This window comes from Aliagarivorans taiwanensis DSM 22990 (assembly GCF_000429505.1).
GTDB classification, from domain to species: Bacteria; Pseudomonadota; Gammaproteobacteria; order Enterobacterales; family Celerinatantimonadaceae; genus Aliagarivorans; species Aliagarivorans taiwanensis.
Window position 1 is genome coordinate 1 of the sequence record NZ_AUBZ01000021.1, and the last position, 57,671, is coordinate 57,671.

Annotated in this window: 53 protein-coding genes and 1 pseudogene (1 of these 54 running past the window's edge); 19 read left to right on the forward strand and 35 right to left on the reverse strand. The window is 53.2% G+C overall.

Going from position 1 to position 57,671, the window contains the following annotated elements; all coding sequences use genetic code 11:
- From G462_RS0111090 to G462_RS0111105, 4 genes are all read right to left on the reverse strand, one after another.
- Positions 1-251, reverse strand: a 251-nt coding sequence (locus tag G462_RS0111090; protein ID WP_026959050.1) for an ISAs1 family transposase, incomplete at its 3' end; no start/stop codon positions are given.
- 57 nt (positions 252-308) lie between these two features.
- Positions 309-875, reverse strand: a complete 567-nt coding sequence (locus tag G462_RS22555; protein ID WP_084405030.1) for a sodium/glutamate symporter — start codon at positions 873-875, stop codon at positions 309-311.
- A gap of 150 nt (positions 876-1,025) precedes the next feature.
- Positions 1,026-4,070, reverse strand: a complete 3,045-nt coding sequence (locus G462_RS0111100; protein WP_026959051.1) for an efflux RND transporter permease subunit — start codon at positions 4,068-4,070, stop codon at positions 1,026-1,028.
- Positions 4,071-5,177 (reverse strand): efflux RND transporter periplasmic adaptor subunit, encoded by a 1,107-nt coding sequence (locus G462_RS0111105; protein ID WP_026959052.1) that lies wholly within the window; start codon positions 5,175-5,177, stop codon positions 4,071-4,073.
- Between the two features lie 232 nt (positions 5,178-5,409).
- Here G462_RS0111105 and G462_RS0111110 point away from each other — a divergent pair, with 232 nt between their 5' ends.
- Positions 5,410-5,790, forward strand: coding sequence for a hypothetical protein (locus G462_RS0111110; protein ID WP_026959053.1), 381 nt, complete (start codon positions 5,410-5,412; stop codon positions 5,788-5,790).
- 1 nt (position 5,791) lies between these two features.
- Here G462_RS0111110 and G462_RS0111115 read toward each other — a convergent pair whose 3' ends face one another.
- Positions 5,792-6,745 carry a LysR family transcriptional regulator gene (locus G462_RS0111115; protein WP_026959054.1) on the reverse strand — a complete coding sequence of 318 codons (954 nt, stop codon included), beginning with the start codon at positions 6,743-6,745 and terminating at the stop codon, positions 5,792-5,794.
- Between the two features lie 270 nt (positions 6,746-7,015).
- Here G462_RS0111115 and G462_RS0111120 point away from each other — a divergent pair, with 270 nt between their 5' ends.
- The 7 genes from G462_RS0111120 (at position 7,016) to G462_RS0111150 (ending at position 14,633) form a co-directional block, all read left to right on the forward strand.
- On the forward strand, positions 7,016-8,200 hold the full coding sequence (locus G462_RS0111120; protein WP_026959055.1) for a BamA/TamA family outer membrane protein: 1,185 nt from the start codon (positions 7,016-7,018) through the stop codon (positions 8,198-8,200).
- Positions 8,201-8,347: 147 nt separating this feature from the next.
- Complete coding sequence (locus G462_RS0111125; RefSeq protein WP_026959056.1) at positions 8,348-9,466, forward strand: HlyD family secretion protein; 1,119 nt, start codon at positions 8,348-8,350, stop codon at positions 9,464-9,466.
- Positions 9,456-10,484 (forward strand): DUF2955 domain-containing protein, encoded by a 1,029-nt coding sequence (locus G462_RS0111130; RefSeq protein ID WP_051326696.1) that lies wholly within the window; start codon positions 9,456-9,458, stop codon positions 10,482-10,484. The genes G462_RS0111125 and G462_RS0111130 overlap by 11 nt, the downstream gene beginning before the upstream one ends.
- Before the next feature lie 21 nt (positions 10,485-10,505).
- Complete coding sequence (locus G462_RS0111135; protein ID WP_026959058.1) at positions 10,506-11,573, forward strand: AI-2E family transporter; 1,068 nt, start codon at positions 10,506-10,508, stop codon at positions 11,571-11,573.
- A 60-nt stretch (positions 11,574-11,633) separates the two neighbouring features.
- Positions 11,634-12,224: a potassium channel family protein gene (locus G462_RS22560; protein WP_211234213.1), complete on the forward strand. Its 591-nt coding sequence runs from the start codon at positions 11,634-11,636 to the stop codon at positions 12,222-12,224.
- Positions 12,225-12,527: 303 nt separating this feature from the next.
- Complete coding sequence (locus G462_RS0111145; protein ID WP_026959059.1) at positions 12,528-14,009, forward strand: multiheme c-type cytochrome; 1,482 nt, start codon at positions 12,528-12,530, stop codon at positions 14,007-14,009.
- 48 nt (positions 14,010-14,057) lie between these two features.
- The gene (locus G462_RS0111150) at positions 14,058-14,633 is read left to right on the forward strand and encodes a NapC/NirT family cytochrome c (protein ID WP_026959060.1); all 576 of its coding nucleotides are present in this window, start codon (positions 14,058-14,060) and stop codon (positions 14,631-14,633) included.
- A gap of 81 nt (positions 14,634-14,714) precedes the next feature.
- Here G462_RS0111150 and G462_RS0111155 read toward each other — a convergent pair whose 3' ends face one another.
- The 24 genes and pseudogenes from G462_RS0111155 to G462_RS22590 all read right to left on the reverse strand — a co-directional run bounded on the left by G462_RS0111155 (position 14,715) and on the right by G462_RS22590 (position 41,614).
- On the reverse strand, positions 14,715-15,350 hold the full coding sequence (locus G462_RS0111155; protein ID WP_026959061.1) for an alternative oxidase: 636 nt from the start codon (positions 15,348-15,350) through the stop codon (positions 14,715-14,717).
- A 180-nt stretch (positions 15,351-15,530) separates the two neighbouring features.
- Positions 15,531-17,081 carry a sensor domain-containing diguanylate cyclase gene (locus G462_RS0111160; protein ID WP_026959062.1) on the reverse strand — a complete coding sequence of 517 codons (1,551 nt, stop codon included), beginning with the start codon at positions 17,079-17,081 and terminating at the stop codon, positions 15,531-15,533.
- Between the two features lie 184 nt (positions 17,082-17,265).
- Complete coding sequence (locus G462_RS22565) at positions 17,266-18,432, reverse strand: endo-1,4-beta-xylanase (RefSeq protein WP_051326697.1); 1,167 nt, start codon at positions 18,430-18,432, stop codon at positions 17,266-17,268.
- Positions 18,433-18,586: 154 nt separating this feature from the next.
- Complete coding sequence (locus tag G462_RS0111170; RefSeq protein ID WP_169720165.1) at positions 18,587-19,822, reverse strand: MFS transporter; 1,236 nt, start codon at positions 19,820-19,822, stop codon at positions 18,587-18,589.
- 22 nt (positions 19,823-19,844) lie between these two features.
- Positions 19,845-20,492 carry a DapH/DapD/GlmU-related protein gene (locus tag G462_RS0111175; protein WP_026959064.1) on the reverse strand — a complete coding sequence of 216 codons (648 nt, stop codon included), beginning with the start codon at positions 20,490-20,492 and terminating at the stop codon, positions 19,845-19,847.
- Complete coding sequence (phnP, locus tag G462_RS0111180) at positions 20,489-21,274, reverse strand: phosphonate metabolism protein PhnP (RefSeq protein WP_026959065.1); 786 nt, start codon at positions 21,272-21,274, stop codon at positions 20,489-20,491. Before phnP ends, G462_RS0111175 begins: the two co-directional genes overlap by 4 nt.
- Entirely contained in the window at positions 21,271-21,864 is a 594-nt protein-coding gene (gene phnN / locus G462_RS22570) for a ribose 1,5-bisphosphokinase (protein ID WP_084405031.1), read from the reverse strand. The genes phnP and phnN overlap by 4 nt, the downstream gene beginning before the upstream one ends.
- 21 nt (positions 21,865-21,885) lie before the next feature.
- On the reverse strand, positions 21,886-23,022 hold the full coding sequence (phnM, locus tag G462_RS0111190) for an alpha-D-ribose 1-methylphosphonate 5-triphosphate diphosphatase (RefSeq protein WP_026959066.1): 1,137 nt from the start codon (positions 23,020-23,022) through the stop codon (positions 21,886-21,888).
- A gap of 7 nt (positions 23,023-23,029) precedes the next feature.
- On the reverse strand, positions 23,030-23,734 hold the full coding sequence (phnL, locus tag G462_RS0111195) for a phosphonate C-P lyase system protein PhnL (RefSeq protein WP_026959067.1): 705 nt from the start codon (positions 23,732-23,734) through the stop codon (positions 23,030-23,032).
- 11 nt (positions 23,735-23,745) lie between these two features.
- Complete coding sequence (gene phnK, locus G462_RS0111200) at positions 23,746-24,597, reverse strand: phosphonate C-P lyase system protein PhnK (protein WP_342664479.1); 852 nt, start codon at positions 24,595-24,597, stop codon at positions 23,746-23,748.
- On the reverse strand, positions 24,594-25,472 hold the full coding sequence (locus G462_RS22575) for an alpha-D-ribose 1-methylphosphonate 5-phosphate C-P-lyase PhnJ (protein WP_051326698.1): 879 nt from the start codon (positions 25,470-25,472) through the stop codon (positions 24,594-24,596). Before G462_RS22575 ends, phnK begins: the two co-directional genes overlap by 4 nt.
- Complete coding sequence (locus G462_RS0111210) at positions 25,465-26,631, reverse strand: carbon-phosphorus lyase complex subunit (RefSeq protein ID WP_026959069.1); 1,167 nt, start codon at positions 26,629-26,631, stop codon at positions 25,465-25,467. Before G462_RS0111210 ends, G462_RS22575 begins: the two co-directional genes overlap by 8 nt.
- A complete protein-coding gene (gene phnH, locus G462_RS0111215; protein ID WP_035477530.1) occupies positions 26,622-27,224 on the reverse strand; it encodes a phosphonate C-P lyase system protein PhnH in 603 nt (200 codons plus the stop codon). Before phnH ends, G462_RS0111210 begins: the two co-directional genes overlap by 10 nt.
- Before the next feature lie 38 nt (positions 27,225-27,262).
- On the reverse strand, positions 27,263-27,709 hold the full coding sequence (gene phnG, locus G462_RS0111220; RefSeq protein ID WP_026959071.1) for a phosphonate C-P lyase system protein PhnG: 447 nt from the start codon (positions 27,707-27,709) through the stop codon (positions 27,263-27,265).
- Positions 27,710-28,408: pseudogene (phnF, locus tag G462_RS0111225) on the reverse strand (phosphonate metabolism transcriptional regulator PhnF); the annotation flags it as partial.
- A gap of 60 nt (positions 28,409-28,468) precedes the next feature.
- Entirely contained in the window at positions 28,469-29,266 is a 798-nt protein-coding gene (phnE, locus tag G462_RS0111230; RefSeq protein ID WP_026959073.1) for a phosphonate ABC transporter, permease protein PhnE, read from the reverse strand.
- Positions 29,267-29,341: 75 nt separating this feature from the next.
- Entirely contained in the window at positions 29,342-30,346 is a 1,005-nt protein-coding gene (gene phnD / locus G462_RS0111235) for a phosphonate ABC transporter substrate-binding protein (protein ID WP_026959074.1), read from the reverse strand.
- 15 nt (positions 30,347-30,361) lie between these two features.
- Positions 30,362-31,195: a phosphonate ABC transporter ATP-binding protein gene (phnC, locus tag G462_RS0111240; protein ID WP_026959075.1), complete on the reverse strand. Its 834-nt coding sequence runs from the start codon at positions 31,193-31,195 to the stop codon at positions 30,362-30,364.
- A 321-nt stretch (positions 31,196-31,516) separates the two neighbouring features.
- The gene (locus G462_RS0111245) at positions 31,517-31,948 is read right to left on the reverse strand and encodes a hotdog fold thioesterase (protein ID WP_026959076.1); all 432 of its coding nucleotides are present in this window, start codon (positions 31,946-31,948) and stop codon (positions 31,517-31,519) included.
- Complete coding sequence (ydiJ, locus tag G462_RS22580) at positions 31,945-35,031, reverse strand: D-2-hydroxyglutarate dehydrogenase YdiJ (protein ID WP_051326699.1); 3,087 nt, start codon at positions 35,029-35,031, stop codon at positions 31,945-31,947. Before ydiJ ends, G462_RS0111245 begins: the two co-directional genes overlap by 4 nt.
- 128 nt (positions 35,032-35,159) lie before the next feature.
- Positions 35,160-36,197, reverse strand: coding sequence for a succinylglutamate desuccinylase (gene astE, locus G462_RS22585; protein WP_051326700.1), 1,038 nt, complete (start codon positions 36,195-36,197; stop codon positions 35,160-35,162).
- A gap of 145 nt (positions 36,198-36,342) precedes the next feature.
- Complete coding sequence (locus tag G462_RS0111260) at positions 36,343-38,814, reverse strand: glycogen/starch/alpha-glucan phosphorylase (protein WP_026959077.1); 2,472 nt, start codon at positions 38,812-38,814, stop codon at positions 36,343-36,345.
- A gap of 501 nt (positions 38,815-39,315) precedes the next feature.
- Positions 39,316-40,959, reverse strand: coding sequence for a phosphoglucomutase (alpha-D-glucose-1,6-bisphosphate-dependent) (gene pgm, locus G462_RS0111265; RefSeq protein WP_026959078.1), 1,644 nt, complete (start codon positions 40,957-40,959; stop codon positions 39,316-39,318).
- A gap of 31 nt (positions 40,960-40,990) precedes the next feature.
- On the reverse strand, positions 40,991-41,614 hold the full coding sequence (locus tag G462_RS22590) for a hypothetical protein (protein ID WP_051326701.1): 624 nt from the start codon (positions 41,612-41,614) through the stop codon (positions 40,991-40,993).
- Between the two features lie 115 nt (positions 41,615-41,729).
- Here G462_RS22590 and G462_RS0111275 point away from each other — a divergent pair, with 115 nt between their 5' ends.
- From G462_RS0111275 to G462_RS0111295, 5 genes are all read left to right on the forward strand, one after another.
- Positions 41,730-42,497 carry an alpha/beta fold hydrolase gene (locus tag G462_RS0111275; protein ID WP_026959079.1) on the forward strand — a complete coding sequence of 256 codons (768 nt, stop codon included), beginning with the start codon at positions 41,730-41,732 and terminating at the stop codon, positions 42,495-42,497.
- Between the two features lie 54 nt (positions 42,498-42,551).
- Entirely contained in the window at positions 42,552-42,773 is a 222-nt protein-coding gene (locus G462_RS0111280; protein WP_026959080.1) for a DUF2788 domain-containing protein, read from the forward strand.
- A gap of 20 nt (positions 42,774-42,793) precedes the next feature.
- On the forward strand, positions 42,794-43,081 hold the full coding sequence (ybfE, locus tag G462_RS0111285; protein WP_026959081.1) for a LexA regulated protein: 288 nt from the start codon (positions 42,794-42,796) through the stop codon (positions 43,079-43,081).
- A 20-nt stretch (positions 43,082-43,101) separates the two neighbouring features.
- Complete coding sequence (gene fldA, locus G462_RS0111290) at positions 43,102-43,629, forward strand: flavodoxin FldA (RefSeq protein WP_026959082.1); 528 nt, start codon at positions 43,102-43,104, stop codon at positions 43,627-43,629.
- 80 nt (positions 43,630-43,709) lie between these two features.
- The gene (locus G462_RS0111295; RefSeq protein WP_026959083.1) at positions 43,710-44,315 is read left to right on the forward strand and encodes a lytic transglycosylase domain-containing protein; all 606 of its coding nucleotides are present in this window, start codon (positions 43,710-43,712) and stop codon (positions 44,313-44,315) included.
- Between the two features lie 11 nt (positions 44,316-44,326).
- Here G462_RS0111295 and G462_RS0111300 read toward each other — a convergent pair whose 3' ends face one another.
- A complete protein-coding gene (locus tag G462_RS0111300) occupies positions 44,327-44,818 on the reverse strand; it encodes a DUF4442 domain-containing protein (protein WP_026959084.1) in 492 nt (163 codons plus the stop codon).
- A gap of 163 nt (positions 44,819-44,981) precedes the next feature.
- Here G462_RS0111300 and fur point away from each other — a divergent pair, with 163 nt between their 5' ends.
- Positions 44,982-45,410 (forward strand): ferric iron uptake transcriptional regulator, encoded by a 429-nt coding sequence (fur, locus tag G462_RS0111305; protein WP_026959085.1) that lies wholly within the window; start codon positions 44,982-44,984, stop codon positions 45,408-45,410.
- Between the two features lie 44 nt (positions 45,411-45,454).
- Here fur and G462_RS0111310 read toward each other — a convergent pair whose 3' ends face one another.
- Entirely contained in the window at positions 45,455-46,060 is a 606-nt protein-coding gene (locus tag G462_RS0111310; protein ID WP_211234215.1) for a flavin prenyltransferase UbiX, read from the reverse strand.
- A gap of 138 nt (positions 46,061-46,198) precedes the next feature.
- Between G462_RS0111310 and G462_RS0111315 the strand changes: the two genes are divergently transcribed.
- Entirely contained in the window at positions 46,199-47,449 is a 1,251-nt protein-coding gene (locus tag G462_RS0111315; protein ID WP_026959087.1) for a cyclic di-GMP phosphodiesterase, read from the forward strand.
- A gap of 35 nt (positions 47,450-47,484) precedes the next feature.
- On the opposite strand, the gene G462_RS0111320 is transcribed toward G462_RS0111315, so the two are convergent.
- From G462_RS0111320 to G462_RS0111330, 3 genes are all read right to left on the reverse strand, one after another.
- The gene (locus G462_RS0111320; protein ID WP_026959088.1) at positions 47,485-50,601 is read right to left on the reverse strand and encodes an efflux RND transporter permease subunit; all 3,117 of its coding nucleotides are present in this window, start codon (positions 50,599-50,601) and stop codon (positions 47,485-47,487) included.
- Between the two features lie 9 nt (positions 50,602-50,610).
- Entirely contained in the window at positions 50,611-51,747 is a 1,137-nt protein-coding gene (locus G462_RS0111325) for an efflux RND transporter periplasmic adaptor subunit (RefSeq protein ID WP_026959089.1), read from the reverse strand.
- A gap of 178 nt (positions 51,748-51,925) precedes the next feature.
- Positions 51,926-52,528 (reverse strand): single-stranded DNA-binding protein, encoded by a 603-nt coding sequence (locus G462_RS0111330; RefSeq protein WP_026959090.1) that lies wholly within the window; start codon positions 52,526-52,528, stop codon positions 51,926-51,928.
- A gap of 81 nt (positions 52,529-52,609) precedes the next feature.
- On the opposite strand from G462_RS0111330, the gene G462_RS0111335 reads away from it, so the two are divergent.
- Both G462_RS0111335 and malZ read left to right on the forward strand, forming a co-directional pair.
- A complete protein-coding gene (locus tag G462_RS0111335; RefSeq protein WP_035477533.1) occupies positions 52,610-53,311 on the forward strand; it encodes a pseudouridine synthase in 702 nt (233 codons plus the stop codon).
- Positions 53,312-53,538: 227 nt separating this feature from the next.
- Positions 53,539-55,395, forward strand: a complete 1,857-nt coding sequence (gene malZ / locus G462_RS0111340) for a maltodextrin glucosidase (protein WP_026959092.1) — start codon at positions 53,539-53,541, stop codon at positions 55,393-55,395.
- On the opposite strand, the gene G462_RS0111345 is transcribed toward malZ, so the two are convergent.
- A complete protein-coding gene (locus G462_RS0111345; protein WP_026959093.1) occupies positions 55,388-56,836 on the reverse strand; it encodes a DNA recombination protein RmuC in 1,449 nt (482 codons plus the stop codon). The two genes, malZ and G462_RS0111345, sit on opposite strands and share 8 nt — an antisense overlap.
- 111 nt (positions 56,837-56,947) lie before the next feature.
- Between G462_RS0111345 and G462_RS0111350 the strand changes: the two genes are divergently transcribed.
- Positions 56,948-57,235: an HlyU family transcriptional regulator gene (locus G462_RS0111350; protein ID WP_026959094.1), complete on the forward strand. Its 288-nt coding sequence runs from the start codon at positions 56,948-56,950 to the stop codon at positions 57,233-57,235.
- Between the two features lie 61 nt (positions 57,236-57,296).
- Positions 57,297-57,671, forward strand: partial view of a tetratricopeptide repeat protein gene (locus G462_RS0111355; protein ID WP_026959095.1) — the 5' end (the start) only. It continues 468 nt past the right edge of the window; the window shows 375 of its 843 coding nt (coding positions 1-375); it begins with the start codon at positions 57,297-57,299; its stop codon lies beyond the right edge, outside the window.

A 57,671-nucleotide genomic window follows, 5' to 3' on the forward strand; every position in this document is an offset into this window, starting at 1 on the left:
GCTGGGTCGAGGCGTGAAATCAATCGGGCAATGGTATCGTGTACTGGTAGGCCTGCAGTAAATAGCCCCTTTTCACGGAACCAGTGGAAGTGGGCTTCACCAAAGTCTTCGATATCTTCCCAGCCATTGGCTCCGCCAATCGTTGCACATACGGTTAGGAACAGCACATCGAACAACGGATAGCTTACTTTAGCGCTTTGTCGAGGATCTTTAATACTGCCGAAATGCTGGGAAAATACATCGATGGTCATGGAAGGCTCCCGAAAAAGGGAGTATAAGATCACAGCACGGACGTCAGGTCAAATTGCTTATAAGCGCTCAAAAAATGTTCGCGATCTCACCCTGCCAATTAAACAGGCAGCGATGAGTCCGAGTGTATTGCTTGCCACGCCAATCTCTGCGGCATTGGCAATGCCCTGCGCCTCAAAAATGGGTGCCCAAGCCATGGTGGTCCCTACTCCACCAATCAACGAAATGGATCCGGCAAGTAGCCCAATCATTGGCTCAAGCCCGAACAGGCTAGCAACCCAGATGCCTACGCCGTTTTGCAACACGATGTAAACCACCGCCAGTAGCGTTAGTACAAGTAATGGCTTGCCGCCGCTGACGAGGCTTTTAAGGTCTGCCTTAAGCCCTATCCCGGCAAAAAAGTACAGCAACAGATAGTCGCGCTGCACCAAGTCAAAACTCAGCTCGACCCCGCCAAAGTAATAAATGGCCGCCACCAGCAATGCGCAGGCAAAGCCGCCGATAACCGGCTCTGGAATGCTGTATTGTCTGAGTAGCGAGAAACGGTTGGTTGCAGCTTTACCCACAAACAACAGCGCCATCGCCAAAGTAAAAGAGATAAAGCCATCTAATTGCAGTTCAGTCATGGTCTACCCAAGATTTGGTTGTAGTTGTGCCGCGGCCAACAGGCCGCTAGCAGGCACAACTAAATTGGAAACGAAAAGGAAACGAGTGGCCCCATCGCTAACATGCGCCGATTAGGATCGGCCCCGGGGCACTCCTAATCGGCTAGTTAGCTATGAAGGCGATTTAATGCGAAACATCAGCGCGTAGAACAAGGGCACAACCATCAATGTGAGCAAGGTTGCGAACAGCAAACCAAACATGATGGTGACCGCCATGCTCTTAAAGAATGGGTCCACCAGCAAAGGGGCCACGCCCAAAATGGTGGTACAAGCGCCAAGCAATACCGGGCGCGCCCGGCTAGTCGCTGCATTAATGATTGCCTGATAGGGATGGGTACCAAGCCGACGCTCTACATCTGCCTGGTCTACCAGCACAATGGCGTTTTTCACCATCATGCCCACCAGGCTCAAAAACCCAAGGGTGGCCATAAATTCGAACGGGGTCTGGAACAGTATCAGCCCCACCGCTACACCTATGACCGCCAATGGCACGGTTAGCCAGATAACCAACGCTTGGCGAATGCCGTTAAACATGAACACCACTGCCAGCACCATCGCCGTAAACCCAAAGGGAGCTGCGGCCATTAGCGCTTCATCGGCCTCTTTAGCGTCTTTGTATTCGCCGTACCAATTAAGTTGATAGCCCGGGGGCAACTCGATGGCTTCCAACTCGGCGCGTATGCTGGCAAATGCTTGGGCAGTTAGCACGCCCGGCGCAGGATCGGCCTGAGCCATAATGGTCGGTACCCTGTCTACCCGTTTTAGCATTGCGTCTTGCCAAACCACATCAACACTGTCGACTAGCTGCGACACGGAAATGAACTCGCCAAGGCTGTGACTAAACACTTCCGTGTTCTCCAACGCTTTGCCGTGATGACGCTCCTGCGCAGGCGCTCGCACTACAATTGGGATGAGATCGTTACCTTCACGATATGCCCCGGCATGGCGTCCGGTTAGCGTTTGCTGAATAGCGGCATTGATCTCGCGCGAGGTAAGGCCATAGCGCTGCGCTTTTTCGCCCGAAAACACCGGTTGCACCACCGGCACTTGTTGGCGCCAATCATCTTGAACAGCAACTAAATACGGGTTGTCAGCCATAACCTGCTTGGCTTGCTCAGCCAGCGAGCGCAACACTGTGCTGTCTGGTCCGTGGAATGCCGCTTCAATCTTTTTGCCGCCACCCGGCCCTAACACAAACTTCCAAGCCATAATCGACGCGTCTGGATAGTCTCGCTCTAACTGAGCCTGCAGCGAAAGCAGCAAAGGCTCGATACGCTGAAAATCGTCCACGTCGACCAGTAGTTGGCCATAGCTGGCATTACCCGGCTCTGGCGAGTAGGTCAGCATAAAGCGCAGGCCACCGCCGCCGATGAAGCTGGTGATGTCTGTTACCCCTTCATGGGCGGCGACATCCTGCTCAATCTCGCTAATAACACGTTGCGTAAGGCTGATATCCGCGCCTTGCGGCAAGCGCACATCGACAACGAACTGAGGGCGCTGCGACTCCGGCATAAACCCAGGTGGTACTAACCCAAAACCTTTGATGCCCGCGACCATCGCGATAGCAATCGCGAGTAACGCGACTCGGCGATGCGCCAGAACACGCTGCAACACCTTGGTGTAAGCCGACATGGGGCGACTGACCGCGTTGCTTTTAGCCTTAGCCACCTTCAAAAAGTCATGGCATAGCAAAGGCGTTACCGTCACCGCGAACAGCCAACTCAGTAGCATCGAGTAGAGGATCACCCAAAACAGCGAGCCCGCGTACTCTCCCATGTTTGAGGGCGACAGGCCAATGGCACTAAATGCGCAGATACCGACAATGGTGCCGCCCAGCAAGGGCCATTTAGTCGATTCGACGACATCTGAGATTACATCGATGCGATCGGCCTCCGGCTCACTCTGTAAACGCGCCAACACGCCATCAGTGACCACGATGGCATTGTCCACCAGCATGCCCAGCGCAATGATCAACGCGCCGAGCGAGATCCGCTGCATCGCAATATCTTCGATCAGCATGATGATCAAGGTGCCCGCCACCGTTAGCACTAGCACAAACCCGATGATGATCCCGGTGCGCAAACCCATAAACAACAGCAGCACGACGAACACGATGACAACGGCAGCAACCAGGTTGTTTACAAAATCATTCACCGACGCCCGCACCGAATCCGACTGCAGCGACACCTCGTGCAGCTCGATGCCAAGTGGTCGCTGGTCAGCTAACTCGTCGATACGCTGTTTAACCGCATCGCCCATGTTGACCACGTTGCCGCCCGCCCGATTAGAGATGCCCAAGCCGATGGCACGCTCGCCGTTATACTGCATCAACAAGCTGGTTGGCTCCTGATAGCCGCGGCTCACCTCTGCCACATCGCCCAGAGTAACAACCGCATTATTGGCGCCTAGCCCTAGGTGAATACTGCGGATATCGTCGAAGGTGCGCACCGTAGAGCTAGGAATAACCGGAATATACATGTCGCCGCTATCCACTGAGCCCGCGACGGTAATGGCATTCTGGTTTTCCAGTACGCGATAGATTTGATCTGCCGATACACCGAACTGCGCCAAACGCTGGTTTGAGATCTCAACGAAGATGGTCTCTTGGCGCTCACCGAGAGTTTGGGTGCGCGCAACGCCGGGGACTAACACCAGCTCGCGACGCAGGCTGTCTACGTAATCCTGTAGTTGCTTGTCGCTGTAACCCTCTCCGGTTACCGCATAAAACTGGGCGTATACATCGCCAAAGTCATCATTCACGATTGATGGGCCTGCGCCGGCGGGTAACTCGCGTTGGGCATCACTTACTTTGCGGCGAACCTTATCCCAAATCTGCTGCAGTTGCGCCTCCGTTTTGGCAAAGCCAATCTCGATTTCTACCGTCACCTCTGACATGCCTTGCTTGGAGGTGGAGGTTATCTCTTTTACCTCCTGCAAGGTCTGTAGCGCCCCTTCAATGACATCGGTCACCTCATCCGATACCTCTTGCGCAGTTGCGCCGGCATAGGGCGTCACCACCACCGATTGGCGAATAACAAACTCCGGGTCCTCAAAGCGACCAAGTTGCTGATAACTTAACAGGCCGCCTACCAGCACTAAGGCGATAATCACCCAAACACTGGTGCGTTTGGCCAAGGTATAACGAGCAAGGTTCATTTAGTTAGCCTCCACAACAGACACATCCTGGGCGCGCACAGTCATGTCTGCTGACAACTGACTGTGACCGGCAATCACTACTTGCTCGCCATGTTGGATATCACTTTCAATGGCAACGCGGTCCATATTGATCGCGCCCGCCTTTACCTTGCGCTTGGATAAGCTTCCGTCGGAGTTCACCACCCAAACGAACAGGCCACCCATGTTGTCGGGGAGTACCGCTGTTAGCGGTAGCGAAAGCTGCTGCCCCTGATCATTGTTGGCACGCGAAGTGGTAACTTCGACCGGCATACCGGGTAGCACGCCCTGCCCGTTTAGCTCTTTAAACGCTAGCGTGACAGCGTAGGTGTGAGTGACCGGATCGGGCTCTGTGGCAAACCGGGCCAAGGACAACTCGAACTGCTTGCCCGGGAAATCACGCAGTTTTCCCACAGCAGCGCCGTCACTATCTTGCTGTTGCATCGCTCGAGCGGGAACGTTAATTACGACTTCAAGGCTGTCCAAGTCATGCATGGTGATTACAGATTGCTCTGCTTGTATCAGGTCATGATTGTCGACCAAGCGACGGGCGATAACCCCGTCAAAGTGCGCGTATAGAAAGGTGTGTTCTAGCTGTCGCGAAGCCTCAGCCACACGGTTTTTCGCCATCAGGAAGCGGCTTTCTATCTCTTCGAGTTGCGCCTGGGCGATAGCCCCATTGTTAGAGAACAGCTGCATGGCACGTTTAAGCTCTCGGTGTCTGTTTTCCATCTCTATGTTGGCGCGTGATAGGGCAATCTCTGCATCGGTGGGATCTAGGCGGGCAATCAGATCGCCATTCCGAACGTAGTCGCCTTCATCAGCAAAGATGTCAATGATCCGCCCATGGGTTCTAAAGGCCAGTGCCGCGCGATAGGCAGACTGCACGACGCCGAAATAACGGGCTTCATCACCGAGCCTGTTGACTGCGGCTTGCTCGGTAATCACCGGTCGAATCCCGTCAGTGACAGGCATAGCTTGGTCTTCAGCGCTACAAGCACTGAGCATTCCTGCAATTACCGCTAGCGCGCCAAGGCTTATAAGTCGACGCGTTGCCGGTGCGCCATCGTAGTGTTTGGTTTGCAACATAGTTAGCTCCACAAAGTGCTATTAAACGTGCCGACCATAAAAACCACCTAATGGCCGAAAGTGCGTAATCAGATTTGCGGCTAGCTTACTCGTCAGATTTGGCGTGCACAGGGATTACAGAAATTCAAATTTGGTAGTCTGGGTTTCGCCAAATTTGAATTTCTTAAAACCCTATTCAGCAATGAGAGCGATTCTGATAATGCTCGAACACTTATTCAGATCGAGAAATACAATGCAGTTCAAATTGATGTTAAATGGCCGCAAATATCGGATTAACGATGACGGTGAAGGCGACGCAGTCTTGATGGTGTTCCACTCGGGTCAAGACTTTGTAGAGTTAGAGTTGCTTAAGCGCTACCAAAATAACCGCTTCCGCATATTGGTGATCGACATTTCGCAGGCATGGCCCATCCCTGCATCACAGATGACGGTGAGTCAGTTAGAGTCGCTAGCCGATGACGTCCATTTGTTCGCTGATATCAACTGGCTAGACAAGCTCACCCTACTCTCATCGGGCAGCGGGCACGTACTCTACCCAATGTTGAAACAGCGTTTAAAGCAGCGCCTACAACTCGCCAATTTAGTTAACGAAGTGGAGAGCTTCAGCACATGAGTTAGCTATTGAGTTGGGAGATTAGCTCCGGCTGAGGGGTATTATCAAAGTAGCTTTGGATAACCTGGTGGAGCACCTGGGTCATGGGATAGTCACGTTTGGATTGCAAATAGCCACAACACAATTGATAACTGTTTAGTGCCGCCGGGACATTCGGAGGTAAGGGGTAGCAATCGATATCTTCGCGTAAGCAGCCAAGGTAGGTACTGCCATAGAAAATGGCATCGGAGCTCGCTACTTTATGCAGTATCGCTTGGGCGCTATGGGTAGTCAGTGTCACCCTAGGCTCAAAGCCCTTCGCACGGTATACCTCATCCAATGGGTCTTGCGGATTGGGGGCCCCGTCAGAAATTACCCTCGCAAGAGGAAGATTGCCAATTGCATCCCAGCCGCTGGTGTTTGTTAGCACGGGATGCCCTCTTCGCGCGACGATACACACTTCAATATCACGCAGCCCGCACTGATAGATGTCCTGAGGAAAGCCCATTCCCTCAAAACAGATCATGATATCGATATCCCCCTTGAGTAACTCTATCAGCGAATGATCCTGCCAATAAACAAGCTGGATGTGTGCCTTGGGAAACGCTGTACGCAGCGCATCAAACAGCTCACCACCATGAACATCCAGTACCAATAGGTGCACGGCCACACGAATAGTGCCTTCAAACGCCTCAGGATCAAAATCTTGATAGGATTCGAGCACCTTGATAAACGGCACCAGCATCACATCTGCAGCCTCAGCGAGTCGTTCAGCAAGCTCTGACGGTTCAACACCATGGGCCTTACGAATAAACAACCTGTCGCCAAACGTTTCGCGTAGTTTTGCCATACCGCGACTAACGCTGGTTTGAGAGATCCCCAGCTTGGCGGCGGCAGTATGGGTGTTGCGGGTTTCTACTACTGCGCACAGTAGCCTCAACAGGTTTAGATCGAGCTTCTCGAGATCCTTCTTCATCAGCGCGTTTATCCAAGTTATTTAGTTGATGCCTAGTTCTGAGTAACTACGGGTGGCTAAACCCGCAACTAACACACCATCAGTATAGCCGACAACAAAAACAAAATCAGACACTTAGCATTCCCGCTAAGTCTCTGGTTGCAGATGATGCAACTAGGCAAAAGTGAATTTCTCAAAGTCATACCGTCAGCCCAAGTCCGTGCATAGAATCGTCGCAGTTTTTTCATGCGCCAACACACAAACTAACCAACCTTGTGGGATAACCGAGACATGACTTCGCTGATTTCATTACTAGTAGAGCTGTATCAACTGTTGCGAGTAACCCTAATAAGCTTACTCACCCTAACCCTTTATTCGCCAAGTTTGCTAGCCGAGGAGCACGCGCTTGAATACTACCCTGACGGCGATGGCAAAGAGCAAGGTATGGTGGTTATTCCGGTAGCAGCGGCTTTGAAGAGCACCGGGATGATGGGCGGTGCGGTTGTGTCGGTTCCCCATATCGGGCAAGCCAACACGCAACTTGTTGGTTTTGGCGCGTACTCAGTCAATGACAGCTACATCACTTATCTGGGTTATTTCAACTTTGCATTAACCCGTGATTGGAGTATCGATGTCTCAATGCTTCAAGCAGAGTTTATGGACTCGCCCCTACAAGGCAGTACTGACAGCGTTGACGCCAGCAAGGCAGAGTATCCAGCAGCGTATCTAGAACGCGACTGGTATCTAACCTTGCGAAGAAATTTGCCCACCCTGAGGGCCAGAACCGATTTTGAATTCGAGCCTTTCTACAAAACCAGAGACATTCGCTCCAACTCCACCGCAGGTGAGCATGGCAAAAGCTATGGCGTGAGCGCAGGGTTAGTTCAGGACACGCGCGATAACCAAGCTTCCCCCGGTAACGGCTACCTTGCAACCGGGAAAGTCCTGCGCGACTGGGGAGGCGCTGAGCGCGCCGCATACACCCGCTGGGAAGCCCAGTATGCACGCTATCTCGACCTCGGTGGTTCGGCCTTATTTAAGCAGCAAACCTTAGCCCTAAGTGCCTACTTGTCAGACATACCCACGTGGAGCAATCACAATACCGCGAGTCAACCCGACTGGTTTGCACAGTCTGTACTGGGTGGCTCAGAGCGTATGCGCGGCTACGAAGATGACTACTTTCACAGTCGCAGCGCGGTACATTATGCGGCGGAGTATCGCGTGATCCCGCAGTGGCAGCCACAATCGCAGATTCCCTTGGTTAACCGTTACCAGTTTCCTTGGTGGCAGGTTGCGCTGTTTGCCGAACTTGGCGATGTCGCGCCGCACTTTAGTCTTGAAGAGCTGCATAGCGATCTAAAGTGGAGCGCAGGCTTTGGTGTGCGGGTGTTTGTGGAGAATATTGTCGCGCGCGCGGATTTTGCGTTTAGCGATGTGGATACGCTGTTTCGTTTTGCGGTAAATCAGCCGTTTTAGTGTCAGTTTGGTTCGCTGTGGTTGACCCTCACGTGACCTAAGTCGCTGAGCGCAAAGCCATCTAGTGACCTTGAACAAAATACACCACGGTCTATGCCTGATTTGCCAGTAATTGCAAAACTATTCCGCGCAAGTAAAGGGACTTACATGAGCGAATCAGAGCAAGTAAGCCCGGAGGCTGTGAATGCGTCCGAGCAAACCGGCGCGCCGGACAAGGTGCGCAAGCTGACCAATATCTTGGTCATCTCAGTGGTCGTTATCTTCCTGTTTAGTGTTATCGCCGATCGGATTATCCCCATTACCGACAACGCTAGAGTTAAAGGCTATATCGTGCCCATCAAGCCGGAAGTGTCGGGCACGGTATTAGATATCGTCGTTCAGCCCAACCAACTGGTTAATCAAGGCGACCCGCTTGCCCTGCTCGATCCGGCCGACTATCGCATTGCCGTTCGCCACGCCGAGCAAAACCTGGAGATTGCCGGGCAAAACGTTGGCGCGCAAACGGCCAATGTAGCCGCGGCGCAGGCCAGACTGACCTCCGCCATGGTCGAACAAGCTAACACCCAACAACAGGCTAGCCGAGTGCTGGCCATGGCCGACAAAGGCGTAGTCTCCCGGGCTGAAGCGGACAACGCACGGGCAGCGCTGGCTAGTGCCAAAGCGGGCGTATCTAAGGCTCAGGCCGATCTTGAGCAAGCCAAGCAGCAAATGGGTCAGCAAGGCGAGGAAAACAGCCAGGTCAAAGCGGCACTACTGGCGCTAGAGCAGGCACAACTCAACCTCGAGCGCACCGTGATTAAAGCACCGACCCAAGGCGGAGTATCCAACTTTAGCCTGTCGGAGGGTTTCTATGCCTCCGCCGGTCAAGCGATTATGACCTTCGTGTCCATCGAAGACATCTGGATCGAGGCCTATTTTAGAGAAAATAGCCTTGGCAACGTAACGGTGGGCGACGAGGTGGAAGTGGCGCTGGATTTCGCCCCGGGCAAGGTAGTGAAAGGCCGGGTAACCAGCATCGATTGGGGTATCGATTGGGGACAAAGCAACCAAGCGGGTAAGCTTGCGCAAGCAAGCGAGCAAACCGGCTGGCTGCGCCAAACCCAGATGCTACCGATCACCATTCAATTTGAGCGCGATGAGGTGCGTGGACTACTGCGTATCGGCGGCCAAGCCGACGTGATCGTTTACAGCGGCGACAACTGGCTGTTTAACGCCTTTGGTAAGGTGTGGATCCGCCTGCTTAGCCTGTTCTCTTATGTCAGCTAAGCGTGCTGCTGTGACCAGCGAGTTCGATGCGGCAACCCAGCGGCGAGTGCTTCGATATACCCTCGGTGTAATGACTGCGGTGTTGCTGGCAGCGTGGATAAACTGGCCACTTGCCTTCGTGGCGCCAGTGTTTACCGCCAAGTTTCTGCTGGATAAGTCGCATTTACATCGAGCGACGCTCTACGAGTTGTTGCTTGCATTGATAGCCACCATGGCGATGGGGCTACTGCTGTCGCGCAGCATCACCCACTACCCCATTCCACTGCTGATTCTGGTCGGGTTGGTCATGCTGTGGAGTTACTACCTGTTTAGTCATCCAAAGTGGAACCTGTTCAGTACCATGCTGCTTATTGCGGTACTGGTACTGCCATTTATGGCCATATCCAATCCGGGCATATCGGTGATGTTAGCGCTAGGTCTGGCGACTTCAGGGGTGGTGGCAGTTATGGTGTTCGCCTTGATGCACCTTGTCATTCCCGAGCCGAAGCAACAGTTCGCGGGATTCGCGCCTCCGGCAATCAACTACTCGCAACGTTGGAAGATGGCATTTAGGGCGATGATAGTGTCTTTTCCCATCGTCTGTTACTTCTTTATCTTTCAGATCGCCGAAGCCCTGCTCACCATGATATTTATCGCAATACTGTGCTTTATGATCACCTCGGAGAAGTCGGTCAAGATCAGCATGTTTCTTATTTTTTGTAACGCGTTGGGAGGGGTACTCGCGGTCGCGACCTACTCAGTGCTTGCGGTTGTGCCAAACCTTATTTTCTACACGCTACTTATCGGCTTAATGGCGATTAGTATCGCAAAACGTATCTACAGCGAGCCACAAAAAGCCCCTATTTACGCCACTGCCTTCAGCACCGTCTTAGTGCTCATTGGCAGTACCTTAATGAGTGCCGGCGATATTGAAAGCAATGCCATTCTCAGGGTTGGCCAACTGGTCGCAGTCAGCCTGTACATGGTGTTTGTGTCACTGTTTCTCAAATCGAGGCGGTGGAAGCCGCTGTCCGACTAGCCCCTATGCCAAGGATGCCCTATGAAAACTGATGCCAATCCATCACAGCAGGTAATCGACAATGCACTCAAGCTTTTGGCCATTGTGGTATTGCTGGCATGGTGTTTTGCGATCCTGCGGCCGTTTATCATGTTGATCGCCTGGGGGGCGATCATCGCAACCGCCTTGTATCCAGTCGCCTTGATGATCGCCGGTAAAACCCGACTCAGTGAAGGCAAAGCCAGCAGCCTGCTCAGTTTGATCGGCGTGATCTTGCTGCTGATCCCATTGGTCGCACTCTCTACCGGTATTTACACCAGCGCTAGCGAGCTATTCACTGGCTTACAAGATGGCACCCTGGTCTTTCCCAAGCCAAAACCGAACATCCAAGAGCTTCCCGTCATCGGCGACAAGCTTTATGCGATGATGACGCTAGCAGCAACCAATCTCGAAGGCGCATTTGCCAAATATGGCGATGAGCTTCGCCAGCTAAGTAGCAGCGCAGCCTCAGTTGTCGGCTCTCTGGCTGGTGGGCTGTTGCAGTTTATTATTGCCACCATCATCGCAGGTGCGTTTATGAACCATGCAGCCGCGTGTAAAACCGGGTTAATGCGCCTTGTCGATCGCATGACCCAAGGCGCAGGACAAAGCTTGGTTGAGCTATCCACCGCCACGGTTCGCGGCGTTGTCCAAGGCGTGATTGGCGTGGCGGCCATCCAATCGGTGCTTGCTGCTATCGGCTTAGTAGTGGCCGGCGTACCCGCTGCGGGGATCTGGGCACTTGGCGTCCTGCTGATTGCCATCGTGCAACTGCCTCCGATACTGGCCTTACTGCCGGCGATTATCTATTTGTTCAGCGTGGGGACCACTACCACCGCCACGCTATTTTTAGTCTGGTGTATCTTAGTAAGCGGTAGCGATGCCGTGTTAAAACCGATGCTGCTGAGCCGCGGCTCCCACGTGCCAACGCTAGTGATACTACTCGGCGCACTGGGCGGTATGGCCATGTCTGGCATTATCGGCCTGTTTGTAGGCTCTGTGGTGTTGAGTTTGGGCTATCAACTGTTAAGTAGCTGGCTAAGCCATAACAGCACCGAGGAGAGCCAATGAGATCCCTCAACGCCGGCGACAACTTCTATTTTTTATTCTTCGCGCTACTGGCTTTGATTTTTGGCTGCGCAGTCATGCAGCAGTTCTACCCTAGGGCCAAAAGACCTTTTTTGGCTGATCATTGTCACGCTAACCGTGGCGGTGGCTGGCGTAAATCGACAGCGAAAGATGCTCAGGACATGGTATGAGGTACTGATTGCGACCATGGCAGTATCTGGCGCATTATCATTTTTTGAGGAGTATGACTTATCGGTAGTCACACTCGCGGCCCTGCTGTTCTTTCTCATCGCACAGATTATTGCGGCGGTGAAGCAGGTAGCGCTAAGTGACTCGGTAACACGCAACCATATCGTCGGCTCTGTCTGCATCTACATGTTGCTAGGGCTTAGCTGGACAGTCTGCTACCTGCTGATTCTCGAACTGTTACCCAATGCCTTCAATGGCCTGGATGCTCTACCTTGGCTAAATAACCTGTTCAATGCCATGTACTTTAGCTTTATTACCCTAACAACCGTTGGCTACTGCGATATCTCGCCAACCCTACCCATCGCGCAGTTCTTTGTGTTTATGGAGTCCATCGTCGGAAGCTTTTATTTAGCGATATTGGTTGCCAGCTTGGTGAGCCTGCGCTTAACGCAAGCCCAACGCTAAGCGCGTTTAGATAATCACTTGTCACCCCACCTAACGCGCTTTTTTGCAGCGCTTAGTGCGAATGTTTCTCTTTTATCCTTATGGATTTCAGAAACTTACCTCTTGTTGATATACCCCGAAAGTAGTAGTTTTGATTTATATCAATAAGTGTTCAGTTTACCGTGCTGGAGCAGCGAGGCGGATCACAATTTACCCATAGATAAATAGTGGTTATTTGCCAAAATAGTCACATAGAGTTGATGGTTATTTGAGCTGTATAACTTTCTTCCGGTCAATCTAGGGAAGCAATATAGCGAGGCCAACATGGACACCTTCCGCCGATACAACCCGCTGCACACCTGCATGATGGGTGTTGCTTCGGTTCTTTTGCTGTTATTCACCCTCCTTCCTGCTGCTGCGCATGCCACGCCCAAGGCGCTGGTGATGAAGCCTTTTGCGCAACTCTCAGACGAGAGTAAGGAGTGTGCAGCCTGCCACAAAGACAGCAACCCTTCTATTTATGCTCAATGGGGGCGCTCTAAGCACTATGGGGCAAACGTTGGCTGCTACGAGTGTCACCAAGCCGCGCCCGATGACCCCGATGCAATAACCCACGAAGGGCATAGCATTGCCGTGATTGTATCGCCCAAGGATTGCGCCAACTGTCACACCCAAGAGGTAGAAGAGTTTGCAGCCAGTCACCATGCGAAGGCGGGTCAGATCATCGGCTCGCTGGATAACTTCTTGGCTGAAGTGGTAGAAGGTGCGCTCACTATGAATGGCGAGTCGCCTGCAGCAGTTAACGGCTGCTGGCAGTGCCACGGCTCTGAAGTCAAAGTAATGGAGAACGGCGATCTTGACCCAGCCACCTGGCCGAACACCGGTATTGGCCGGATTAACCCGGATGGCTCGGTGGGTGCCTGTACCGCCTGCCACCAGCGCCATGAGTTTAGCATGGTGCAGGCTCGCCGGCCGGAAGCCTGCGGTAAGTGTCACCTTGGCCCTGACCATCCGCAAAAAGAGATCTATGAAGAGTCGAAGCACGGCATCAACTTCTTCGCTAACGTCGACCGGATGAATCTGGACTCAGGCAAGTGGATCGTTGGTGAAGACTATGACGCCGCGCCGACCTGTGCCACCTGTCATATGTCAGCCACCCGCGAGCTGCCGATTACCCACGATGTTGGCGACCGTATCTCCTGGACACTTCGCCCGGCGATTTCCGAGAAGATTGACGCCAAAGCGATCGCCTCTGGCCAAGAGACCAAATCCTGGCAAGCGCGCCGTGCGGATATGGAAAAGGTATGTGATTCGTGCCACACCAAACCGATGGTCGACAACTTCTATCAGCAGTTCGACTCTTTGGTTGAGCTGTATAACGACAAGTTTGCTCGTCCCGGTAAGGCGCTGATGACCGTGCTTAAAGAAGAGCAGATGATTACCGACACCGGCTTCGATGAAGAGATTGAGTGGACTTGGTTCTACCTATGGCACCACGAAGGTCGCCGCGCCCGCCATGGCGCCGCCATGCAAGCGCCAGACTATGTGCAGTGGCACGGCATGTATGAAGTGGCTGAACGCTTATACATCGAGATGGTGCCACAGTTCCTTGAACTGGTAGAACACGCCGAGCACGAGGGCAATGTGGAAGGCGCCGAGCGCGCCCGTGCGGTACTCGATGAGATCCTAGCGAGACCAGAGCATGCTTGGTTTAGCGGCAATGAGCCAGAAGAAGTGAAAGCGGCTCGCAAAGAAGCCCAGGCCGCCTTTAAAGCGCGCTATGTCGAGGACAACAAAAGCCACTAATTGACAGAAGGAGGGGCTGGTCCCCTCCTCTGTTTGCTCGGAGGCCTTATGGGCGAGTCTCAATCTAAGTTCAAAAAGCTTAAGTTCAAAAAGCTGTGGGGGTGGCTGAAACGACCTTGGCTGCTGGGTATCCCTATTGGTATTTACTGCATCGTGCTGTTAGGCGCGTCATTTCAGGGCGCGATGGTGGCCTCTAACCATAACGAGTTCTGTTTTAGTTGCCACCTCAGCATGGATACCATCGTTCAGGAGTACAAAGCATCGCCTCACTTCATTAGCGATGACAACGTGCCCGCCACCTGCGCAGACTGCCATGTGCCGCATGATTACGTCGCCAAGCTCAAAGTAAAGATTGCTGCCACCGCCGATATTTACCACATGCTCAAGGGCACTATCACCAAGGAGACCTTTGAAGAGCACCGGCCGCGCCTTGCCCAAGAAGTATGGGACCATATGGTGGCAGACGACTCAGCCAACTGCCGCCACTGCCATCAAGGCGATAACTTTGATTTGGCCAAGCAGCCGCAGCGTGCCCGGCTAAATCATGAGCAAATCGAAGAGCGCGGCGAGACCTGCATCGACTGCCATACTGGCATTGCGCATAAGCGTATCGTAATCAAATAACCCTCAATGCAATTGATAATGCCCGCTGAGCTAGCGGGCATTTTTTGTTGGGCTCGTTAACATCAAAGCGTTACAAGAACGCTATAGCAAATGCTCTGGCAAGTCGCGGCTCTCGTAGGCATTGGCAAAGCGGTGGTTGCGGTCGCGGTGTCCGGCTTCATCTAGGCGGATCCGCACAACCACGTCGCGCAAGGTCGCATCACTTGGCAAGTTGTAGTAGTTGATGGCAAGTATCGGTGCGGCGATGTTCTCTACTGTGCCGCTGTCGATCGCTTCCAGGTATTCGGTGTAGCTTTTGCACGCTTCTTCCTCAAAATACCCCACGATACGATGGGCGGTTTTAGAAGAGACAAGGTAGATGATGCCATAGAAGAAGATAAACACGCCCTGCCCCAATAGCACCAACATGCGCTCTATCCAGTTAGGTTTGGCGATATCCAGAAAGATCATCAAGTGCATACGCTCGTTTTCGGCCTCGTCCAATAACTCGCGGATCCAGCCTTCGTCATTTTTCATCCTGCGCAGCGCTTTGAGATGGTTAAACATCCCTGCCACCATACCTGGCACGGCAGCGATGGTCTCTAAGATGACGGCACGTTTGGCCAGGCGCTCGCCATAGAAGATGTTCAAGACAAACTTGAGAAACTTGGTGACCTTGAGTGCGATACGCTCGGATGTGCGGGTCGCGCTGTGATGGGCAGATTGAAAATCAGACATACCTTACCTCTTAGTATTGTGAGAGCGGTTGCAAGGGGTTACATTCCTTAAGAGCTAACGTGTGGATTGATAGTGTGGTTTAACCCTTTGGATTATTGGGTCTTTGACTGCAGCGCGAGAGTGTGTGGGAAGTGTGATGAGTGCATGGAACGGGTAATCGCTAGGGCACAACTCAAAGGACTATGGCAGTAGTGAAATACAGCGATCGCGCCCCGCCGACTTTGCTTGATACAAGGCCTTGTCAGCGCGTTTTAGCGCGCTATCGATCTCTTCATTGACCAGCAATTGCGTGGCCCCGGCACTGGCAGTCACAGTGAGCCGCTTGCCGCTAACCGGCGCTACTCGCGTTGCCTTTAACACCCGATTGGCGAATGCCTCGGCGCCATTGATGTCAGTGCGCTCCAACATGGCAAGAAATTCCTCACCGCCATGGCGGCTGACCAGGTCGACGTTGCGACTGACGTTTTTAAGCACCTTGGCAAAGGCGTGGATTACCTCATCACCAGTGTGGTGGCCATAGTTATCATTAACCGATTTGAAGTGATCCAAGTCGAACAGTACCAGCGACATTGGCTCATCAAATCGCTGATGGCGCATTCGCATCTCTTCGCTACGGGCCGACATAGCGCCGCGGTTAAGCAGGCCGCTCAAGCTATCGTGGGCAGCCACATAGCGTTGAAACACCAAGCTGCGCCGCAAGCGGTATAGTAGATACAGGGAGAGCAGCAACAGGTGCATCAGCACCAGCTCGTAGCTGATATCCCATAGCGTCGCCCACACCAAGGTGCTGGGATAAATGTACGCGATTAACTGGAGTTGCCCATCAAGCAAGGGATAGCGCAACACCAAAGGCTCGTTGCCCAACCACGTGGTATCCCACTTACTAAGAAAATCTCGATAGTCTAACTCCGCGGTTAGCTGCTCGTCTGACAGCACAACGCTGGTGGCTAACACCTGATTCTGACGACTGGTCAGAATAAACTCGCCAATGCTTCCCTTCCAAAGCGCTTCAGGCGCCCAGGCGCGTTGGCTAACATCGACGAACATTGCGCCTTTGAACACGTCGTTGACCAGTACCGGGCTGGCTATGGAAACCACTAAGCCTTCCCCCGCCGCATCTTGGTAGGCATCGCTTACCACGGGATTGGCGGTGGGATTGTTCTCTGGTAGCAGCAGCTGCCAATGGTCGCTGGCAAAGGTATCATCGGTCAGTTGATACTGAGATACGCTGACCCCCGGTACGATGTAGCTGAATTTGGCCAAAGAGGTATAGTAGGTCCATACCAAGCCAAGTCGCGGCTCCGGGCGGATCCCCAACGCGAGCGCCGCACTGAGCTCTTGAAACTGCTGCCCATCTAATCGTTGATAATGCCCAAGCCCTAGTAAACTCCCGTTAATGTTAAAGCGCGACGAGTATTCTGGATCGATGCCAAAGTTGTCGTATTGAGGAAAATAGTGAAGGAAGCTGGCCGCGGGGTGATACAAGGCCTGTAGCTCTGCGAGTTGGATGTTCTTGGACATTTGTTGGCTAAGCGAGCTGGCATAAGACTGTGCCATCAGGAAGTCATCTTCGATGGTCGCGGCCGCTTCCACCGAGCTAACCTTGAAGCTCTCCAATACCTGCTGGCGATTAGCCACACAGTATTCGATAAGTACAAATAGCCAAACGCTGATAAGGCATAGCTTAATAATAAACGATCTGGAGATTGGCCAGTTGCGGTACTTTCCCATAACACCCTGTTTAGAATTTAAACGCTCATCGGCGACCCATATACTCGAAAACCTCTAAGTGCTTGCTCGGGTATATTGTCACCATGTTAACTATAGATGCGTTTCAGTCTGTTTTAGCTCGGATTGCTTTTGGGAAAACGCAAAAGACGCTTGATAATTAGCGCCTTTTGCCATGTAACAAGATTTACTGGGCAATGATTAGCGCTTGCTCTACCCCCTCAATGGCAGGTTTTTGCTTAAGATCTTGGTCAAACAGTAAGGGCCAGTCATCGTGCCCGGTGTGATGTGGGATCCAGCTATCGGCATCACTGACGCCCCAGAACGACACGCCGCCCTGTTGCTCACTAGGCACTTCCTCAAGATACGCAGCCACGATTTGCTGATAGCGCTCTAGCTGCTGCTCGGCCATCGCTGCAGTGAAGCGGGAGTTTTGCCCATTCGGGTTCATCTTCAGGTCTAATTCAGTGATCTTAACCAGCAGACCGGTTGCGGCGGCGCGGCGAAAGGCACTGCGAATGTTGGTGATATCAGGCCAGTTGTAATCGACATGCATCTGAAAGCCGATGCCATCTATGGGCACATTGTCAGCCAGCAAGCCTTCGACCATGGTTATTAACGCATCCATCTTAGGGCCATTGGCCGAGATGTTGTAGTCGTTGTAATAGAGAGGCACGCTGCTGTCGGCCTGATGCGCCGTGCGAAAAGCCGCAGCGATAAAATCCGCGCCTAAGTTCTGATAGAGCACAGAGTTACGGTAAGGATAGGTTGCGGCACTATCACCACAGTAACTGTCATTGGCGCTGGCACAATCCGATAGTGCCTCATTCACCACATCCCAGCTAACTACCTTGCCGTTAAAGTGGGAGGCCACATTGGTGACATGATCATCCAACATCGCCTGCCATTGCCCGGCATCGCCGTCGAACTGCTCCATCCATGTTGGCATCTGCGAGTGCCATACTAAGGCGTGACCGTGCACTGTTAGGTTGTTATCCAGCGCCCACTGAACCAGCTGATCGGCCCACTGCCACTCAAACACGCCTTGCGCGGGCTGAAGGTAACTGGATTTCATGATGTTCTCAGCGGTGATTTGGCTAAAGTGCTGAACCACCACATCTTGCAAGTCAGGCCGCTGTAAGATGTCGTTGGAAAAGTAGTCATAGTAGGCAGCGGGCACCGCAACGCCCAGATGAATGTCAGTTAAGGCCTTCAAGCTTTCAACCATCGGCTCTCTGATTGGCTCATCGCCGCCTTGATCGCCCCCGCTACTGCCCCCACAAGCGGCGAGGCTTAAGCTCATTACAATCAGTGACTTACGAAATAAATTATTGACTAAATCTGTGTCTAACACGGGCATCCTTACTCATAGCTAACGTTACTCAGTCAGTTAAAAACAATTCCCCAACATGCTGTATTGCGAAAGCCTTTATTGAGTTTTACGATATCTATCTTCGTGAGCTAGCTGCCAAAGCGCTGATACCTCACGCTTAATAATTACCCGCCTTTCATTGATTGTGTGAGCCCACAGCCACTTTTGGGCTAGTCGTAGCTCGGACTTGTGTTTGCTGGTGTCTACGCGCGACGGCGGCGATAGCCAATACCCCGCAAGAGGCCGCCACAACCATCACCAACGAGATCGATGGCCAGCCAAACACACTCCACAAAATGGCACCGAGCAGTGGCGTAGCGGCTGCACAAAGCATATAAGGCAGGCTAAGCATCCCCGAGATTTGGCCAAAGCCTTTCTTGCCAAACAGCTCACGCAGCAGCACCGGTCGTAAGATGCCAGTCACCCCATAGGCGCTGCCTTGCAGCGCCACAAACACAAAGGCCAAATACCAAAACTGCTGCTGCGCAACCAGCAACAGACTGGCAGCGAACAAACAGGCAAACGAGACCATGGTGATTTGCAAGGCGCTCAGACGATTGCCAGCAAACAGCATCAGCACCCTGCCCAATACCTGCATCAGCCCCACCATCGCCATAAGTTGTACCGCAAGCCCCGCATTGATACCGCTAGACTCCATCCCCGGGATGAAGAAACTGATAACCAGATAGTGGCCAACGGCAACGGTAGAAAAAGCTGCGGCCACCAGCCCAAACAAACGACGGTCTATCACGGGTAGCCGTGTCTTACTGCGACTCGGAGCGTAACGCCCGCGCGTCATATCGCTACCTTGGCGGAGTAGACGTAACCCCAAGTAAAACAGCGGCACCGTCACCACTAAGGTAAAACCGCCGAGCACTTGCACGGTAGCGGTCCAGCCAAGCTTGTTCACCGCATAGTGACAAAAGGGGTAACTGAGCGTGCCGGCAAACCCGGCCATCAGGGTCACCGAGGTGATTACCGAACGCGCTTGCGCTCCCCGGTAACGGGTCAACACACTAAAGCAGGGTTCGTACAGACAACCGGCCGCTGCGAGGCCAGCAATCAGGCACAGCGCAAGGTATTGCCAGTAGTGGGTAACAGCGCCTAGCGCAAGTAAACACAACCCACCGAGGGTGGCAGATGCGTTTAATACCGCTAGCCCCAAGCCCCGGTCTATCAAACAACCGATAAACGGCGCAGCAAGGCCCATCATCAGCATAAAGCTGGTAAATGCGCCGGTGATCAGCGGCAAACTCCAGTCAAAGTGAGCATGGGTATCGGCGAGTAGTGCTGGGAACGAGTAATACAGCGCCGCCCATAGTAGGGTTTGGGCGCTGCCAATCAGCACAGTGGACAAACGACTACGGTTCATGGCTACGTGACAGTTTGAAAACTCACAAGCCATCGGCCTCGCAAGCGCTCAGAAACTCACCGGTGTCCTTTTGGAACAGGGGCAGCGCTGCCGCGATCTGCTGATCGCTCCAATTCCACCAGGCGATAGCGTCTAGCCGCGGGCCAAAACTTGGGTCGGCAAAACGCTCACGCAGCACCTTGGCGGGATTGCCCACCACAATCGACCACGCAGGCACGTCCTTTGTCACTACACTGCCCGCGCCGATAATCGCGCCATTGCCGACCTTGATACCCGGGAGCAAGATGGCGCCGTGGCCAATCCACACATCGTGGCCGATTTCGACCCGATCTTGTTCGCGCCAATCGAAGATCTCTTGATCGAGGGCAGCGGGGTCCTCTGCCAAACCAAACTTTCCCGGTCGGTAGGTAAAATGGTGCAAGGTTGGGCGCCACCACGGGTGATTGCTGGGGTTGATACGCACACTCGAGGCGATAGAGGTGAATTTGCCCACCTTGGTAAACATTAGGTCGCTGTCGTTTTGGATGTAGCTGTAATCCCCCATCTCAACGTTGTTAAGAATGCAACGCTCACCCACTTCGACCCAGCGCCCCCAGTTACAGGCGTGTACCTTGGCGCTGTCGGCGATCTTTGGGATCTCAGATAAGGTTGCCGATAAAGGCTGGTTCATAGCTCAAACTCCTGTCCATCTGCGGCGACCGATAACGATTCATCAAATCGATCGCCATGTTCCATAATCCAACGTTCAAAATGATGCCCAATGTGGGTTAACACCACACGCCGGGGCCGCAACTGTTCGCGTATCTCTAGTATCTGCTCAAGGCAGCTATGGTTAAGCGGGCGTAACTTGCTCTCGCCAGGCGGGTAGCCGCAGTCGATTATCAGCGTGTCGATGGGGTGTAGTTTTAGCCACGCTAACGAGTCGCGAGGTAAACCGGCGGTATCGGTAAGGTAGGCAAGGCGCCGCGGCGCTTCATCGCCAGATGCGGCGATCCGTTCGAACACATAGCCGAGGGTTGGCTTGCTGTGCGCTAGGCTAAGCGGGGTAATCGTCAGACCGGCCAGCTTAAAACTTGATTGGGGCTGTAGCGGCGGCTTAAACGCCAAGATCCCGCTATGTTTGTACAAATCATCACAGCCGTTGGCGTCGCTCGGACCAAACACCGGGATGACCTCCCCCTCGCCCCAACGCAGATCAAACAGTGCCGATACGTGGTCCATATGGTAGTGCGTCAGCAGCACCGACTCGATGCTTCCGGCGGGAAAGCGCTGCTGTAGATCTTTGGCATTAGCGTCGATGAGTAAATATTTGCCGTCAGTAACGCTTATCGCCGCAGAGCAGTGTTTGCGTTGAAACTGAGGCTGACAGCGTGCGCGTTGGCAGGCCTTGCAATCACAGCCATAAACCGGGATTGTCGCGGCATTGCCGGTACCCAGCAGAGTGAGTTTCATCGCACCTCCTCGACCGCCGTCCCACACTCTACGCTGGTAGCGCGTGCGCGGCTTTTGACCCAAGGGTGGCGAGTAAACTGCGTTAAGGTATCCATTCTGTCTCCTGCACTGTTAATCAAGATAGCGTCATCCGGGCGAAGCTTACGAAACTGTTCAGCCCGCTCAATACGGGCACGTATCTCGTTTTCACTTTCGCGCCCTCGCACCCGCAAGCGCTCAATCAAGGTAGCATTATCCACATCGATCACCACCGGCTGCAGTGCAAAGCTAAATTCTCGACTGAGCTTCTCCCAATAGCCACGTGAGCCATTGACCATCACATCAAAGCCAGCGCTTAGCCAAAGCTCCAACTCCTTGCCGACCGCATACTCAAGCCCATTGGCTTGCCAGTACAAACTAAACAAGCCCCCTGCCCGGCGCTGTTGAAACTCATCGGCGCTCAGTGCGATATGGTTCTCTCCACCTGCATCGGCGTGGCGGGTGATATAACGATGGGCAACCAGGATCTGGGTATGGGCTCTGATGCCATCGAGGAAGCAGTCTTTGCCCGCCCCTGACGGCCCCATCAGATAATAAAGCGTACCGTGCATCAATTTCTTTGCTCCGCTTAGCTAGAACACCTGACGGCCATTGCGCCATACGTGGGTGACATAGGGACTGCCATGGTGCAGATGACACAACAGCAGATCGGCCCGTTTGCCCTCGGCGATAAGCCCGCGATCTTCCAGTAACAGCGCTTGTGCGGGGTTATAGGTAGCCAGCCGAGTGGCCTTCACCATGTCGTAGTCATTACTCTCATCGCTACTCAGGGCAAAGATTGCGTTGAGCAAACTTGCTGGGTAGTAATCGGAAGAGAGAATGTCTAACACGCCCATACTAGCGAGCTGGTGCGCCGCAACGTTCCCCGAATGAGAACCGCCCCGCACCACATTCGGTGCGCCCATTAGCACCTGCATGCCAAGTTGGTGGGAGCGCACTGCTGCATCAACGGTGGTGGGAAACTCCGCAATCGCCATGCCCAGCTCCCGGGATTCATTAACATGCTCCAGAGTAGCGTCATCGTGGGAGGCCATTGGGATTACTAAATCGCGGCAACGCTCACTCACCGCCACGCGATTGGGGCGCGACCACTGCTCAGACAGCGCAACCTGTTCCTGCTCGAAGTGCTGTAGCTCGGCGTCGCTGAACTTATACTTGCCTTGATAGTACTCACGGTACTTCTCGACATTAACAAACTGGCGTTGTCCCGGGGCGTGGTCCATCAGTGACACTAGCTTGATAGCATCGACGTCTGCGTAACGCTCGAACATACCCAACGTGGTGCTATGGGGCAGCTCACAGCGCAGATGCAGAAAGTGGTCAGCGCGGTTTACCCCGCGTTTTTGGCTCTCCACCACTGTTTCGATCAGCTTATCGACGTTTTTGCTTCGATCGCCGGTACCGCGGTAATCGCCCAACGCTACCGCATCGAGCACCGTGGTGATGCCCGCCCCTACCACCTGCGCATCGTGGGCGCTCATGGCCGAAAATGGCGGCCAGTCCACTTTGGGACGCGGGGTGAAGTACTGCTCGAGATTATCGGTATGCAGTTCAATCAGCCCCGGGATCAACCAGCCCCCTTCACCATCGTAGGCGCTGGGGTGTTGCGATGGGCTATCAGCTAGGCTCACGATCCCTTGCTTGTTAAACTCAATGGAACCGCGCACCACTTCGTTTTCGAGCACCATGTTGATATTTGTAATGATCATCGCACTACTACCCCTGCACCGTCGCATCTTGCGTACTCAAGTCATAGAGTCGGTCAGCAACCTGCTCACGTACCTGACTGTCATGAAAAATGCCGACAACAGCGGCGCCGCGTTGTTTGGCTTGGTCGATAAGCTCTACCACTGCGCTCGCGTTGGTACTGTCTAAGGATGCAGTGGGCTCATCGAGCAGTAGCACTGGATAATCGAGGACAAAACCGCGAGCGATGTTCACCCGTTGCTGCTCACCACCGGAGAAGGTGGCTGGGGCCAAGGCCCACAGATGTGAAGGCACGTTTAGGCGCTCCAGTAGCTGTTGGGCCTTGCGCTTGGCCTGTTTGGCATCGCCGCCGACATCCAGCAATGGTTGCATTACCACATCCAAGGCACTGACTCGTGGGATCGCCCGTAAAAACTGGCTTACCCAACCGATGGTGTTACGACGAAGCTGTAAAATCGCTCGCGGCGTAGCGGATGCAATGTCCAGCCAATAACCATCTGCTTGCACCTCAATCCGCCCACTATCGACCAAGTAGTTGCCGTACAGTGCGCGTAACAGGGTTGATTTACCCGAACCTGAGCGTCCGTTTAGCACCAAGCATTCCCCTTGATTGACGCTAAAACTGGCCTGTGTGAGCACCGGCAGTTCCACGCCTCCTTGGTTATGCAATACAAAGCGTTTGCTTACCTCACTCGCTCTGAGCATGGTTTCCATTCCAGATATCCTTAATTTTGAAGAACCGAAGACACCAATAGTTGGGTATAGGGATGTTGTGGGTCGTCTAACACCTGATCGGTGAGCCCTGATTCGACCACCCGGCTCTGTTTCATTACCATGAGTCGATCGGCCAACAGGCGCGCTACCGCAAGGTCGTGGGTGACGATAATCACCGACAGGTTTAGCTCGTTGACCAAGCGACGTAGCAAATCGAGAAGGCGCGCCTGTACCGATACGTCCAAGCCGCCGGTGGGTTCGTCCATAAAAATCAGCTGGGGATGAGTGACCAGATTACGGGCAATCTGCAAGCGCTGCTGCATGCCACCGGAGAAGGTGGTCGGCATATCATCTACCCGCCCCTGATCGATCTCCACATCCGACAGCCAGCGCAGTGCTTGTTCGCGAATACTGCCATAGTGGCTAAGGCCCTTGGCCATTAGTCGCTCGCCAATATTGCCACCGGCAGACACGCGGGGCCGCAGCCCATCCATAGGATGTTGGTGGACCACGCCCCACTCAGTGCGCAGCAGACGCCTGCGCTCACTCTCGGGCATGCCATAGAGATCATTCATTTGATCGCCTTGATCACCTTTTACAGTACCGCGATACAAAACAGAACCTGCGTCTGGTTTAAGGCGCCCCGACAAGGCTTGCAGCAAGGTACTCTTGCCCGAGCCAGACTCACCGACAATCCCCAGCACCTCTCCGGGGTAGAGATCGAAACTGACCTCGCTGAAGCCCTTGCCCGGTGCATAGAGCTTGCTCAGTGCGTCCACCACCAGCAGTGGGCGGTCGGCTTGGCCGTGGATCTTTTGCTGAACGGGACCAGATTTTGAGATGACTGAATTCATCGCTGTCATTGTGGGCGCTCCTCGTCACTACTTAGCGGCTTGTTGCTCTGCTGCTGGCCGCGGCAGTAATCGGTGTCAGAACAGATAAACACACTGCCCCCTTGGTCATCGATAACCACCTCATCGAGGAAGGACTCGGTCGAACCACAGATACTGCAGGGCTCATCCCAACGCTGCACTTCAAAGGGGTAGTCATCGAACTCAAGGCTCTGCACCTCGGTATGGGGCGGAATGGCGTAGATGCGTTTCTCGCGCCCAGCACCAAACAGTTGCAACGCAGGCGAGTTATCCATCTTGGGATTGTCGAATTTGGGAATCGGTGACGGGTCCATAATGTAGCGGCCGTTCACCTTGACCGGATAGGCATAAGCGGTGGCGATATGCCCATACTTGGCAACATCTTCGTAGAGCTTGACCTGCATAATCCCGTACTCTTCCAGGGCATGCATCTTGCGGGTCTCGGTCTCGCGCGGCTCGATAAAGCGCAGCGGCTCAGGGATTGGTACCTGATACACCAAAATCTGCTCACTCGCCAACGGCGCTTCCGGGATGCGGTGGCGGGTCTGGATAATGCTCGCCTCGGCGGTTTTTTCTGTGGTAGCGGCTTCCGCGACGTTTTCGAAGAAGGCGCGAATGGATACCGCATTGGTAGTGTCATCGGCGCCTTGGTCAATCACCTTCAGGGTATCTTGTTGGCCAATGATTGCCGCTGTGACCTGCACCCCGCCGGTTCCCCAGCCATAGGGCATCGGCATCTCGCGCCCACCGAAGGGGACTTGATAACCGGGTATCGCCACCGCCTTGAGGATGGCGCGACGGATCATCCGTTTGGTTTGCTCATCTAGGTAGGCGTAGTTGTAACCGCTATTAAGTTGCTCAGTCATCTTGCTCCTCCTGTGAAGCGGTGGGCTCAGCTTGAGGCGCTTTGGCCAGTTGCTGGTCGTAGGCCTTGTGTAGATCGCGTAGCAAGGCCAACTCTGATTGGAAGTCCACGTAATGGGGCAACTTCAGGTGTGAGACAAAGCCTGCAGCCTCGACATTGTCGGCATGGGCCAGTACAAATTCTTCATCCTGAGCGGGGCCATCGACCGCTTCGCCACGTTCGCGTGATTGCAGGGCGCGATCGACCAAGGCCATCGACATCGCTTTGCGCTCGGTAAAGCCCATACTCAGGCCATAACCACGGGTAAAGCGCGCCCGTTGCTGCTCGCTGGCCTCGAAGCCGTTAATCATCTGGCACTCGGTCAGCTCTATCTCGCCAATCTCAATCTCAAAGCCGAGCTCCTCACTGTCGAGGAATAAACTAACCTTGCCGGAGCGGATCTCGCCAGCGAAAGGATGGTTGCGCCCATAGCCGCGCTGGGTGGAATAACCCAAGGCGAGCAAGTAGCCTTCGTCACCGCGCACCAGTTGCTGCAGGCGGGCGCTGCGGTCGCAAGGGTAATCGATCGGTTGCTCGGTAACATCGCTGGGCGCTTGCTGCTGGTCGTGCTCTTCAACCACCAATTGCAAACGCTCCAACATGCTCATCACTTGCGGGCAGCGGGCAAAATCTTGCTCGGGCCGCGTGCGGTAATCTGTGCTTTGCTGTGTGTTTGCTTCTTCGTTTTCCTTCTCGCTTTGTAGGGAGCTGTCTTCGGCTAACAACGCGAAATCGAGTAAGCGATGGGTGTAGTCGTAGGTTGGCCCTAGCACCTGACCACCGGGCAGATCCTTGTAGGCCGCCGAGATGCGTCGTTCCACCTTCATTGCAGCGGTATCTACCGGCTCTAATACAGCCAAGCGCGGCAAGGTAGTGCGATAAGCGCGTAGTAAGAAGATTGCCTCCACCAAATCGCCAGCAGCTTGCTTGATTGCCAGTGCCGCTAGTTGCTTGTCGTAGATACCGCCCTCAGTCATCACCCGATCTACCGAACCGGCCAGTTGCTGCTCGATCTGCGCCACTGACAGCTCATCAATGCGGCTATCGCCCCGGCGCTTTTGCGCCTGTAAGCGGTGTGCGGCTGCAATTGCCTGCTCACCCCCTTTTACTGCTACGTACATGCTAACACCTCGACAACGGTGGTTCTTGGTAGAGCCAATAGCTGGTCGCCTGCGACAAACAGCAGATCCAGCCCTAAGGGAAAGCGTCCTTCGCGCAGCGCGTTGAGCCACGCAGGATCAAGATCGCCCAAACAGATTTGTTTGTGCCCAGAGATGCCCGGGCCACTAATCGCCAAGGATAATCCGCGATCAAGTTGATCGACCTCGATGATCACTGTGGCGCTGCGGTCCGGGTACTCCTCAGAGCCGAGGGCAAAGTCCTTGGCCACATAATCGCCATGGTCGCCCCGGCCTATCACCACAAAGCTGGCTGCGTGGGTCTCGTCGACCAGATTTACCCCGCAGTGAAAGTGCAGGTTTGCGCCTATCTCGGCTTGCGACGCCAAGCGCGGTGATAGCCACAACGGCGTGTTGCCATCGCACAGGCTTAGCACTACCTCGCTGGCGGCGGCGCTCATATCGCCAAAGCCGGCATGTCGCCCCAAGGTGTGGCGACTGCCCGGCTCAGACAAGGCTGTTAGCACCTGGCGAAAACAGGCCTGAGAGTGGTGAACAACATCACGCATGCCTTCAGTAATACAGGTTTGTGTCATGGTGAAATCCTTAGTGTTTGCTTTAAATGCCCCACGGTTTAGTCCTCGCCTCGCACCATGGTGAAGAAGTCCACCTTGCTGGTGGCAACTTGCTCGGCGCGCGCCGCATCTGCCGCTTCTTTGGCTTGCTCTAACGGTTCGATCACTTGCTCGGTCAACAGGGATTGATACTTGGGTTGCTGCAACAGGCCATCGAGCAAGGCCGCCAGCTCAGCATGGGCCTTATTGCGCCCCTGCAGGTAGCTACTGCCCAGGGTGCCGTTGTTCAGCCTTACCGCAGCCCGGGTGATGGTGACATCGCCAATATTGAATTGGCGGCCACTGCTGCCAATGCGCGCGCGCACCTGCGCCAGGCCGATTTCCGGTGCGCGCACCACGGTGTAATCGGGCTGTAGTTCCAGCTCTGTCCAACACTGCTGCAGTTGCGCAAAGTCGGCTTTGGCCAGTACCGACATCCAGCGGGCGCGTGATTTCAGTTGACTCATCTAGTGCTCCATTACCAGTTCGACGAAATCAGAGCGGGTGTTAGAACACGAATGCTCAGCGACGATCTGGGTGTCTTTGATCAGGTTGATGGTGTTGATTTTCAACACCGGAATGCTGTGATTGATTTGTAGCTGCCGACACATCTCGGGGCTGGCAATTTGCGCCCTTACCCGGGTTTGCTTGCGCACCAACTGGACGCCGAGCTCTTTGTTGATAAAGGCGTGTAATGAGCCGCACTTAAAGTGTTTCAGCACCGGCCACCAGCTCATATCCGCAAAGTAGTGGTCGATAAGCGCGCGCGGTACGCCGTCGGTTCGACGGAAGGTACGGATATGGATAATCTTGCTATCGCAGCTTACGCCTAGGCGCTCGGCTATCCGCTCGGAGGCCTTTATGGTGCGCGACTGCAACACCTCGCAGCGTGGCAGGCTACCCTGCTCTAGTACGTTGGCGGTGTAATGGGCGCCGGAATGCAGCAGATAATCGGCTGGACGCGACAGCACCATATTGCCCTTGCCTTGCTGGCGCAGCACCAAGCCCTGTGACACCAGCTCATCCACCGCCCGCCGCACAGTATGGCGGTTCACCGCAAATCGTCCGGCTAAGGTGGACTCCGATGGCAGATAATCGCCCGGACGGTAGTCTTGCAGTACCTCGCTTTCCAGCTCTTTGGCGATATTCATGTAGACAGCCACTTGCTCGCTCCTCGTTGGCCATAACCGGCAACTTGTCTAGACAAGTTGCCGCAAAAAAAGCGCTTAGATAAAGCGCTTGCGGATCACTTGCGACATAAAGTCGATGGCGCTAACGGTGATGATCACCACCAGCATGATTGCTGCGGTTTGCTGGAACTGGAAACCACGGATAGCCTCCCACAGCAGTACACCTACCCCGCCAGCCCCCACCATTCCGACTACTGTCGCCGAGCGAACGTTGGACTCGAAACGGTACAAAATAAATGAGATCCACAGCGGTAACACTTGAGGGATCACGCCATAGACGATCTCTTCGAGCTTGTTGGCACCGGTCGCCCGGACACCTTCGACGGTGCCAAGGTCAATGGCTTCCACCGCTTCTGAGAACAGCTTGGCCAACACCCCGGTGGTATGGACAAACAAGGCCAGTACGCCAGCAAACGGCCCTAGGCCAACCGCCACCACAAACAACATGGCGAACACCATCTCGTTGATTGCGCGGGCGGCGTCCATTAGGCGGCGTACCGGTTGATAGATCCAGGCTGGAACAATGTTGTCAGCGCACAGCAGACCAAAGGGAATCGAGAACACCACGGCGAGCGCGGTTCCCCACACAGCAATCTGGATGGTGACGATGGTCTCTTCCAGATAGAGCTGCCACAGTGAGAAATCCGGTGGCACAAAGTCGGCGGCGAGCTCGGCCATATTGCCGGCATCGCGGATCAGCTGACCGGGGTCCATTTCGGCGCCATACCAAGACCACACCAGTACGGCCACGAGAACCAGCATTGAGGTGAATGTGAGCAGACTGATACGCTGGGGGACTTGGTGCTCCAGCAGCTGCTTTTGACTCGCTTCCATGTACATCTTTTCCTTATCAGCGGGGCTTGGCTTTGCGCCCTGCCCCTTGTTTGTTGCGGCTAACTAGCGGCAGGCTTAGCTTGCGTTCATTGCATCCAACGCAGCCATTTGACGATTCAGCTCAGCCAGTTTGGCGTCGATGGCGTCCAGCTCCGCTTTGTCTGCGTCGCTCAGGTCGGCTTTATTCATAATCACGCTGCGGTTTTTGAACAGCTGTAACTGGCGGATAGGCAGCAGTTGCAGGTCGCTAGAGGCTTTGAAGGGTGCCCAGTCAAGGCCCGCAAGTACGTCGATTTCCGCTTGGTTACCTGACTTGCCGTAGCTCATAAAGAAGTCGTACACCGCTTGTTTGGTCTCAACAGGCAGATTCTTGCGCCATACGATGGGATCGGAAGGGATCAGCGGTGATTTCCAAATGATTTTCAGGTCTTCCGCTTTCTCAGGGTTGTTGGCAGTAAAGCGGGCCACGTTTTCGGTGTTATTGGTGGCAACGTCCACCTGCTTGTTCACTACCGCAAAGGCGTTGACTTCGTGGCTGGCGTTTACCGAACGTTTGAAATCAGATGGGCTGATTTGGTTTTGTGCGAATACGTAGTAAGAAGGCACCAGAAAACCAGAGGTAGAGTTTGGATCGCCGTTACCAAAGCTCAGGTCGCCTCGGGCTGAGATCATATCTTCTACCGAGTTGATGGGGCTGTCTTTGTGGGTAATCAGCAAGCTCCAGTAACCCGGGTTACCGGATGCATCAACGGTTTGGGCGAAGATTTCACCGCCTGCGCGATCCACTGCTTCCATGGCAGATTTGTTGCCATACCACGCTACATCCACCTTGTCGAAACGCATGCCCTGAATGATGCCGGCATAGTCAGGTGCGAAGAAGGCTTTTACCTCAACGCCGAGCTTTTCGCCCATATCGTCAAGGAAGGTTTGCCAGGCGGCTTTCAGGTTTTGCTGTGACTCGGTTGAGATGATCCCAAAGTTAATCTTCTCAAGTGGCTGTTCGTCGGCAATGGCTGGTGCGCTGCTGACTGCGGCTACCATAGCCAGTTGAGTAAGGACCCTCTTAAACTTGCATAACATGTTGGTTAACTCCGTTTAGTTGTTATACGCAGGTTGTTGACCCAAACCTACGCCACCGATACCGACTGGTTGCGTTGCCTGGGGTGTTTGAGATTGACTGGTGTAGATAGAATCGAGCACCTCTTGGGTGCACTGTTCGCTGGGGCCGTCGAAGAACACTTCACCGGCGCGCAGAGCGATAATGTGGTCGCTGTAGCTTTTCGCGTAATCGACCTGATGAAGGGTCACAATCACAGGGATCCCTTCACGTTGATTAATGTCTTTAAGCAGCTCCATCACGATCCGTGATGACTCGGGGTCGAGCGATGCAATCGGCTCGTCGGCGAAGATGATCTTGGCGTCTTGCATCAGTGCACGGGCTATCGCTACCCGCTGCTGCTGACCCCCGGATAAGGTCGACACCCGCTGCTGGGCAAAGGCCGCCATCCCCACTCGCTCAAGGGCCTGCAAAGCGCGCATTTGCTGCTCGCGGGTAAACTGGCCACTTAAGGTGCGCCACCAAGGCGTTTGGTTCAGTGCGCCAACCAATACGTTGGTCATAACAGTGAGTCGATTGACCAGATTGAACTGCTGGAAGATGTAACCGGCGCGGGCGCGGCATTGGCGCACCTGCTTACTGGCTTTACCGCCAGCTTGTACTTGGCTGCCAAGCACACTCACCTGCGCCGCGGGATCTTTGTCGGAATAGACCAAGCCACTGAGGTGGCGCAACAAGGTAGACTTGCCTGAGCCAGAGGGACCGAGTAAAGCGGTCATGCTGCCATTGGTAATATCAAGGTTGATATCTTTGAGCGCGTGTTTGTCGCCAAAGGTTTTGCTCAGTCCTTTGACCTGAATAATCGCTTCCATGTTGCTGCCTTGCTGCTTGAACTAACAGCATCTTGGCGGGCAACTATGAACTATTCATGGAGGTAAATTGACATAAATATGACACCCAAGCACCGATATCATACTTGTGTAAAATCGAGCAAGCCCCTGTTCTACTGGTACTTTGTCCATAAACAGAGCCATCACAAGGCCACTTGTCTAGATATGTTGGTAAGAAAAGCTTCAACTAGTTTGGTGCTGATATCGACTTTGCGCACCAGCAACGCAGACACAAAAAAGGCCGCAGTTTTGGTACTGCGGCCTGTCTTAATAAACTTGAGTTAGTAAACCTGAGATTTGCCCCTAACTGGCACTAACGGCAGGCTGTTTAATCATGGTGGTTAAACGCGCCGCGCAGACCTGCTGTTGCTGTTGAAAGATATCGATCTGCCACACCTGTACTTGTCGCCCCATCGATAGCGGCTTGGCTTTCGCTGTCACCACGCCATCGCGCACGGCCTTCATATGGTTGGCGTTAACTTCCAAGCCCACCACAGCGCCGCCCTGCTCCACTGTAAGGTAGGCAGCGCAACTGGCTAAGCTCTCAGCCAGCACGACACTGGCACCACCATGCAGCAGACCCATGGGTTGCTTCACTTTGGCTGTCACCGGCATCTCGGCACACAGGTAATCGTCGCCCACCTCAGTAAAGGTGATATCCAGATGACCGAGCATATTGCCCTGACTCATGGCATTGAGCTGCTCGAGTTTGACTGGTTGGGCCCAGATACTCATGCCGCTTGCTCCTGCTCAGATTCGACCGTTTTAGCGGCATTACCCAGCGCATGCTCCAGCAAGGCTTGCAGCGGATGCTGCATCTTATCGCCTTCCATGCGCTTGGTCTGACTGCGACAGGAATAGCCGGTGGCCACGCAGCGTTCGGCCGGTAGCTGTTCGCGCTTGACCTGCCAACTGCTGCGATAGATCTCCTTCGAGGTCTCGACCTGTTTGGCATCGTGACCATAGGTGCCCGCCATGCCGCAACAGCCGACGGTGACCTTCTCAAGGCGTTGGCCGAAGTGGCTAAACACCAGCTGCCATTGCTTGAACGCATCGGCATGCAAGGAGGTCTCGGTGCAGTGTGGGAAGAAGTACCACGGCTGTTCGCTTTGCTCGACGCTCTGCGCCTCCTCTGGTAAGGCATTCACCAGCCACTCTTGCGGCAGTTGTACCTCGAAGTCGCCGCGCGCATCGCCAAGCGCTTCTTTGTACTCGTCGCGATAACACAACACCGTAGCAGGCTCTAACCCAACCATAGGCAGATCTAGTTCGGCCACGGTGTTTAAAAATGCTGCAGTGCTCTTAGCGGTACGGCCAAACTTACCCAAGAAGCCCTTCACATGCTGCGGCTTACCGTTCGGCTTAAATGGCAGCAACACACAGTGGTAGCCCAGTTTGGCGCAGAACTGTACAAAGCGCTCCACCAAGTCCGCCTCGTAGTATGAGGTGAATGGGTCTTGTACTAGGAGCACGGTGCGCTGGCGTTGCTCGTCGCTCAGCCCACGCAGCATCTTCAAGGTTTGCTTGTCGTTGAGTACTTTAGGCACCCGTTTGCGCAGCGCTGGCGCACTTAAGCGAGGGATATCAACCATGCCCACGCTCTTCTCAATCAAGCCATTGAGCCAGGCTGGGCTCATCATGGCGTTGAACAGGCCGGGCGCTTTGGCCATCAGCGGCGCATAACTCTCTACATAGGCAACAAAGTAGTCTTTTAGCGGACGCAGGTAGCGGCCATGGTAGAGGTTTAGGAAGCGGGCGCGGAAGCTTGGCACATCCACTTTAATTGGACACGCGGTGGTACAAGCTTTACAGGCCAAGCAGGTTTGCATGGCGTGATAGACCTCGTGGCTGTAGTCGTAGTTGCCTTTGCGCAGCGCCATACTGTTGCGCAGGCGTAGCAGCCAGGTCTCTGGGTGAACGGTGAAACGCTGCTGCTTTTTCTCCTGCACCAGCGGGTCAACTTTGAGCTTTTCTAGCTGGCGCAGCCACTCGCGCACCAAGCCTGCCCGCCCTTTCGGCGAGAAGCGGCGATCGCCGGTGGCCTTAAACGATGGACACATCGGCGAGTCCAGATCGTAGTTAAAGCACAAGCCATTGCCGTTACACTCGAGCGCGGTGTTGAAGCTGTCGCGCACCTCAATCGGGATTTGCCGGTCATAGGCGCCGCGCTTGGTGCCATCCACTGAGACGAGCTGCTCGCTGTTGTTAAACGGCGTACAGATCTTACCCGGATTGATTTGGTTGTGCGGATCGAAGGCCGTCTTGATTCGACGCAACTCTTTAAACAGCTCCTCACCGAAGAACGAGGGGCTATATTCTGAGCGGAAGCCCTTACCGTGCTCGCCCCACATCAGGCCGCCGTACTTGGCAGTCAGCATCACCACCTTATCGGAGATGCTGCGCAGCAGGCGTTCCTGCTCGGGATCGCACATGTCGAGCGCCGGGCGAACGTGCAGCACGCCCGAGTCCACGTGGCCGAACATGCCGTAGTTAAGGTCGTAGCTATCAAGCAGCTCGCGGAACTCCACGATGTAATCCGCCAGATGCTCCGGTGGCACGCAAGTATCTTCAGCAAAAGCGATCGGCTTGGCCCAGCCTTTGGCGTTACCCAGAAGACCCACCGCCTTTTTACGCATGCCGTAGATGGCGTTGATCTCGCTAAGCTGATGGCATATCTGATAGCCAATTACGCCCTTCTCGTTGCCCGCATCGAGGCGCTCGGTAAGTGCGGCGATCTTTTGCTGCTGCTTAGCCTCGTCGTCTTCGGCGAACTCAACGATATTGATGCCCTGCATATCGGCATCAGGCAGGTCGGTGATCAGTGCCTTTACGCTGTCCCAGACCACATCTTCACGGGCCAGGTTCAGCACCTTGGAGTCGATGGTTTCCACCGATAACGCATCGGCCTTAACCAGCGCAGGAGCGTGGCGCAAGGCTGAATCGAAGGAGTCGTATTTAACCGTAACCAGCGAGCGCAGCTTAGGGATTGGCGTTAGATCGAGCTTGGCTTCACCGATAAAGGCCAGTGAGCCCTCTGAGCCACATAGCAAGCGGGTCAGATCGATGGTTTGATCATCTTGATCATAGGCGTTCTTCAAGTCATAACCGGTCAAGAAGCGGTTTAGCTTGGGAAAGCGTTGCTCAATCAGCGCACGCTGATCCACACAGGCCTCAACCGCAGCAGTGTAAAGGCGCTGACTGGCCGCATGCAGCGAGGAGATCTTATCTAAGGCCACCGGCGCGGTATCAATACGCTCGCCGTTGGCGAGTACCGCAGTAACCGACAACACGTGATCACTGGTTTTTCCGTATACCAATGAACCCTGCCCTGAGGCATCGGTATTGATCATGCCACCCAAGGTGGCGCGGTTGCTGGTGGACAGATCGGGCGAGAAGAACAAGCCGTGTTGCTTCAGCGCTTGATTAAGTTGGTCTTTAACAATACCGCACTGTACCCGCACCCAACGCTGCTCAACGTTGATCTCCAGTACCTTGTTCATATGGCGAGACAAGTCCACCACAATCCCTTCGGTTAGCGATTGCCCGTTGGTGCCAGTGCCACCACCGCGCGGGCTCAGTTTGATGTCGGTGAAACGACTGGTCGAGGCAATCCGGGCGATCTGCTGAATGTCTTCCGTCGAGCGCGGATAGACCACCGCTTGTGGCAGGTACTGGTAGACAGAGTTATCCGTTGCCACTGCCAAACGACTGCTGTAGGTAGTTTCGATATCACCGCTAAAGGCGGATTGTTCTAACTTTGAGAGATATTCTAAATAGCGCGTCTCTAGCGCATCTGAAGGCGTTAATCGCGGGATCATCACTCCATTGTCCCTTTCAATCTATTGAAAACTCGCTGGATTGTACCATGTGAAACCCAGCACGTACTTAACTTTCATTCGCTGGTTCTTCTTACAACAAGTGCTGACAAAATTTACTGACAAAAAGCTTAGGGTAAGGTGCTACTGCTTTGGGCTTTCAGCACCTTAAGCTCAAGCTCTTCAACCCGTTTCACCAACAGCGCCGCGCGATGACCTAAGGCCACGTGGCTATTAGGAAAGACTACGCCGCGAGCGCCACCTTCGATCCGTGTGGCTTTGCCATTTTGCTTGGCGATAATCGCCCCTTCGCTAAATTCGGTGAAGTTAGCCAGCTGATCGTCAAAGGTGAACTCGAAATCGTCGGCAAGCTTGGTCAGCTCTTCGGTGACCTGATAGACATAGGCGCGGTGGGTATCAAAATCGAGGCGCGGCTGCTGCGGCTGACTAAGCAATTGCTGAATGGCCGCATCAAAGCGCTGTAGTCGACTCAAATCATTCTGACCAAAGTCATTTACGCGCCCCAGCTCAAGGGTATAGGCAAACGCACTGTGGTTTTTAGCGCTGTGATAGCTAAAGGTAGTGGTCGGTTTGTTGGAAAACAGTACCGCATAAATCCCACAACTTTGTAGGAACGCCAGCTGCTCGGTCACCAACAGCTCGTTCCCATGGGGATAGACCGCGAACTTTTCATGCTTGCTGGCGCGGATAGCGGTGTGCATATCAAAATGATAAGGCTGCAAATGACTAAAGCGCGCAAAAAACTGCGCCACTTGCTGCTCTAGCTCTGCAGCGCGTAGGGTTTCGTAGCTTTGCGGGTAGTCTTGATGGGCACCGCAGAATAAGCGATTCATGTTCACCGAGGTCTCGCGGCAGCCCTGTTCGATGGCAGGTAAATTGCCCAAAATAAGCAACAATGGCTGGGTCACCGCAACTTGTCCGGTCACGATTTGCTCGCAAAATCGATTAAGCCATTCGATCGGTGCGGTTTCATTGCCATGCACGCCAGCCGAGATGACGACGGCACGGCGATAATGCTCTGTGCCATGCGGCAGAACCTGCACTACCCCCGGCGCGCTCTGGCTAATACTCAGTTGCTCTACGGAAAAATCAGGCAAAGGATTGCCCTGCTGGCTATGCGCCAGAAAATCAAAGCTGGTTGAATGCACGGTGTTACTTCCTTGTGATATCAATTACTCGGGCTAATTGTGTAGATTAATTTAAGGCTCGAGCATCAACAGTATGCGGCTTCAGCGCGCATAAAAAAAGAGGAGCATGATGCTCCTCTTTATCGATTGCTTACTTAATCAGTGATTAAGCAGGAATTACTTTTTCCAAGTGCCAGATGCGCTCTACGTAATCTTCAATCGAGCGGTCAGAGTTGAACTTACCAACAGACGCTGAGTTGATGATTGCCATGCGCGCCCAGCCTTTCTGGTCGCGGTAAGCCGCATCGATAGCTTTGTTCGCGTCTGAGTAAGATTCGAAGTCAGCCAGACACAGGTATGGGTCGCCACCGTCAAGCAGGCTGTGCTTGATAGAAGACAGCTCACCAGGGTTACCCGGGGTGAAGAAGTCAGTGTCGAACCAATCCAGAACAGCTTTCAGCTCAGGGTTGCTGTAGTAGTAATCCCATGGGTTGTAACCAGCAGCCTTGGCAGCTTTCACTTCGTCACAGTCCATACCGAAGATGAAGATGTTGTCATCGCCCACTTCTTCACGGATTTCTACGTTTGCACCGTCCATAGTACCCAGAGTCAGGGCACCGTTCAGAGCGAACTTCATGTTACCGGTACCTGAAGCTTCGTAACCAGCAGTTGAGATTTGCTCAGATACGTCAGCCGCTGGGAACAGTTTCTCAGCCAGAGTTACGCGGTAGTTAGGCAGGAATACAACTTTCAGCTTGCCTTTGATGCGAGGATCGTTGTTTACCTTGTCAGCTACTTTGTTGATGCCGTAGATGATGTCTTTAGCCAGCTTGTAACCCGGAGCCGCTTTCGCGCCGAAGATGTATACACGTGGGTGCATATCCAGGTCTGGGTTTTCCAGCAGACGACGGTACAGAGCCATGATGTGAATCAGGTTCAGTTGCTGACGCTTGTACTCGTGTAGACGCTTGATTTGGATATCGAAGATAGCAGATGGATCCACTTCTACATCACACAGGTCTTTAATAACCTTGGCTAGTTGAACCTTCTTAGTGTGCTTGATGTCCATGAATTTCTTCTGGAACTTAGCATCGTCAGCGAACTCGTTGGCTTTGCTCAGCAGGTTCAGGTCACGTGGCCATTGGTCACCCACTAGGTCGGTGTACATAGACGCCAGTTCTTCGTTACAAGCCAGCAGCCAGCGACGTGGAGTTACACCGTTGGTTACGTTCTCGAAACGCTCAGGCCAGATTTCGTAGAACTCTGGGAACAAGTCTTCTTTAACCAGCTCAGAGTGCATTGCTGCAACACCGTTGGTCTTGAAGCTGCCGATTACACACAGGAACGCCATGCGAACCATGCGGCTCTCACCTTCTTCGATGATAGACAGACGACGCTTCATTTCGTCGTTGCCAGGCCATTTAGCTTCAACCACGTCTTCCAGGAAGCGACGGTTGATTTCGTAAATGATTTCCAGGTGACGAGGCAGTACTTTCTCGAACAGGTATACAGCCCACTTCTCTAGTGCTTCTGGCAGCAGAGTGTGGTTGGTGTAAGCGAAGGTCTCTGAACATACTTTCCACGCTTCGTCCCACTGTAGGCCTTCTTCGTCGATCAGAATGCGCATCAGTTCAGGGATAGCGATGGTTGGGTGAGTATCGTTCAGCTGAACAACGGCTTGCTTAGAGAACTGAGAGAAATCAGTGTGATTACGCTTGTAACGACGGATGATGTCTTTCAAAGAACATGCACAGAAGAAGTACTGCTGAATCAGACGCAGTTCTTTACCCGCTTCGGTTTCATCGTTCGGGTACAGTACTTTAGATACCGCTTCAGCTTGAGATTTCTCAGCTTGAGAGTCGATGTAACCACCGGCGTTGAATACATCCCAATCGAAGAAGTCAGCTGCTTTAGATTCCCACAAACGCAGTACGTTTACAGTTTTCGCTTCGTAGCCAACTACTGGGATATCCCATGGCACACCCTTGATTTTCCGGCCAGCGTGCCACACTTTGCGCATCTTGCCGTCTTCACCGAATACGGTCTCTACGTAACCGTATAGTGGAACTTCTTGTACAGATTCTGGACGGCAAATCTCGAATGGGTTGCCGTATTCACGCCAGCTGTCTGGACGCTCGATCTGACGACCGTTTTGGATTTCTTGACGGAACAGGCCGTGCTCGTAGTGGATGCCGTAGCCAACCGCTGGGTAGTTCAGGGTAGCTAGAGAATCGATGAAACAAGCAGCCAGACGACCCAGGCCACCGTTACCCAGAGCCATATCAGGCTCTTCATCACATACGTCGTTGATGTCCTTGCCCAGATCGCTCAGTGCATCACGTGCTGCTTCGAAAACGCCTACGTTGTGCAGGTTGTTAACGGTCAAGCGACCCATCAAGAACTCTAGAGAAAGATAGTGAACCGCACGCGAGTCGTTGTCAGCGTTGGCTTTTGAAGTTTGAGTCAGGCGCTCGAAGATAAGTTCGTTAACAGCTGAGCAGGTCGCTTTCCACCATGCTTGGTCGTTAGCGCGACTTTCATCAGTGCCGTAGGTGCTGCGCAGATGGCGAACGATAGAGTCTTTAAACTCTTTCTTGCTTAAGCCAAGAGAGTTGGCTTGTGCCTTTTTAGCGGCCATAGTCTTTTCCTTTATGTCTAACCTTTGACGACGTTTTGTTGCCTACACGGTGTTAACCGATTTTGGGACTAGCCCGCCGTGCAAGCAAAAATTTGTTGAGACAGCAGCTTTATGAATTGATAAAGCAGGCTTAAAAATAAGCGACTTACAGTCCTTGCCTCTTAACGCTGACACAGTGTAAATAAATCCAGTGAAAAGCCCAGATCTTGAAAATGATTTCATTTGAAATAATTTTTCACAGGTTGATCAACGTCAAATGTTTTAGGGGGTAATTGTCGGTTTTTGAACCACTTTGCGCTAGAAAACATGGGGTATTTACACCACTTGTATCCGACCATAAGCGATTAACACGACAGAACAATTACAAAGCGAACAGTTTGAAAACGCTTCCCTGTTTAATATCTAAAATAGTTGCTCAATAGCAATCTCCGTCCATTGAGATTTTTATAGCGCAATAAAAAAGGAGCCATAAGGCTCCTTAATATCTAGCTTAGATTAGCGTTAGGCTTTGGCAAGGGCATCGGCAACGATTTTCTGCGCTTCTTGCTCAATCAGTTGGATGTGCTGTTCGCCTTTAAAGCTTTCCATGTAAATTTTATAGATAGCCTCGGTACCTGATGGGCGAGCAGCGAACCAACCGTTCTCGGTCACCACCTTCAAGCCACCAATCGCAGCATCGTTCCCCGGTGCTTTGGTCAGTTTGGCAATGATCGGCTCGCCAGCCAGGGTTTCCGCTTCCACCATCGATGGGTCCAGCTTGCTCAGAACCGCTTTTTGCTCGATGGTTGCAGGCGCATCGATGCGGCGATATACCGGCTCGCCGAACTCAGCCACAAAGGCTTGGTAGTGCTCACCCGGATCTTTACCGGTTACCGCGATGATCTCGGCAGCGAGTAAGGCCAGAATGATACCGTCTTTGTCGGTGCTCCATACCTTGCCATCACGGCGCAGGAACGAGGCCCCGGCACTCTCTTCACCGCCAAAGGCGATGCCGCCATCGAACAAGCCGTCTACGAACCATTTGAAGCCCACGGGTACTTCTTTTAGCTCGCGCCCCAGTTTGCCCGCTACGCGGTCAATCATAGAGCTGGATACCAGGGTCTTACCAATAGCGGCATTGGCTGACCAACCTTCGCGGTTGCTATATAGATAGTTGATAGCAACAGCCAGGTAGTGGTTAGGGTTGAGCAAGCCACTGCTTTTAGTAACGATGCCGTGGCGATCGTAGTCAGGGTCGTTGCCCACAGCCACGTCGAACTTGTCTTTTAGTGCAATCAGACCCGCCATGGCGTAAGGCGACGAGCAATCCATACGGATCTTGCCGTCTTTATCAACGGTCATAAACGAGAAGGTCGGGTCGATGCGATCGTTTACCACCTCGATATCCAGGCCGTAACGCTCAGCAATCGCAGGCCAGAAGGCCACGCCGCTACCGCCGAGGGTATCTACGCCGATTTTCACCTTAGCCTTAGCGATCGCCTGCATGTCGAGTACGTTTTCCAGATCGTCAACGTATGGCGTGATGTAGTCGTAAGACTCAATGCCATCGCTGGCCAATGCCTGCTCGTAAGGCACGCGCTTAATTGCGCCGGTGTCTTCCGCCAGGATTTGGTTGGCACGGTTCTGCACCCAGGTGGTGATATCGGAGTCAGCCGGGCCACCGTTTGGTGGGTTGTACTTAAAGCCGCCGTCTTCTGGTGGGTTGTGTGAAGGGGTAATCACTACGCCGTCGGCTTGATCGCTGTTAGCCTCGTTGTAGGTCAAAATGGCGTGCGAGATAACCGGCGTTGGAGTGTAGCCAGAGCCTTCTTGATAACGCACTTTTACGCCATTTGCCGCGAACACTTCCAGCGCTGAGCAAAATGCTGGCTCAGACAGCGCGTGGGTGTCTTTACCGATAAACAGTGGACCATCGATGCCTTGCGACTGACGGTATTCAACGATGGCCTGGCTTACCGCCAGAATATGGTCTTCGTTGAAGGCCTTGTTGGCTGAGGTGCCGCGGTGTCCTGAGGTACCGAATGCTACTTGCTGCTCGCGTACGCTAACATCGGGTTTTAACAGGTAGTAATCAGCAACCAGACGAGGGATATCAGCAAGTTGTGAAGGCAAAGCTGGCTTTCCAGCCTGTGGGTGTAGTGCCATGTTGGCTTCTCCGCTTCCTTGAAGTTAGAAATTAAATAAGATCGACCAGATCCTGGTAGCTTGCTTGGGCAAGGCCCATTTGCTCGGCTACCTGTGACAGAATTTTTCGTTTTCTATCGGTGTTGGTATTGGTAATCACGAAGTAAGGGGTCTCAGGAATTGCCTGAGGCTTGGTGGTTTTACCGGTTTCCAACAACGTTTCTTTAGAAGTCGCAAAGTAGATGCGTTTGCTGCCTTTAATTTCGGTGGCCGCGCCAAACTTGTCGGCGTCATAGGCGTACAGGCGAGACATTAGCGCCAAAAAGCGTTTGGTAGAGCTGCGCAGCTCGGCAATCTCTTGCAGCGCATCGAAGGCTTGCGCAGGCGTTGCACTAGCAACCGGCTGTTGGGCAGGCTCAATCGCTACAGCCTCTACCTGTTCTGCTTGCGCTGCTTGCTCTGCTTGCTCTGCTTGCTCTGCTAGTTGTTCGGCCGTTTCAGGCTCAACAGCGGCTTGTTCTGCAACACTCTCTTGGGCTTGCTGTATGGCGTTAGCGTCTTGCGGCGCATCCACATCTAGCAGGCGACGCAGAATGTCTGAAGCGCTTTCACCGATGTATCGGGTTTGCCCTGCGATATAGAAATAAAGGTCATCATCGACTTCTATAGTTTTCATTGTTTCTTCTGTTTCGTAACATCGTCTTGCGGCTATTATACATATGGCCGAGAAGAACTCACCTGAGATAGATTGCAAATTAAGCGCTTGATTTCACAAGCGCAGGGAGAAAACGTTGTCACTTCATTATCAGATCCTTGGTGAAGGGGAACCGGTGGTTCTGCACCACGGACTCTTTGGTAGCTTGTCGAATCTGGCACTACTGGCAAAACACCTTGTTCAATTGGGATATCAAGTCATCAGCGTCGATGCACTCAATCATGGCCACTCCCCCACCAGCGACGATATGTGCTTTGCAACCCAAGCGAAACATTTGGCTTCCCTACTCGACCAACTCGCTATCGAGCGCTGCTGTATTGTGGGCCACTCGATGGGCGGTAAGGTGGCGATGGCGCTTGCGCTCACAGCCCCCGAGCGAGTGAAGGCGCTGGTTGTCGCCGATATCGCGCCGGTGGCCTACCAACATAGCCATCAGGCAGTGTTTGATGGCTTGCATGCGGTGCCCTTGGGCCAGATCACCAGCCGCCGCGACGCCGAACAGTATATGGCGCAGCATGTTCAAGAGCCGGGCGTTCGGCAGTTTCTACTTAAGTCACTCTCCAAAGAGCCAGAGGGCTGGCGCTGGCTGTTTCGCCTAAACGAATTGCGTCGTTGTTATCCGCAGATTATCGACTGGCAGGTCGAGGGCAGATACGAGGGGCCTTGCCTGTTTATTAAGGGCGCACGTTCTGACTATATAGAGGCAAAGTACCAGCCGCAGGTCGCGCAGATCTTCCCCCATGCTAGCTTGAAGATCATCGAACAGACCGGCCATTGGCTACACGCTGAAAAACCTGACATTTTCAATCGTTTAACCGAGCGTTTTTTGCACAGCCTAAATTAACATGGTTCAGGCGCTGTGCTATAGTGCGCCGCATATTTATGAACAGGGATGGTCATGCTCGCGCAATATATCGATACCTTCGAGGCTTGGGGTCTAAACCTTGGTCTGGTCGTTCTATTCTTTTTTATCGGCATGGCTATCCAAGATGTACTTAAGAAAGGCAATGTGCCTTTATTTGGCCGTGCGGTGGTATGGCTGGTGCTTTTCTTAGGTTGTGCAGGTTTCATTGCTAAAGGGTTGATACAGGTATTCTGGCAAGGTGCCGGTGTTGGCTAGCAGCAAGTTTTTTATTGTATATGGCAAAACAGAGCAGCGATCGAACTACAATCGATCTATTTTCTAATGAAAAGCGTGTCGGTCGTCCCCGTACTAATCCGCTAAGTCGTAAAGATCAGCTTCGCGCGAACAAGCGTAAGCAGATCCAGCGAGATCGGGAAAACGGCTTTAAGCGCATCGAACTAAAAGTGGATAGTGAACTGTTTGAGCAGCTCAACCAACTGGCAACTGACTCAGGTCTTAGTCGCAGCGAGTTGATTGCTGATATTCTTACTCAACAAGTTTCGCTTCTCAACGAAACACCTTAACACTGAATACAGGTATAACTATGGCGAGTGTTGGCATTTTCTTTGGCAGTGACACCGGTAACACCGAAGCTGTCGCGCAAATGATTCAAAAAGAACTTGGTAAAAAACTGGTAGAGATTAAAGATATTGCCAAGTCGACCAAAGAGGAAATCGACGAGTTTTCGTTGATCCTATTTGGTATCCCTACCTGGTACTACGGCGAAGCCCAGTGTGATTGGGATGACTTCTTCCCAGAGCTAGAGCAAATCGACTTCTCTGAAAAGCTGGTTGCGATCTTCGGCTGTGGTGACCAAGAAGACTACGCTGAGTACTTCCTGGACGCCATGGGCACCTTGAATGATATAGTGGTAGCAAAAGGCGCCACCGTTATCGGTCACTGGTCTACCGAAGGCTACGACTTTGAAGAGTCCAAAGCGATGGCCGATGACAACCACTTTGTGGGTCTTGGCATCGACGAAGACCGCCAGCCAGAGCTGACCGAAGCGCGGGTTAAAGCTTGGTGTGCACAGGTATACGAAGAGATGTGCTTGGCCGAGCTGGAAGGCTAAACCCTTGCTTACTTAAAAAGCACTTAATAATCTCTCAATAAAGCCGGTCAATCCGGCTTTATTTTTGCTTTAATTTAACCATGAGCAAATTATCCTACAGCGCACGTTGTGCCACCGCCCTACTCTTATTGTCCTCTGCAGCCACTGCAGATGTTTGGTATTTTCAAGATGAACGGGGGGTTATGCACTTCTCCCAGACCCGCAAAAGCGATAAGTGGCAGCTATTGATGCGCACGCCTTCGGGCGCAACCTTCCAAGCGCCGCGCTTGGCCCCTGCGCCGTCACGCCAAAAACTTGGCTACGATCAGTACATCCAAAAGAGCGCGGTACGTTATGCCTTAGATCCAGCACTGATCCATGCGGTCATCGCAGTAGAGTCAAACTATCAAGTGGATGCGGTATCGCGCGCTGGCGCAATGGGCCTAATGCAACTGATGCCAGCAACCGCCAAGCGATTCTCAGTGAGTGACCCGTTTGAGGCTGAACAGAATATCGATGCAGGTTCGAAGTACCTGCGTTGGCTGTTGGATGAGTTTGATTCACTGTCGTTGGCCTTAGCGGGCTACAACGCAGGCGAGAATGCGGTTAAGCGCTACGGCAATCAGATCCCACCATTTAATGAGACACAAAACTACGTTGAAAAGGTGATGCGTCGCTATCGCGAAAACCTAACTGCCTTACAATAGCGCCTTCCCTGTTATGCCGCCTCTACTTGGGCGGGCCTAAAACGGCGCTTCAAGCGGATATACAAAGTGCGCTCGATACGCGCGACAACCTCACCCTGTTCATCGACCACCTCGCAGACCATCTTAGGGTTAAACTTCTCCCCAGCCTCGGTAGCCATGCGCACTTCGCGTACAAAGCGCTCCTCAATATGAAAACGTGCGTAGAGTTTCCCCATGCCCGGCTTGATAAAGTCGATATGGGCCGACTTGTCCCAGATGTGGTAACGCGAGCCCAAAATGGCCATTAACATCAGCGGGTAAATAGGATCGGTCATCGCAAACATCGAGCCACCGAACTGGCTACGGTTGGCATTTTTGTTCCACCAGCTAAAACGTAGCGCCACTTCGCAATGTGTGAAGTCTTTAGATAAGCGCTTGATTTTGATACCCGATCCCCAGAATGGTGGCCAGAGATTGAGCGCTAATTTGGCAACGCCGGGGTTTGAGAGGAGCTTTTGAACCATGCTAACCCTTCCATGTGGTACGACCAGTAAGGCAAAAGCCTAAACAAAAACCGTTCGCAACACAAGAATTTGCCAATGGCGTTTATGTTTCGGTTGGAAGCACATATACTACGTGCAAACTTATAAGCATTTGCTAAACAAGCAAGGGATCAATACAACCGTTATGCCAGATAACAATGCAGCGCTAAAAAAGGCAGGCCTTAAGGTCACTCTTCCAAGAATGAAGATCCTGGACTTACTTCAGTCTCCAGGCAACCAGCATGTAAGTGCTGAAGACCTCTATAAACGCCTGCTCGACCAAGGAGAGGAAATCGGCCTAGCGACTGTATACCGGGTGCTTAACCAGTTCGACGATGCGGGCATCGTCACCCGTCATCACTTTGAAGGCGGTAAGTCCGTGTTTGAACTGAGCAGTCAAAAACACCACGACCACTTGGTATGTTTAGATTGTGGCAAGGTAATCGAATTCAGTGACGATACCATTGAAAGCCGCCAGCGTGAGGTGGCGCAGACTAATGGCATCGAGCTTACCAACCACAGCCTCTACCTCTACGGTAACTGCAGCAAAGCAGACTGCGAAAACAAGAAGTAAGCGCTCAAGCAATCACTTGCAAGTAAAGCCGGCTAACGCCGGCTTTATTGTTGATAGCCCCAGCGTTTAGATAGCCTGTGCTCGATATTTAGGTGATCCATCACGCGTGCCACAACATGGTCGACCAGGTCATCTATCGATTCCGGCTGGTGATAATAACCCGGACACGCTGGCATGATATCCACGCCCAAGCGTGCCAGTTTAAGCATGTTCTCTAAGTGAATCGCCGAGAAAGGCATCTCTCGCGGCACCAATACCAACTGCCCCTTCTCTTTAATCACCACATCTGCCGCGCGTTCGATAAGGTTGTCAGACATGCCGTGGGCGACCGCCGCCAAGGTCCCCATGCTACAAGGGCAAACCACCATTTGCTTCGGTGAAGACGAACCGCTAGCCACTTTGGAGAACCAATCGGTTTTGCCGGGGATCTCCAGCTGTTGCTCATCAACATTAAAACGCGCGCACAGGTAACTGCGCAACTTATCGTTGTTGTTTGGCCAAGGCTCGGCCAACTCCGTCGCCACTACCACCTTGGCAGCGCTTGATAGCAAAAGGTGCACTTTATGGCCGGTTGTGAGTAAAGACTCAAGTAAGCGCTGTGCATAAGGTGCGCCTGACGCCCCAGTTATTGCTAATGTGATCTCTTGCATCAACGTAAGTTCTCGTTCTTATGTTAAAATATAGTTTAACTAACAACTTGTTAGCCGGATGCAAAGTGTAATTGATTGCATTGCTTATGTCGCTTGTCAGCGTCCGGCAAACAACTAACGGTCCTTAACGGATAGCTAATGACACGGAAGTCACTAAAACTCAATGAGCTGCAAATCGGGCATTATATCTGCCTGCCCATGGGGTGGACCTCCCACCCCTTTATGCGCAATAACTTTAAGATTAAGAACGCAGAACAGCTTACGGTGTTAAAAGGCCTTGAGCTTAATGATATTGAAGTGATCCCGGAAAAATCCGACGTTGCAGTGCCAGATAGCCACGCCGAGCTGGATACCCTCGACACGCCAAAAGAAGCGGTTAAAGAGCTTGATGACGACGCGCGATGGCAAAAAGAAATTCGCGCCAATCAACGCCGCGCCGCCAAAGCGCATCAGGTTAGCTCCGACGCTTTCCGCCAAGCGCTTACTGCATTTAAAAGCCAACCTGAGCAAGCCTACTTTTTACTGTTTGAGAACGTCAACAAGACCTTGGCGCCGCTATACCAAAACAAGCAACAAGTGCCCGTGTACTTGTGCATCGATCGTCAAGCAGACGAAGACCTGTTTATGCACAGCGTGAACGTTGCGGTGCTTAGTTGCTTGACCGCCAAGCAACTGAATATCGATGAGAAGCAGTGTCAAACCCTGGCATTGGCAGCGCTTTGCCATGATATCGGCGAATTAAAGGTTCCCAAGCAGATCCGCAAATCGCCCCAGCCCTTGAGCGGCTCTGAATTAAGTTTTTTCCAAAGCCATCCCAAGTTCAGTCTGGAGGCCGTCAAGCAAGCGGGGTCATTTCCTAAGGAGATCCTGCCGATTATTCTTAATCATCACGAATGCTTAGACGGCAGCGGCTATCCGGCCCATAGCAAATTGGTTGCTGCCGATGTACTCACCCAGATCTTGGCGGTGGTCGAACAGTTTGAGCACCTTTGCCACCCCCTTCCCTACCAAAAGCCGGTCACCCCACAAGAGGCCTTCGCCTACATCTACAAGCATGCCGATGTGAAATACGCCAAGTTCGTGATTGAAGCCCTGCTGAAGGTGATGGGGATCTACCCACCCGGCAGTTTTGTGCAGTTAAGCAATGGCGAGTACGCCTTGGTGCAATCAAGCAACCCTAAAGACAAACTGCGCCCGGTCGTCATCATGCTACAAGCCGATGCCAACTTTGGCGACGGCGAGTTGCTCGCACTCGCCGACGGTGAAGTGAAAGTGGATAAGTCGGTAAAAGTCGATCAAATCTCCAAGAACCTGCTCAAGAACTATCAGCCCAAAGAGATCCGCTTCTGCTACTTCTTTGACCCCGGCCCAACTGAAAAAGGCGCCTAAGGCGCCTTTTGTTTTTTGGGTAACGCCTCTAAGCGCTACTGCGTCTTAGGCTTGTTTACCTTCTCACGCAGGCTCTGCAAGATAACGTAGAAGGCAGGAACCAAGCAGGTACCCACCACAGTGGCGGCCAGCATACCACCGGTTACCGCATAACCAAGCGATAGTCGACTCGCCGCCCCCGCACCGGACGCTGTGACCATCGGGATCATACCCAAGATAAACGACAGCGCTGTCATCAGTACTGCGCGGAAACGCAGGCGTGCTGCTGTGGTAGCTGCTTCAACGATTGAGTGCCCCTCTTCACGCAACTGCTTGGCAAACTCCACCACCAGAATCGCGTTCTTACAGGCGAGGCCAATCAACAGCACCAAGCCGATCTGGGTGTAAAGGTTGATCTCACTGCCCATTAACCAGATGTAGATAAAGGCGCCCAGAATAGCGATTGGCACCGACAGCATCACCGATAACGGAATGGTCCAACTCTCGTACTGCGCCACCAAGAACAGATAGGTAAAGATCAGCGCCAGCGAGAAGATAAACGGCGCCAGGTTACCGGCTTGCAGCTCTTGGTAAGTTTGACCACTCCAGTCATAGGTGTAACCGCTCGGGAAGCTGGTCTCGGCGATATTACGCACCGCTGCAATAGCATCACCGGTACTGTAACCCGGTGCAGGGAAGGCATTCATCTTCACCGCTCCATAGAGGTTGAACTGGGTGGTGTATTCAGGACCGAGTACCGGTTCAACTTCTACCAAGGTGTTAAGTGGCACCATCTCGCCTGCGTTGTTGCGCACATAGAAGCGGGCGATATCTGTTTCACTATTACGGAACTCCGTTTCAGCTTGCATGTTCACCCGGAACACCTTACCGAAGCGGTTAAAGTCGTTCACGTATAGCGAGCCCAGCATAGTTTGCAGCGTGGTGAAGATGCTATCCAACTGAATGCCCTGCACCTTGGCTTTTTCACGGTCTACGTCCACAAAGATCTGCGGCACGTCGGCACGGAAGGTACTGAATGCTGCGCCCAGCTCGGTAGCCTCGGAGGCTTGCAAAGACATGGTACGCATCACTTGCGCCAAACTCTCTGGCCCACGTCCCAAGGTATCCTGGATGAAGAATTCAACCCCAGCAACGGTACCCACACCCGGCAACGCCGGCAGTGAGAAGCTCATACCCTGCGCTTCTTGGTAGCCCGCCAAGATCTGATTGGCCTTCATCACCAAGCCTGCTTCACTGAGCTCTGGCGTTTGACGCTCTTCCCAATCGGATAAGTTCAGTACCATCAGACCGGAGTTAGACGACACAGAGCCGGCAATCACCGAGTAACCCGCAGCAGAGATAACGCTGGTTACCCCTTCCATCTCACCAAGCTCTTCAACCATCTTACCAATTACATCTTTGGTACGGTTCAAGGATGCGCCATCAGGCAACTGCACATCGATAAAGAAGGCCTTTTTATCTTCGGTAGGTACGAAGCCACTCGGCAACTGGGTTGCCATAAAGCCGGTACCCAGCAGCAGGCTCACGTAAAGCACGCCAATAAAGCTGAGCTTACGTAAAATACCACTTACCAAGCTGTTGTAGCGGCCGGTCAGCTTCTCGAAGTTGCGGTTAAACAGCGCATGAAAGCCCTTGGTGTGTGGCTCGCTATTACGCAGCAAAGAGGCACACAGCGCTGGGCTTAAAGTCAGTGCGTTCACCGACGAGATCAGTACCGAAATACAGATGGTGATCGAGAACTGGGCATACATCTGGCCGGTAATCCCGGGCATTACTGCTGTAGGAATAAACACCGCCAGCAACACCAAGGTGGTGGCGACAACCGGGCCACTTACCTCCAGCATGGATTTCTCAGTGGCCTCAATCGGCCCGAGGCCTTCTTGTTGCATCAATCGGGTGGTGTTCTCTACCACCACAATCGCATCGTCCACCACGATACCAATCGCCAGAATCAGCGCGAACAAGGTCACGGTGTTGATGGTCATACCGGTAGCCAGCAAGAAGGCAAAGGTGCCCACCAGCGATACCGGGATGGCAATCGCCGGAATCATGGTTTGACGCACGTCTTGCAAGAACAAGTACACAACGAAGATAACCAGCGCACAGGCGATAATCAGCGTGATAACCATCTCTTCGATGGAGGCTTGTACAAAGGAGGTGGTGTCATAGAGGATTTGATAGTCCAAATCTTCTGGGAAGTTCTGCTTAAGGCGATCCATCTCATCGCGGACACCTTGGGCCACTTCCAGCGCGTTCGCGCCACTGCTCTGGTTGATAAACAGCAAAGAAGCAGGCTTGTTATCCACCGAGGCTTCAGCGTCATAGCTGGCAGCCCCCATTTCCACCCGGGCGATGTCGCGCAGGTACACCGCACTGCCATCGAGGTTTGAGCGCACGATGATGCTTTCAAACTCTTCCGGGGTCGACAGGCGTCCTTTACTTTGCAGGGTGTACTGAAACTGCTGATCGTGGGGGGTTGGTGCGGCACCGATACGGCCGGCGGCAACCTGTACGTTTTGCTCTTGCACTGCGGCGATGGCATCTTCAACGGTGACACCGAGGCTGGCCATACGGTCAGGGTTTAGCCATAGGCGCATGGAGTAGTCCATACCACCGATAATGCTAACCTCAGAAACCCCGTTAACCCGCGCCAGATTGTCTTTGATGTTGATACCAACATAGTTGTTCAAAAACAGGTTATCGAAGCTGCCATTGGGGGACGTAACCGTGAGCATCATCAGAATGTTCGGGTCACGTTTGGCCACCACAATACCGCTGCGCTGCACCTCCGCGGGCATACGCGGCATCGCCCTTTGTACCCGGTTTTGCACGTTAACCTGCGCCATATCCACATCGGTACCCACCGAGAAGGTCACCGTCAGCGAGTAACTACCGTCGTTACCACTTTTCGATTCCATGTAGATCATATCTTCAACGCCGTTGACTTCGGCATCGATGATCTTGGCGATGGTCTCCTCAACCACCTTGGCGCTGGCGCCGGGATATGAGGTGCTTACAGATACGGTCGGTGGCGAGATCTCTGGGAACTCGGCCACCGGCAGCACAGGGATAGACAAAAAACCGGCCAAGGTCAGAACAATGGAGATTACGAACGCAAACTTTGGGCGGTGAATAAAGAAGCGACTAAACATGGGAGCTCCTTACGACGCACTTTCTTCAAAAGGACGCGCGGTCTCTTCGGTGTAATCCACCTCGACCCCTATTCGCACCCGCTGCAAGCCGTCGACGATGACCATGTCACCCTCATCGAGCCCTTTCTCTACTTGCCAATCGATGCCATAGCGCTCGCCCAGTTCAACGTTTTTGCGTTTGACTACGCCATCTTGTACAACCAGCACATAGCGGCCCTGCTGGTCCTCCTGAACCGAACGCTGTGGGATCACCAACACTGACTCTTGTTCAGCCGCTTCGATAATCACCGTGAGGTAGAGTCCCGGAACAATAAGCTCTTCTTCATTGGGGAAACGCGCTCGCACACTCAAGGTGCCGGTGGCCGCATCTACCCGGTTACTGGCGTAATCCAACACCCCTGCTTCATCAAACATGGTGCCGTCTGGGAAGCGTAAACGAACGGTAAGATCGTCAAATACTTGCTCAGCAGTTTGGCCTTTTAAACGTTGTGCACTTACCACCGCCTTCTCTGGAATTTGGAAGGATACCCACGCAGGCTTGAGCTGCACCAAACTGGCAAGCTCAGTTTGGTCGGCTGAGATAAGGTCACCGGTAAACACTTCTGCGCGCGAGATGCGGCCACTAAAGGGCGCATGGATTTCGGTATAGCTAAGCTCCAATTCGGCTTTGTTAAGCTCGGCGCGAGCGCTGGTTAACGCAGCTTCGGTTTGCAGCTTGTTCGACAGCAGCGTGTCGTAGTCGGAGCGGCTGATAAAGTTATCTTTGATAAGCTCGTCGCCGCGATTAAAGTTCAGAACCGCCGTATCAAAAGCTGCACGCGCTTGCGAAACGATGGCTTGTGCTGATTTAACCGCCGCTTCGTATTGCTCTGGGTCAATCTCAAACAGCAAATCCCCTTCGTTGACTACCGAACCTTCTTCAAACGCTTTGGTGATCAAGTTACCGCGAACTTTCGACTTAATCACGATGTCCTGAGTGGCCTCACTGCGGCCAACAAACTCACGCGTGGGAACAACTTCTCGTAGTTCAACCTGGCGCACCGTCACGGCGGGTTTTACTGGAGGTGGTGGGGGTGGAGCCTGATCACAGGCAGCAATAGTTAGTAGCGTAGCTACCAAGAAACTAGCGCGATATACCGACGACATAGCACGTCCTTGATTTTGATGATAAATAATTGAGCAGGCACTCATATCATAACTTAGTAGATGATGGGCGCAACGCTAATGTTGCACAACTTAACATTAGCTCAGACTCGATAGCTTGTCACCAGAAATGAACGCAGTTTTAACTAACCTTTTCTTTATATTTTAGTGCGTTACGTAATCAGGAAGGATTGTTTATCTTTATGCAGGTGTGGCCATGCAGCAGTACAGACTTTTCATCTGTCGACTTGCCTCTTACCATGCGTAATTCACCTTCCAGCAGCAATTGGCTCCCTTCGCCGCCGTGCTGATCAAGGTACTTAGCCGGGAAGCCCCATAGCTGACAATCTATTGGCGCATTGCTGCCGACATCGAGGCTGAGTTTAATAAACTCGCGATCGTTGGTGCTCTTGGCCAAGGCCGAACGCTTAACCACCTGACCAACTAATTCGCTACGATTCCAATACAATTTGGTGGCCGTGCCTATCAAATCAGCATTGGTTGCGGTGATGCTGCTAACCAGCTGATTTTGCTTGTTGAGCTGTTGATGGTAGTAGCCTTCCAGATGAATCCCCTGCCCAGCCACTGCCCCTTGGCTTAATCGCTCAGCCAACTCGCCCTTGGCCTGTATCGAAAAGTAGTGTTTGCTTTCGCCATCGGCTGCGCGGCTTTTTACCTCAATATCGAAATGGGTGATCGCTTGGCCGTCGGCAAAATACCGGACAACCAACTGTTTTGAAACGATATTTCCTAGTAAAACGATACGACTGCGCAGTGACTGCAAGGGGCTGACTCCGTTGGTGCTTGAGAGCTTTCCTTTATACCACTAAACTTGCCCGCCAAACCATCGATAAAACAATACGCTATGAGCAAGACCATCCGTCTGGATAAGTTTTTGGCACAATCTGTTGGCCTTACCCGCAGTCAGGCCAAACAAGTGATTAAATCCGGCTCGGTGCTGGTTGATGGCATTGCCACCAAGCAAGCTCAGCACCCTATCTCACCGGACACGCTAGTTAGCCTGAACGGTAAATCCCTCAGCGCCAAACAGCCGCGCTACATCATGATGAATAAACCCGCGGGCGTAGTCAGTACTGAAGGCGATGCCCACCACCCTAGCGCAACAAGCTTAATCGAGGATGCCCTTCCCGGTGAGCTGCACTGTGCCGGGCGGCTTGATGTCGATACAACTGGCCTCTTGCTGATCACCGACGATGGCCAATGGTCACACCGGGTGACCAGCCCGCGCCACAATAAATCCAAGCGCTATCGAGTTTCTCTGGCTGATCCCATTGATCAAGCCGCGCTCAACACCCTGGCCCAAGGCGTGTTGCTACGCAACGAGAACAAGCCGACCCTACCGGCAACCTTGGAGCAACTTGACCCAACTGAGGTGCTGATCACCATCAGTGAAGGCCGCTACCATCAGGTGAAACGCATGTTTGCCTTTGTTGGTAACAAGGTAGAAGCCCTGCACCGCGAAGCCATCGGCGACCTGGTGTTACCCACAGCGCTAGAACCGGGCGATTACTGTGAGCTAACTGCCGAGCAGATCGCGCTGTTTTAGAACAATTTTGCCCGAAAATAGTTGCCGCCTTACTAAATATCCCAATACAGTTGGGTAATTGGCTTCACTATAATTCAGGTCGTATTAACAGAATGAAGCCGCCTCGACACACAACGCTGAGGCGAATGGATACCCCCTTCTAACAAGTAACCGCCAGGCAAGTGCGGCAGCCCAACGGTAACGGGCGAGTAAATAGAAGGGGTATAACAATAACTAGCGGGATCACTATGAAACATCACACCCTTTTCCACCCTCAGTCTGAGGTCACGCGCGTCCCCGGCGAATTTGGCGAGCAGTATCGGCTTACCCTATTAACCGCGCCTGAGCATCCCAGCGAACCAGCTATCAAGCAACTGTTTGTACGCGCAGAGCCGGACCATGAAGAGACCCTGTTTGCCATGAAGCGCCAAGGCAAGCGCAATGGCTGGGATGTTTGGCAAACGACGATTCCGGTAGCACCGCATAGCCACCAAACCCTGTATTGCTTTAAGGCGCTGTTTGAAACCAGCCAAATCTATCTCCACGCAGCTGGGCAAAGCCCACGCTTGCCGCAAAAGCATCAACAGTTTCGCATCAGCCAGTTCCAACCACCGGAGTGGGTTAAGCAGCAGGTGTTCTATCAGATCTTTCCAGAGCGCTTTCATAATGGCGATCCGAGCAACGACTACATTGAGAAGCACTACCCCTTCGAAAGTAACAAGCCAGTGGTTATCAAACAGTGGGGAGAGCCTGTAGCCGCCAGCCACGACGGCACCGGCGCCAGCGAGTTCTATGGCGGCGACCTTCCCGGCATTACCCAAAAGCTCGACTATTTGCAGGAGCTGGGCATCACCGGGATCTACCTAAACCCAATTTTTCACTCTCCAAGCAACCACAAATACGATACCTTCGATTATCTGCAGGTTGACCCCTGTTTCGGTGGCAACCAAGCGCTGGTTGAGCTAAGTGCGGCGATGAAGCAGCGCGAGATGCGTTTGATGCTTGATGCCGTAGTCAACCACACCTCCAGCCAACACCCGTGGATCGACGTGCCGAAGAAACTTGAAGGCGGAGCGTTTGACAATGCAGGCTCTGCCTATCGTGACTTCTACAACTTCTTTGATGACGGTAACTACTGGTCGTGGAAGGGCTGCGATACTCTGCCGAAGCTAAATTTCGCCAACACCGAGGTGCGCGATTATATCTACGCCAGCGAAAACTCAGTGCTAAAACACTGGTTGCGTCCGCCCTATTCCATCGATGCCTGGCGCTTTGACGTTGTACATATGCTTGGCGAGACCACCAGTGCGGAAAACAACGGCTATTATGTCGCCCAGTTCCGCGACGCCATCAAACAAACTAATCCAGACGCCTATATGATTGGCGAGCACTTCGCCGAGGCCACCCAGTGGCTACAAGGCGAGCAAGAAGACGGTGCCATGAACTACTATGGCTTCGCCCATCCGGTGATTGCCTTCTTGCTTGGAAAAGATGTCCCTACTGCACACCCGGTAGATTTGTCAGCCGATGAGTTCGTTGCTTGGCTGGACCAAGCCGCCGCCAGCATTCCTTTTGCCAACCAACTTGCCCAGTACAACCTGCTGGATAGTCATGACACCGCGCGCTTTCTCTACCTGGCAGATGGCGATAAGCAAGCGCTTAAATTGGCCACCACCTTGCTACTCACCTACAAGGGCGTGCCGTCTATCTACTATGGCGATGAAGTGGGCCTAAGCGGTGGCTACGATCCGGATTGTCGTCGCTGCTTCCCGTGGGATGAAAGTGAGTGGGACCACGACTTGCTTAGCTACAACAAGCAGTTAATCGCCCTGCGCAAGCAACGGATCGAACTGCAGCAAGGCGACCTGTTCACCTTGTACACCGACCAAGATTGCTGGGCTTTTATGCGCTACCTCAACGGCCAGCATAGCGTCGTTGTGGTAAACCGCGGCGCCGCGCGCGACCTACAGCTGCCGCTTGCCATGGTATCCGGTGATGAGCGCTATAGAGAGTTGTTTAGTGGGCAGGCCGTACAAGCTGAAAACGGCGCTCTAAGCCTTCGTATTGCTGAAAAAGCCAGCTTGGTGCTTAGCAGCGTTAGCTAGCCTCTTCATCGCTACTCTGATCATCACTAGTCAGAGAAGACTCAACCTTAGCAACGTCGCTCAATTGAGCGACGTTTTTGTTGGTGGGTACGTGCATCTCTTTAAGTAGCTCGGCTTGGCGCATCAAGTTGCCTCGCCCGGTGGAAAGCTTGCCTAGCGCAGCCTGATAGCTCTCCTGAGCCCGCTCCAACTGCTGCCCGTGAGATTGTAGGTCTTGAGTGAAGGCCGCAAACTTGTCGTAGAGCTTGCCGGCCCGGGCGGCGATCAGTTTGGCATTTTGCTGCTGGTACTCCATCTTCCACAGGTTGTTGATGGTGCGCAGCGCTACCATCAAGGAGCTGGGGCTGACCAGCAAGATATTCGAGTCCAAGGCCAGGCTTACCAAGTCACCTTGGTGTTGAACGGCGGCGATATAGGCGCTTTCTATCGGCACAAACATCAGCACGTAATCCAAGCTCTGAATGCTATGTAGGGTTTGATAGTCTTTGCGGGCTAAGCCTTTGATGTGATTGCGCAGCGACAAACAGTGCTCGTCAAGCGCACTGGCAGCGCTAAGCGGATCCTCACTGTTGTAAAAACGCTCATAAGCGGTCAGGCTCACCTTGGAGTCCACTACCACCGATTTATCATCGGGAAGCTTCACCACCACATCAGGCTTGATCACCTTCCCTTGCTGATTATCGCCCACCACCTGGGTTTGATATTCAAAGCCCGGGCGCAGCCCAGCGTCTTGTAAGATGCGCTCCAACACCACCTCGCCCCAGTTGCCCTGCTGCTTGCTGTCGCCTTTAAGGGCACGGGTTAAGTTGTGTGCATCGTCACTCAGCTGCTGATTGAGTTTTTGCAGCTGCAGCAGCTGGTCACGCAGGGAGTGGCGCTGTTGCGCCTCATTCTGATGATTCTGCTGGATCTGCAGGCGAAAGCTCTGCAGCTGCTCTTTGAGCGGATCCAACAGGTGCTTCAGCCCTTGCTCACTTTGCTGCTGCAGATGCTGTTGCTTGCTCTCTAAGACTTTATTGGCCAAGGCTTCGAACTGTTGCTGAAGGCGCTGTTCGCCCTGCTCGAGCTGTTGAATGCGTTGCTGAGCGGTCTTCTCTTGCTCGCCGCTGACCGCCAACTGTTTTTCCAAGGCAATGATCTGTTGCTGCTGAGCTTGAGATTGCCGCTGAGTATCCGTCAACTGCTGGCGATACACCTGAAGCTGGGCGAGCTCTTGCTGCATTGCCGCACTTTGTTGCTGCTGGTGATGCAAGGCGTCGGTGGTTTGATCGAGCTCTTGCAGGGTCAGCTCTTTTTCCGTGTGCAGCGCAGCCAGTTGCTGCTGGGCTTCGCCTAGCTCGCGCTGCCTACGCTGTGACAACACGACTAATGCTATCACTGCAACCAACAGCAACAACGCGCCAAAAACAACGAGGTAGAGAGAAGAAAGTGGAATATTCACGCAGCGGCCATTGCAGTTAATCTAACTTGCTAGCTATTATGCACAATGACCACAATACCTGCCAAACTCAACGCAGTTAACACATTGAAAATTAGACGATAAGGTTAATAAATGGGCATTTTCTCTTCGATTAAAGCACTGTTCGCGGGTGGCCAGTCTGCCGCTTCCTCTCACCCAGCAGAAAATTACCAGGGCTTTAGCATTCAACCGACTCCGCAGCGCGCCAATGGCCAGTATCGTGTCGCTGCGCTAATCAGCAAGACCATTGATGGCGAATTAAAAGAACATCAGTTTATCCGCTCAGACACCTGTGGCAGTGAAAGTGACGCCGCAGAGCTGGCGCTTAACAAATGCCGGATGTTTATCGACCAGCAAGGCGAGAAAATCTTTGAGAACTAATGGTTGAAAACCAGCTGCATCGCCGCCATTACTAGTTCAAACGCATACCCAGAGCGAAAACATGTTTACAGAGATTACCTTTGAAAATGCCCAACAGGCTCTGATTGAAAGCTCCCTCAATCAAACCGTTGTGGTTCAATTTTATTCCCCTTCCAGCCCGGCTTGTGAGCCTATCTCCCAGCAACTGGCTGCGCTGGCACAGCAATACCCAGGGCAATTCGCACTCACCCGTCTAAACATGGACGAGTTGGCGCCACTTGCTGCGCAGCTTGGGGTTGGCCAAGCTCCGGCCATCCTGATTTTGCAGCAAGGCCGCCCGGTAGATGGCACCAACGATTTTTCACAAGCCACCGCCGTGAGCGACTTGATTGCCCGTCACCTGCCTAAGCCTGAAGATCTTGCGCTCACCGCAGCCCTTGGCGAGCTAGAGCAAGGT

Excerpts from the sequence above, each read along its gene's own strand:
- phnK (WP_342664479.1), bottom strand. The coding sequence starts at position 24,597 with ATGACAGCGATGAATTCAGTCATCTCAAAATCTGGTCCCGTTCAGCAA.
- phnD (WP_026959074.1), bottom strand. The coding sequence starts at position 30,346 with ATGTTATGCAAGTTTAAGAGGGTCCTTACTCAACTGGCTATGGTAGCC.
- G462_RS0111260 (WP_026959077.1), bottom strand. The coding sequence starts at position 38,814 with ATGGCCGCTAAAAAGGCACAAGCCAACTCTCTTGGCTTAAGCAAGAAA.
- G462_RS0111160 (WP_026959062.1), bottom strand. The coding sequence starts at position 17,081 with ATGGGAAAGTACCGCAACTGGCCAATCTCCAGATCGTTTATTATTAAG.
- malZ (WP_026959092.1), top strand. The coding sequence starts at position 53,539 with ATGAAACATCACACCCTTTTCCACCCTCAGTCTGAGGTCACGCGCGTC.
- phnG (WP_026959071.1), bottom strand. The coding sequence starts at position 27,709 with ATGAGTCAACTGAAATCACGCGCCCGCTGGATGTCGGTACTGGCCAAA.
- G462_RS0111120 (WP_026959055.1), top strand. The coding sequence starts at position 7,016 with ATGACTTCGCTGATTTCATTACTAGTAGAGCTGTATCAACTGTTGCGA.
- G462_RS0111210 (WP_026959069.1), bottom strand. The coding sequence starts at position 26,631 with ATGTACGTAGCAGTAAAAGGGGGTGAGCAGGCAATTGCAGCCGCACAC.
- G462_RS0111170 (WP_169720165.1), bottom strand. The coding sequence starts at position 19,822 with ATGAACCGTAGTCGTTTGTCCACTGTGCTGATTGGCAGCGCCCAAACC.
- G462_RS0111315 (WP_026959087.1), top strand. The coding sequence starts at position 46,199 with ATGACACGGAAGTCACTAAAACTCAATGAGCTGCAAATCGGGCATTAT.
- G462_RS0111320 (WP_026959088.1), bottom strand. The coding sequence starts at position 50,601 with ATGTTTAGTCGCTTCTTTATTCACCGCCCAAAGTTTGCGTTCGTAATC.
- ybfE (WP_026959081.1), top strand. The coding sequence starts at position 42,794 with ATGGCAAAACAGAGCAGCGATCGAACTACAATCGATCTATTTTCTAAT.
- G462_RS0111115 (WP_026959054.1), bottom strand. The coding sequence starts at position 6,745 with ATGAAGAAGGATCTCGAGAAGCTCGATCTAAACCTGTTGAGGCTACTG.
- G462_RS0111295 (WP_026959083.1), top strand. The coding sequence starts at position 43,710 with ATGAGCAAATTATCCTACAGCGCACGTTGTGCCACCGCCCTACTCTTA.
- pgm (WP_026959078.1), bottom strand. The coding sequence starts at position 40,959 with ATGGCACTACACCCACAGGCTGGAAAGCCAGCTTTGCCTTCACAACTT.
- phnE (WP_026959073.1), bottom strand. The coding sequence starts at position 29,266 with ATGGAAGCGAGTCAAAAGCAGCTGCTGGAGCACCAAGTCCCCCAGCGT.
- phnN (WP_084405031.1), bottom strand. The coding sequence starts at position 21,864 with ATGCACGGTACGCTTTATTATCTGATGGGGCCGTCAGGGGCGGGCAAA.
- G462_RS0111350 (WP_026959094.1), top strand. The coding sequence starts at position 56,948 with ATGGGCATTTTCTCTTCGATTAAAGCACTGTTCGCGGGTGGCCAGTCT.
- fldA (WP_026959082.1), top strand. The coding sequence starts at position 43,102 with ATGGCGAGTGTTGGCATTTTCTTTGGCAGTGACACCGGTAACACCGAA.
- ydiJ (WP_051326699.1), bottom strand. The coding sequence starts at position 35,031 with ATGATCCCGCGATTAACGCCTTCAGATGCGCTAGAGACGCGCTATTTA.
- phnM (WP_026959066.1), bottom strand. The coding sequence starts at position 23,022 with ATGATCATTACAAATATCAACATGGTGCTCGAAAACGAAGTGGTGCGC.
- G462_RS0111130 (WP_051326696.1), top strand. The coding sequence starts at position 9,456 with ATGTCAGCTAAGCGTGCTGCTGTGACCAGCGAGTTCGATGCGGCAACC.
- G462_RS0111110 (WP_026959053.1), top strand. The coding sequence starts at position 5,410 with ATGCAGTTCAAATTGATGTTAAATGGCCGCAAATATCGGATTAACGAT.
- G462_RS22575 (WP_051326698.1), bottom strand. The coding sequence starts at position 25,472 with ATGACTGAGCAACTTAATAGCGGTTACAACTACGCCTACCTAGATGAG.
- G462_RS0111325 (WP_026959089.1), bottom strand. The coding sequence starts at position 51,747 with ATGTCGTCGGTATATCGCGCTAGTTTCTTGGTAGCTACGCTACTAACT.
- G462_RS0111100 (WP_026959051.1), bottom strand. The coding sequence starts at position 4,070 with ATGAACCTTGCTCGTTATACCTTGGCCAAACGCACCAGTGTTTGGGTG.
- G462_RS0111145 (WP_026959059.1), top strand. The coding sequence starts at position 12,528 with ATGGACACCTTCCGCCGATACAACCCGCTGCACACCTGCATGATGGGT.
- G462_RS0111175 (WP_026959064.1), bottom strand. The coding sequence starts at position 20,492 with ATGAACCAGCCTTTATCGGCAACCTTATCTGAGATCCCAAAGATCGCC.
- phnL (WP_026959067.1), bottom strand. The coding sequence starts at position 23,734 with ATGGAAACCATGCTCAGAGCGAGTGAGGTAAGCAAACGCTTTGTATTG.
- phnC (WP_026959075.1), bottom strand. The coding sequence starts at position 31,195 with ATGGAAGCGATTATTCAGGTCAAAGGACTGAGCAAAACCTTTGGCGAC.
- G462_RS0111310 (WP_211234215.1), bottom strand. The coding sequence starts at position 46,060 with ATGCAAGAGATCACATTAGCAATAACTGGGGCGTCAGGCGCACCTTAT.
- G462_RS0111335 (WP_035477533.1), top strand. The coding sequence starts at position 52,610 with ATGAGCAAGACCATCCGTCTGGATAAGTTTTTGGCACAATCTGTTGGC.
- G462_RS0111300 (WP_026959084.1), bottom strand. The coding sequence starts at position 44,818 with ATGGTTCAAAAGCTCCTCTCAAACCCCGGCGTTGCCAAATTAGCGCTC.
- phnP (WP_026959065.1), bottom strand. The coding sequence starts at position 21,274 with ATGAAACTCACTCTGCTGGGTACCGGCAATGCCGCGACAATCCCGGTT.
- G462_RS0111105 (WP_026959052.1), bottom strand. The coding sequence starts at position 5,177 with ATGTTGCAAACCAAACACTACGATGGCGCACCGGCAACGCGTCGACTT.
- G462_RS22590 (WP_051326701.1), bottom strand. The coding sequence starts at position 41,614 with ATGAAAACTATAGAAGTCGATGATGACCTTTATTTCTATATCGCAGGG.
- G462_RS0111245 (WP_026959076.1), bottom strand. The coding sequence starts at position 31,948 with ATGAGTATCTGGGCCCAACCAGTCAAACTCGAGCAGCTCAATGCCATG.
- fur (WP_026959085.1), top strand. The coding sequence starts at position 44,982 with ATGCCAGATAACAATGCAGCGCTAAAAAAGGCAGGCCTTAAGGTCACT.
- G462_RS0111155 (WP_026959061.1), bottom strand. The coding sequence starts at position 15,350 with ATGTCTGATTTTCAATCTGCCCATCACAGCGCGACCCGCACATCCGAG.
- G462_RS0111150 (WP_026959060.1), top strand. The coding sequence starts at position 14,058 with ATGGGCGAGTCTCAATCTAAGTTCAAAAAGCTTAAGTTCAAAAAGCTG.
- G462_RS0111280 (WP_026959080.1), top strand. The coding sequence starts at position 42,552 with ATGCTCGCGCAATATATCGATACCTTCGAGGCTTGGGGTCTAAACCTT.
- phnH (WP_035477530.1), bottom strand. The coding sequence starts at position 27,224 with ATGACACAAACCTGTATTACTGAAGGCATGCGTGATGTTGTTCACCAC.
- G462_RS0111135 (WP_026959058.1), top strand. The coding sequence starts at position 10,506 with ATGAAAACTGATGCCAATCCATCACAGCAGGTAATCGACAATGCACTC.
- G462_RS22555 (WP_084405030.1), bottom strand. The coding sequence starts at position 875 with ATGACTGAACTGCAATTAGATGGCTTTATCTCTTTTACTTTGGCGATG.
- G462_RS0111125 (WP_026959056.1), top strand. The coding sequence starts at position 8,348 with ATGAGCGAATCAGAGCAAGTAAGCCCGGAGGCTGTGAATGCGTCCGAG.